The organism is Pseudoalteromonas sp. SWYJZ19 (assembly GCF_015864375.1).
GTDB classification, from domain to species: Bacteria; Pseudomonadota; Gammaproteobacteria; order Enterobacterales; family Alteromonadaceae; genus Pseudoalteromonas; species Pseudoalteromonas arctica.
Window position 1 is genome coordinate 1 of record NZ_JADYXI010000009.1, and the last position, 57,671, is coordinate 57,671.

Sequence of the window (57,671 nt, forward strand, 5' to 3'; positions counted from 1 at the left end):
TACCAGAAGAGAAGGCTTTACGATTATCAGGCGTGTCGGCTGTTCGCCACACAACACCGTCAACAGCTAATAGGTTCAAACCATTCCATGTTTCGAATGACTGTTGCTTATACATTGATTGTGTAGTGGTCAATAAAATTTGGCCACAGTTTTAGAATCTTGATATCTAACCTCAGATTCATTTGGCGCTAAACCGGCATTATAATGATGCGGCCTAACGTTGTTGTAATATCCGTTGATATAATCACTAACGCTATATTTAGCATCTATAAAATTTCCATATCCAACCTTTGGCATCCATTCCGTTTTAAAGCTTCTAAAAAATCGCTCCATTGGTGCATTATCCCAACAGTTTCCACGCCTACTCATACTTTGTTTGATTTTATAGCGCCATAAACGTTGGCGATATTTTAAACTTGTATAATGACTACCCTGGTCTGAATGAAACATCAGTCCTGTCGGTTTTCCTCTGCTTTCATACGCGAGTTCAAGCGCTTTTAGCGTTAAATTAGTATCTGGCGACAACGACATGGCCCAGCCAACTACTTTACGTGCAAATAAATCAATAACAACGGCTAAATAAGCCCAGCGATTACCTACCCAAATATACGTCACATCACCGCACCATACGGTATCTGGCTCAACAACATCAAATTGTCTATCAAGCAGGTTTGGAATTTCAAGGTGTTCATTACCGCCGCGTTTATATGAATGTTGAGGTACTTGGCAGCTTTCAAGCTTTAATTTAACCATTAGCTTAGCAGCACGATAACGACTCAATTCAAAATCATTGTTCGTTGCTATTGCCGCGATTGTCCGCGCCCCAGCTGAGCCACCGCTCATTGCATGTATTGCTTTAACTTCAGCCTCTAGCCTTACTTGCTCTGACGTCGGCGTTGTATCCCGTATAGCCCAATATTTATAGCTGCTACGATGCACATTGAATACGTTACACAGCACGCTAATTGGGTAACGCTCTCGTTGATTTAGTTTCTCGATTAACGAGAATTGTTCAGGGAGTCGGACATCAAGAGAGCGGTAGCCTTTTTTAATATATCCTTTTCTAATTCGATGCGTTGGATTTGCTTTTTAAGTTCGCGGATTTCAATTTGTTCGGGCGTCATTGGCGAAGCCGATGGTGTCTGGCCATTCCGCTCTTGCTTTAATTGAGTAACCCACTTACTGACGGTTGATTTACCCACCCCCATCGCTTTGGCTGCTTCTTCTTGAGTATAACTTTGGTCAACTACAAGCTGAGCTGTTTCTAATTTTATTGCTGCAGAATACGTTGCGGGTTTTAATTTCGTCATTTTTTCACCCAAATTTGTATGCTTATTAGCATAACATTTCTTTCTTAATGGGTGGCCAAAATCACTGTACCACTACATTGAGCAGATTTATTGAAAACGTGTTTAACGGAATCATCACCTAACCTTTGTCTCGCCTGTACCATCGCACTTGGAGCAACGAGTTGGTTCTTGCCTGGTAACATGATATCTAGCTTATTAGCGATATTCCAAACCGATTCTTTTCGAAACAATGCCATGCCAATAACTGACCACAAAACGGCCTCAAGCGGTAACCTTCGCTTACGAACGGTTGCAATCCCAGCTTGTTGAAAACCTTGTTCAATGATTTCAGGGTCAAGAATTTCTGATAATTTTTCAAAGGTATGGTATCGGCTGCTTTCTTCAAGTGTTGCTTGCAGTGCTTGTTCTATATTCACAAAAAAATCCGTAGTTAGTTTCCTAACTACGGATTTTGCATGATCGTTTGGATCGGTCAACCGGTCATTTTCTTAACTGATCGGCATTAGCCATTGGCTCTTTTTTATTATTTAGTGTTTAGTTGCTAGCTAAATTGCGCCATTCAAAAAGGGTGCTGTTCGGCTTATTTTAGATTGAGCCACATCGGTAGGTTTACCTTGCGCCACTATTAACCCGCCTTCATCGCCCGCACCAGGGCCTATATCAATAACCCAATCACTATTACTGGCTACTTGCATATCGTGCTCAACCATAATGACGGTGTTGCCGGCATCAACGAGCCCATTTAATTGCGCCATTAACATGGCCACATCTTTAGGATGCAAGCCTGTGGTTGGTTCATCTAAAATATAGAGGGTATCGCCGCGTTGTGTGCGCTGTAACTCTGTGGCAAGTTTAATGCGCTGCGCTTCACCGCCCGAGAGTTCTGTAGCTGGTTGGCCTAAACGTAAGTAACCAAGTCCCACTTGTAGCAACGCATTTAGCGCGCGTAAAATAGCGGGTTCATCGGCAAAAAATGTATGCGCCGACTCAACTGTTAAATTAAGCACATCGGCAATGGTTTTATCCTTGTAAGTAACCTCAAGTGTTTTTTCGTTATAGCGTTTGCCGTTACACACAGGGCAAGGCGAATACACACTAGGTAAAAATAAAAGCTCTACGCTTACAAAACCAACACCTTCGCAGTTTTCGCAGCGACCTTTTTTTACGTTAAACGAAAAACGACCTGCATCGTACTTACGCGCTTTTGCCTCTTTGGTATTGGCAAACAGTTTACGAACATGATCGAATAACCCCGTGTAAGTTGCCAGGTTAGAGCGAGGTGTACGCCCAATCGCTTTTTGATCAACCGTAATAAGGCGTTTTATATGCTCAATGCCTTGAGTGATTTTACCCTCGGTTGTTATATCGAGCTCTTGGTCGAGCAATTCGGCTTCATCTGTAGGTATTTGTGGCAGCGATTTTTGCCCAAGTGCATCGTATACCAGCTCAACTAAAGCTTGGCTTACTAAACTCGATTTACCAGAGCCAGACACGCCCGTAACGCTTGTAATAACGCCCAGCGGAAATTCTACATCGAGTTTTTGTAAATTATTACGCTCAATACCGCTAAGCTTTAACCATGCTTTTGCGCTGCGTTGTGGTTTGTTACTTTGGCTTAAAAGCTTTTCATCATTTTTAAAAAGGTATTGGCTAGTGTGCGAGCTGGTCACTTTTTGCAAGCCTTCAACAGGGCCGCTATAAACAATATTACCGCCGTGAGTACCTGCATTTGGGCCTACATCAACCACCCAATCGGCGTGGCGAATAACACTTACGTCGTGCTCAACCACAAATACTGAGTTACCCGCTGCTATTAGCTCATCTAACGCGGCTAATAATGCTTGTGTATCTGCCGGGTGTAAACCTGCTGAAGGTTCATCTAATACATAAACCACCCCAAACAGTTTTGAGCGAATTTGCGTAGCAAGCCTTAGGCGCTGTAATTCACCAGGCGATAATGATGGGGTGGTGCGTTCAAGCGATAAATACCCTAAGCCAAGTTTGGTAAGTGCTTCAACTCGTTTAAGAATGTCGCTGGCTATACGCGTTGCTACTATGGCTTTTTCTGGGTTAGCAGCGTTGTTTTTAGGCTTTTTGTTAGCCGCAATACTAAGGGTTTGAGCCAGTTCACTTAATGTTAGCTGCGAGATTTCGCCAATATCAAGCCCAGCAAATTTAACCGATAGCGACTCTTTTTTCAGTTTTTTGCCATTACACCGTGGGCATGGTGATATTTGCATATACTGCGACACGCGCTTTTTAGTACGTGGGCTTTGAGTGCTCGCAAACGATTGTAAAACAAAACGTTTAGCGCTCGAGAATGTACCCATGTAACTTGGGCTTTCTTCATTTTTAATAGCCGCTTGTGTTTGCTCAAGTGTGTACTCAGGAAATACCGGCACCGTAGGCGTATCGTCGGTAAATAAAATCCAATCGCGTGCTTTTTTAGGCAGAGTATTCCAAGGTTTATCAATATCGTAACCTAACGAGGTTAGTATGCGGCTTAGGTTTTTACCTTGCCATGCTGGTGGCCACGCGGCTATTGCGCGTTCTCTAATTGATTTAGTGGGGTCGGGCACTAGCAGCTCTTCGGTAACGTTAAATACACGGCCAATACCGTGGCATTCTGGGCACGCGCCTTGCGGGGTATTAGGCGAAAACGCATCGGCATAAAGTATACCTTGGCCTTTTGGGTATTCACCTGCGCGCGAGTACAACATACGTAGCGCGTTAGAAATAGTGGTTACACTGCCCACAGATGAGCGTACCGACGGCACACCCCGTTGTTGTTGCAGTGCAACAGCAGGTGGCAGCCCTTCAATTGAATCGACATCGGGCTCATCTACTTGATCTATTAATCTGCGTGCATAAGGCGAAACCGAATCAAGATATCGATGTTGCGATTCGGCAAATAATGTTCCAAAGGCTAGTGATGACTTACCCGAGCCCGATATACCGGTAAAAACAACAAGTGAATTACGGGGGAGATCTACATCCACATCTTTTAAGTTATGAACACGTGCGCCTCTTACTTGAATGCTGTGCTCAGGGTTTAATAAAGCCGATTGTGCATTATTAACCGCTTGGGGACTTTTAGGTGTGGTTGGCATGTAGTTTACTCCTGTTTAATAACCTTATGATTACGCGAGCTTTTCAAGGTATAAACCTTACAGTAGTCTCACTGAATGTGCGCTTATTCAAAATATACGTTAAATTATGATTATTGTGCGTTTACATAATAGGTAAAAACTGAGAGTATAAATTTTCAACGATTGTTTTTAAAAACACAATTTAATAAAGGGAAGTTGCACTGTGTTTAAAGCCTTAGTTTTGATTTTTATCGTGTTTTCATCGGCAGTCGCTGCCAACACCTCAAACACTCTTAATAATGTATTAAATGTTGATCGTGCTATACCCCGCAGTATTCATTTATCGTTTCCAAACGATAACAAAATAACGCCTAAAAAATCTGACTTCACAATTTTAAATTACGTTCTTATGAGCAATAACGAAGGCGAGCGCTGGGCAGTTATTACGCTAACTAATTTATCGTCAGGCAACCGCGAGCTCAATCAAGAACATTTATTAGCATTGTTTGCAGATGGCAGCAGATTAACGCCAATAGAATTTAAGCTCGGTTTTAAAGGTAGTGAAACACAATCAGTCACCGTCTCGTTTGCCGAGCATAAGTTTCCTATTTTAAGTGTGTATTCGAGTAACGAGCTGTAATTATTATTAGTGCGATCATGCTGCCTTAGGTTCTTGTTTTAAAGTTAAGGAATTACTATGAAATTTGAAGATGCGCAACAAAATATGAACCTCGCATATTTTGGTGGTGGAACGGGCGTATTAGTGTCTGGCTTGGTTTGGTGTATAGCTGGCTTTGTCGCACTACTGCATTCAAATCAAGTAAGTATGCTTACTTTGTTTTTTGGTGGCATGTTTATACATCCTTTAGCCATATTACTTTCAAAAGCGCTTAAACGCTCTGGCAATCACGACCCTAAAAACCCATTAGGTAAATTGGCCTTAGAAAGCACTATTATTTTATTTGTTGGTTTGTTTTTAGCGTTTTACGTAGCAAAACTTCAAGCTGAATGGTTTTATCCAATAATGCTGATGATAATTGGTGTTCGTTATTTAATTTTTAACACCTTATATGGCATGAAAATCTATTGGATTTTGGGTGCTTTGCTTATGTTTTTTGGCATGTTATGTATTATATTAAATGCCAATTTTGTAATTGGCGCATTTATTGGCGGGATAACCGAAATACTATTTGCGCTAGTGATATTTGCCCAATCGAAAGGGCTGGTTTTAAAAACTGAATAACAAGCGGTCATAATGGTAAAAGTAGTGTGCTGTTGGCGGTGTTTGTCAAACTAGTTGTCGCGATCACTTCGTTATGCACTCTCCACTTTAACGGTTTCACGTTCAGGGTTTAGGTGCACTTCTTCTGGTAAATCACATTGCAAAAACGCCAGTAGATAAACCTTTTCAAAAATTTGCTTGGGAAAAGTAGTCTTTATTATAGCTAATTAATATTAGCTATAATTTTTTGGTTTTTTAGGCGCTTTGGAGCGACTGTGGATTAGCTTCCTAAGGCGGAAATGGGCATAAAGCGACTTGAAAATTCATCTCTAAATGAGTAGCCAGACCTATGATTTAATTCAAATGATACTATTTTAAAATTACACAAGTATCGTTTTTCTCTAGCCAAGTTCTAGTATTAAATTACGGAGCTTATCAGCTAGATCAGGTGACTTAATTAAAGCACCATGACAAGGAAGTAAAATTTTAGGCGGTGAAATTTCAATAAGTTGCATTACCGCGCTGGCAAAGACTTTTCGATCTTTAATACCAAAATTAGGAAATACTTTAACCATTTTTACAATGTCACATATTGGGCCTTCAGTATGTTTTTGGCCCGAAAAGGCATCCACAACATGCCAAATATAGCCAATCTGCGCTGACTCTATAAGCCAAACCTCACCATTTTTCAAACCACTGGGTTCTTCTAGGGTAAGTCCTTCTGGTAGTGCATTGGCTAGCGATGATAATTCTTTGAACGTTAGCCCTGTCCTGTCAGTCAAGCGTGCATGAGCACTCTCAGATGCCACTAAATGAGCTTTTGGGGTAGGCTTTTGAGTATTCTATCAAACCAGCATTATGGTAGGTATAGGGGCGAGTAGATATTGGACTTCGCCTAATTCGATTAGGCTATCTTTAGCCTCTTCACTGAGGCCTGACACTGGACTATATAAACAAACGCCACCTGTTCTCAGTTTAATAGCCGTGCATCTAAGGCTATTTTTGGTGGCGGTATATAATGTAGCAGAGCCATCAACTGCTTCAAACGTGGATAATTTAGCTGCCATCGGTACTTTCTTTGTCGTGGTCAAATTATAGTGGTCAAATAAATCTGCTCATGGTTCCGTAGTCTACCCAATATAACGCTTAAGCATTTTTTCTATTTGACCACTAGCCCTATAATTAGTGTTTATTTAATAACTTTTTTATACCAATCGACAATACCTTCACCAATTTCGTGTGGATGCGACTCTTGTAGATAATGCTTTCCTTCACCTAAATCTACTGCAGTAATATTTTTCCACGTTTCAGCGATATGCTCACCTAATTCTCGATTAATAATTAGTCCTGGCTCTGCATAAAATAACAACTTAGGCACATCTGAATTTTTGTGGTATTCATTATATGAATTAACAATGTCAGTGGTAAATTTTGGGACGCCATCAAACGAAATTTGACCAGGCCACATAAGCAGTGGTTTACGGCTCTTTTCTTCCAAATAAGGCGCTCGGTAATGGTCCATTTCTTCTTGAGTTAATTCTCTGCCCGCCATCATGGGTAGCATAGCCTCAATAAAGAAGTTGTTTTTAACAATCATTTCATGCCCTTCTGCAGGGTCACGAAATTTTTTAAATAATGTTTCTGTCTCTTTAGTCGTATTTTTCCAATAAGAAACTTGAGACATAGCTTCAAAAAAAACAATCCCTTTTATATTTTTTCTATGCTGATTGGCATAGTTAAAACCTAAAGCAGAACCCCAATCTTGAATGACTATAATGATATTTTTTAAGGCTAACTTTTCAATAAACGCATCTAAATAGGTAATATGGTCTTCAAATGTATAGTCTATATCGGGCTTGTCAGACTTACCCATTCCAATAAGATCGGGAACAACTACACGACCTAACGGACTTACATGCGGAATGATGTTTCGCCATAAATAACTTGATGTAGGGTTTCCGTGTATGAGTAAAAAAGTATCTTTAGAACTTTTGTCTCCTTCATCGACATAATGCATTTTAGAATCTAATACAGCTTGAAATTTAGATTCAAAAGGAAACGCTGCTGATATTGGTTTGTTGTTTGACATATTTATTCCTTTTTAAATGTTTAAATTGAATTTTTGCGATTTAAAACTCTTGCTGCTTTTCTAATTTGCTTCAGTTTTTCCCGTTTTGTTTTATCCCATTTTTCTGTACCTGCACTATATCCATAAGCACATATTTTAGTTGCGTTTTCAAATAGAAATTCTTCCTGCTCTTTAGGGTATATATTTCCTATTTCTCTAAGTGTCCAACCCACTCCTTTTTCAACATAATAAGCGTGGTCAGAAATTAAAGGTGCTACCAAATCTATAAGTACTTGAAAAGGTAAATAGTGTTTTCTATGAGCGCTGTAATAAAGTAAACCCACTATGCTTTGTCTTCTATGCCATGGGTTTGTAGACGTATTCCATTTTTTATACGTTGGCAAAATTAATGCTGCATCATATTCTACTAATTGAGCATATATTTTTGAAATGCCATCGCTTGTTTCCCATCGATTAATTTTGTCTTGCCATAATTTAATCGTTGGCCAAGCGGCCAGCATTTCATCTTTGTTTTTAATATGCTCCTCCAAGAAATACAAACAAAACATTTCAGCTCTATACACTTTGGTGTTCGTCCAGATATAACTCCATATCGCTAGTTGTTCATAAAAAGACATGTGTTTAAAAGAAAAACCTCTTTCAAAAGCTTTTCTTTGTAAAGGAACGGTTTCACCTGCTTTAGAAGTGATTGTTTCTATTTCTTGAAGGTAGTTTTGCATATTATTTAAAACTCTAATATTAATAGCTTCTTTCGCTAATATATTATTTTATAGTGGTTAGCGAATCGTTGGTTATAAATTAATTGCTAGCGGTTAATGCCGAGCTAATTACTTCATTACCATGATAAAGTTCAAATATCTGGTTACTGACTTCGTCACGATTAATGTAATACTCTATTGATTTAGCGACATCTTCTCTGCTAATGAATAAATCATTCGTAGAAGTCGAACGCGTGGTTGTTATGAGCCCGTTGCCTTTATCATTAGTAAGGAGTCCCGGTCTAAGAATGGTGTAATTTAGGCCACTGGATAATAGGTACTGATCGGCAAAATACTTTGCCACCAAATAGGGTTTTATTTCTGATTCAAATTCGTCAGGGTCTTGTGCGCCTAAACCACTTACCATTACAAAATGTTGTATACCTTCCTTTAAAGAATAATCAACTGCTTTTTTTGCTGCCCATAAATCTATTAGAAGTGTTTTATCGTCGCCTGTATTACCGCCAGAACCTGCACTAAATACTACTTTATCGCAGTCCTTAAAAGCGTGTTCAAAATCAGTTTCAAGATCGCCAACAACAGCCTCTACACCCATATTTTCTAACTTCTCAGCTTGTTGTTTGCTACGAACCATTGCGAGCACTGGGCGATCCTGATTGTGAAGCAACTCAACCACTATTTTACCAATCTGGCCATTAGCGCCAATAATGAGTGTTTTTTTCATTTTTTATACCTTTTAAAGCAACTGTTTCACGTTGACCTGCCAAACAAAATACAAAAAAGGCAGGATCAACTCACATTAGATTAGAAGTCTTGAATTGTTGGTCTGATAATAATTTCGTTAATATCGACATCATCTGGTTGTTCAATCGCATAGGCGACAGCTTTAGCAATAGATAACGCTGGAATAGCGACTTTATAAATATCTTGAACAAATTGAGAGGTGGCTTCATCCGAACTACCGAATTTTAATTCAGAATCAATTAAGCCAGGTGATAATAGCGTTGTACGTATATTGCCACCCACTTCCGCTCTCAATCCTTCTGTTATCGCTTTAACCGCAAATTTTGTACCGCTATAGACAGCCGAACCCGGTGAAACTTTATGTGCAGCAACGGAAGCGAGATTAATAAAGTGACCACTATTTTGTTTGGTAAACACGGGAAGTGCAGCGGCGATACCGTAAAGTACCCCTTTGATATTAATGTCGACCATGCGATCCCATTCATCAACCTTAACCTCAGCCATCGGAGCAATTGACATCAAGCCGGCATTATTGACCATGACATCTAAGCGTCCAAAAGTCTCAATCGCCTTGTCGACAAGCATTTTAACCTGATCGGATTTGGTGACATCCATCGTGACATATTCAGCTTCGCCACCCTCAGCACGAATATCATTTACGATAGCTGCTAGTTTTTCACTACGACGCGCACCCAATACGACTTTAGCACCTTTTTGAGCCAGAAAACGCGCAGTTGCTTCACCTAAACCACTGCTTGCACCCGTTATAACAATCACTTTATTTTCTATATTTGTATTCATTGGATATAGCCTATTTATTATTCATTTCTAAGTGAACAAGCGCTTTTTCTGCAATTTCAACACCGTATTCTTGAACAAAGTGTCCTGCTTCTGCAATTTTTAAGGGCTCAGGGCAGCCTTTAATAAAGCTTCTTAAGTACTCCATTGGGCCTTCGCCTAAAGCTGTATCTTTCATGCCTATCGCCATGAAACTTTGACCGTTCCAGTCTTTTGACCAAAACTCTCTTGCGCGTTTTCCGTGCTCAACACCATCCATCGTTGGCTCGACAGGCACCATGGCGGGAAAGCGTCTTACGCCTGCTTTATAGCTGTTATCTGGAAATGGCGCATCGTAAGCTATAACATCCATCACAGATACGGCTGGCCCTGCGTCACAGGCAAATAAACCACCGACTGGTATTTCAGGGGCATTTGCGCAGAAATCTCGCCACTGATAAAACCCTTCAGGGGCGGTTTCACCCACCGATATTGCCGTGTTCATAACAATCAAATTTTTGAATCGATCTTGCATATCCATTGGGATTGTTAACCCTAGAATTCCGCCCCAGTCTTGACAGACCAACGTAATATTTTTCAGATCAAGGCGTTCAATTAATCGCATTAAACTATCACGGTGAAAATCAAAGGTATAAACCGATTCATCAACGGGTTTATCTGAACGACCAAAGCCAAACAAATCAGGCGCAACAACACGATGACCAGCGCCCGTAAATATAGGAAGCATTTTTCTATATAAGTAGCTCCATGAAGGCTCACCGTGTAAACATAAAAAAGTGTTTTCAGATGAGGAATCACCCTCGTCGATGTAGGCCATGCGTAAAGACTCAAAACCAGCTAAATCATCAATGTAGTTAGGTTGGTAAGGAAAGGCCGGTAATACAGAGAATCTTTCTTCTGGTGTTCTTAATGCTTTAATCGTCATAATATTTCTCCTGAAAAGTAGTTTATTTAAGTTAATGTTATCAATGCTAAAATTATTAATTTATAAGTTACTGAGTTTTGCCTAAAAATAGGGATTTAAAGGGCTGCTCGGATGCTCGCATACTGCCAATGATGTAAACAAAGGCGGTAATAAGATCCATGACAGAAATATAGACAAAGATCTTTGGTGCCAAGCCTAATGAAGCGGCATATGTAACAATGATAAAGCCGACCATTCTTACCAATCCGTTCCAAACAATAAGAGGGGCACGGGTTTTAATGTCTGAAGTAGCCCAAAGTAACGCAGCGCCCATAAGCATAAAAGATACGCCCAATACCACCGTGATAATTAACGTGTCTGCTTGAGGTGCCATCAGCGCTGAAATAATCATGCCTAGTGCGATTGGAAAGTTGAATAGAGCAGTAATTTGTACGAATTTTTTAAACATTTTTAGTTCACTTATTTTATACTTATGAAGCGATCGCTTCAGAATTGAGTTAATTGTGAAGTGATCACTTTGTAATGTCAATAGGGCGAATTGACATTTTGAAGTGACTGCTTCAAAATAGAGTTAATTAATATTATTTTTAAGGGCCACAGAGTGAAAGCAGGACGAAAAAGAGCGTTTGATAAAGAAGTCGTTTTAGATAAAGCGATGCGGTTATTTTGGGCCAATGGGTTCTCGGGTACTTCTGTTGCTAATCTTTCTTCTGAACTTGGCATTAATACGTCGAGTTTGTACGGAACGTTTGTCAATAAAGAGCAATTGTTCAAAGATGCTTTGGCACATTATCAAAAACAATATGTAGAAGTTAACTACAGACACCTAGTAGAGCCCTCAGATGCAACATTAAAAGCGCGGTTACAAGCTTGTTTCTATGGACTTATTGAGCTATTCACCAGCGATGAAACGCCCCGTGGATGTTTGCTTGTAAAGAGTGTTAATGAATCAGATAGTGTTGCGTTTCCAGAAGATGCGGTTGTTTATATGAAGAAATTAGGAACAGAAACTCAGCAAACATTGACAGGTTTATTCGCGTCTGGCATTGCGAAGACGGATATGCCCCAAGGCCAAACAGCTCAAAAACTGACTAACTATCTTTTATCAGTAAGTTATGGGCTGGCTGTTCAAGCAAAAGTAGGTCTGGTTGAAGAAGAATTAAAGTCAGTCCTTGATCATGCTTTGAATTCTATTTTTGGTTACTCTTAGTTCAATAATTTAGATTGTTGCATGCATTACAGAATCTATCTTTTAATTAGCCATAAAAAATCAGAATAGACACGATATTTATGAATAACACATTAAAATTTAAGCAATTTATCGTCGTTATGTTACTAACGAGTATTTGGATCCACGTTGCCGAGGTAGCAAGAGCTATTTTAGTCGCGTTTCCTATGATGGAGGCCTTCTATGCCGGAAAGTTAGTCGTTGGACCAATGGCTGTCAGTAATGCATTGATATGGGGAATATGGGACACGATACTGGCGAGTACCTTGGTATTTATTTACTGGTTGTGCGCTCAAAGCTTTGGTCAGAATGTAAAATCGATCGTTATATCAGCCACTGTTACTTGCATGGCAACGCTGGGTGTTTTTTGGATAGGGTCTGTAAACTCAGGATTAGGAACGTGGGAAATGGCAGTTACTTTGGTCCCAATCGCATGGTTTGAAATGCTTATTGGCGTATTTTTAGCCAGTAGGTTATATGCGCGTTATCGCTAAAATATAAAGCGAGCTCATATATTTATAAGTCCATATAATGGGCTCTATAGCCAATAGACTATACAAACGAAGATCGACAATATGAACTATAAAGAATTTAATGATTTCTGTCGCGCATTAGAAGCAACCTCATATGTGGTCCAATGGCATAACTCTCATGTATGGAAAGTCGGCGGAAAGGTTTTTGCTATCGGCGGATTGGGAGGAGGGTTGGGAGAAGGTGATAAACCAGCCTTTATTTTTAAAACATCTGAACTGAATTTTCATTTTCTCAGTGAAATACCTGGCTATAAGCCTGCACCGTATTTTGCTTCTCGTGGAATGAAATGGATACAACACTACGAAAGCAACGATGATACTGATAACGACTTATCATATTACCTTAAAGAGTCTTATCGGCTTGTTTCATTAGGCCTGACAAAGAAAAAACAAAAAGAGCTCGGTTTAAACCAAACCCCTTAAAATAGGTTTAGGTTTACACGTTGCACGGATACTCGTTAATTATCTCTTAGGAAAATATGATTAAAATTAAACACCCTCAAGAGCTAGCGCGTTTACGCCGCCTTGCCCTGTCAGCACAAGGTTTGCTACAAACACAAGCTTTTGGCAGTGGTTTGGCTGGTGCGTGTAATGCAATTAACCATATTGGTTACGTACAGATTGATGCTATTTCGGTGGTAGAGCGTGCTCATCATCATATTCTTAACTCTAGAGTACCTAATTTCAAACCCGCTATGACCAATCAGTTATTACTCAATAAAGACATTTTTGAGTACTGGTCTCACGCTGCCGCTTTTTTACCGATTAAAGATTTTCGCTTCTCATTACCTTACAAACACGCGATTAAAAATGGTCAAATTCATTGGCATAAAGAGCGTGATAGCAAGCTGATGCAAGAATTATTAACTCGCATACGTATCGACGGTCCGTTGCGATCTCGAGATTTAGAGTCAAATGCTACAAAGCGTGCAGGTTGGTGGGATTGGAAACCTGCGAAAAAGGCACTTGAACAGTTGTATATGGAAGGTGACCTGATGGTTAGTAACCGAGAAGGTTTCCAAAAAACGTATGATCTAACTGAACGGGTATTACCTTCTGAGGTAAACTTAAAAATGCCCAGTATGGATGAGTTGGCCACGCACATTGTCGATCAACAGTTCCGCTGCTTGGGGGTTACCTCACTTAAAGGCTTGACTTATTTACGTCGAGATAACGAATTGCGCAACGCAGTGAAAAACTTGGTAGATGAACGATTAGTGCAAAACATTTTACAACAAGTGCAAATGAGTAGCGGTGAAATATTGTTAGTGGAAACCGAGGCGATTGAACGGCCCCTTCCCCGTCTGAATAACCGAATGTTGATCCTTTCGCCATTCGATAATAGTGTCATTCAACGTGATCGGCTCAAGTTGCTTTTTCAATATAACTATCAACTAGAATGTTATGTTCCTGCAGTGAAACGACAGTATGGTTACTTTTGCTTACCGCTACTTTATCGCGGTGAATTTGTTGGTCGTATGGATTGTAAAGTGCATAGAAAAACATCTCATTTAGAGATTAAATCACTACATTTTGAGCAACATAACTTTGAGCAGCATAACTTTGATCAAGCGTCAGTCATTACTGCCTTTGTAGACGCCATTATACCATTTTGTAGTTTTCAGAAATGTGACTCCGTTTCTTTAATTGAAGTCTACCCGAAACCGTTAAATGAAAAGTTACAAAGTGCATTAAAATCTATTATTAACGTTAATATAGGTCCCATAATATGAGTGCGCTGTTTGTCCTTGTTGTAAATCAACGTCTATCAAGGTTATAAGTGCAGTAACACTTTGTTCGTTTGACTCATTTACACTTTTAATCAAGCAGTGATAATGGGGTCGCGTCTTGCCTTTTGCCACTTTCAGTTTATGGCACTTTCTGGCCACTCGACAACATAAACGCGGTAAGTCGTGTTGTTGCTAGTCAATTCATCATTTTTGTCGGATGACGTGGCTTCGCCACTTATCCGACCTACGTCAAAAGGTAGGTTGGTTAAGCCGAAGGCGCCACCCAACAGAGTTTCAGATTTACGCCTTGAAGGTTCGCTATTGGCACTCTCTATTCACTCGACAACATAAAATATTGATAATAATTGGCCAGGTGTTTTACTGTGTCGGATGGCGCTTCGCTTATCCGACCTACACTTGCACAAGCGGGTTATTCTTGGTTCACACACCTAACTCCTAAGCTATAAAACCTTTACTCAAAACTGATATTTTGCTTTAAAAAGTAATCTTCAATTTCATCAGTATTCGGCTTAAACGCTTTCCAGCGGCCAATTGCTTTATTGTTAAGTGGTTGGCGTACTTGCACCTTGCTTGCGGTAGAAACCGGTGCGGTGTTTAAGTGAAAGTCTATACACTGTTCTTGCCATTCGAGGTTACAAAAGCTCACTAAGTCTTTTATTTGCTGCTCGGGCTGTGCGACTAACTCTTCGTATTTTACTAATTTTATATTGCTGTGCAGGGCGCTAAAGTGCTGCATTAGTTTGTAAAAACGGCTGTAAAATTTAGCGGTGTCGAGTAAATCGAGCGAGTACGCGTAGTAGGGGTTATTAATGGTGAATAACTGGCGATAGTTGCCAATACAGGTGTCCATTGGGTCGCGCAGCATACAAATTATTTTGGCGTTTGGCAGTGCTTTGGTTATTAAGTCGATATAAAAAAAGTTAAACGGGAGTTTATCTATAAAGTGCTTATGGCTGCCTGTTATTACGCGTGTTGCGTTTAAATAGGTTGACCCAAGTTGATTAAAATCAAGCTCGTAGGCTTTACTGAGCGTTTGAGTGTCGAGCACGTGAGGTGTTTGTGTTTGGCTTAGCTTTTTAACGCTTAGGCCAAAGTCTTGTAATTCACCGGCTGATTGCACGTCGCTGTGGCTCGATAAAATACGCTCAACTAATGTGGTGCCAGAGCGGGGCATACCTAATACAAAAATAGGTTCGGCCGTTGGGTTACCCTGTGTTAGCGCTTGTGTGTGCTGTTCACTTAAGCGTTTAATATGTTCAAATAACTCAGTTGAGCTTTTATGATCAAACGGCTGCACAGCACGTTTTGCTACTTTACCTTGCTCTAACGCGTTAAAAGCCTCTGAATATTCACCAGTATCTTGATACTCTTTTGCGAGTGCATGGCCTATATGCAATTTTGCATCGGGGTGTGTTACTTGCTCAAACACGTTTTTTAAGCGTTCAATATGGTTGTTTTGCTTACTTACTTTAGTTAAATCACTTAATGCAAAATGACTTTGATGATGCAGCGGGTTAAGCGCTATGGCATTTTCAAAAGCGTGTTGGGCTTTATCAAATAGCCCTAAAAACTTAGCGCTTACACCGTAGTTATAATAAAACGGGGATTGAGCTTTGTTAGCCGCTGTAGCCAGTTTAATAGCGCGCTCAAAGTAGTTAAGTGCGTGTTCGTGAATGCCTGCTTGAGTAAGTGCAACGCCAAGTGTGTCGGCATCAAGGGCTTTAGTTATTTGTTTTAATGGCACCGATAGTGCGGTGTTTTTTGCTTTTTGTAATTCGCCAGTAAGTGCGTAACATTTAGCAAGTTGCGCGGTGTATTCAATACTTTGGCCAAGGGTAAGAGCTTTTTCGATGAGCTTTATTGCTTTGTGTATTTGCCCAACAGTTAAATTAACCATAGCTAACAAAAAATACCCATCAGCAAAGTCTGGTTTGAGTGTAACTAACTCCACTAGGGCTTTGTGTGCTTGCTCTATTTTACCTTGGTTTAGGGAGTGTATTGCGCTTTGATGAAGTTGCTTTAAATTTGGCTGCATGGTTTTGGTAATTATTATTTTGTAAAAGAAAATAAAAAGGCTCAAATAAATTTGAGCCTTAAAACATTGTTTAAAAATTACTATAAATTATATTTCAAATTTGTAGTTAAATTTAACACCTACCGTAAGCGGGCGATTAATGTAATGGCCGTAGTTACGTTGTATGTCGGCGCCATTAGCTGATGTTATATCTGCATCTGAGCGACGAACGGATGTAACCGCGTATTTGTTGAATAGGTTATCAACATATAGCGTAGTTGACCATGCATCAGCCGTTAATTTAGCTGATATATTACTCAAACTGTAACCTGGTAGTGTTTCGCCGTTATCACGAAGTCCTACTCTTGAAAGCACGTCGCTTTGCGCGGTTAAACCGTAGTTAATATCAAGCGTTTTGTCGTTAAACACGTCTGTTTGATAGTTTACACCCATCGAAAATTGGTTTTCAGGCGAACCTGGCAAACGGTCGCCGTCTTCTGCGCCACCGGTACCATCGGCATTAAACAAAAATGGTGCGTCTGATGTTAGTTCTGCTTTTGTGTAAGCGTACGTAGCGTAAACCGAAAACGAGTCAGATAAAATAGCGCGGGTTGAAATTTCTACCCCTTTTGCATTAGCGCTACCTGCGTTTGAAAGGTACGTTAATTGACCTATATCTGTAGCGCCCGTAATTTGTGCATCATCCCAATCTACGTTAAATAACGCGGCGTTAAAGTGTAGTTGGCTTCTAAACCATGTACTTTTAAAGCCTAGCTCGTAGTTTGTTGTGGTGTCGGCTTCATACAATAATTCGTCAGGTTTACCACAACCTGTTTGTTGATCCTCAATAATTGGATCAGGGCAAGACACTAACCCATTTGAGCCGCCAATTCTAAAGCCTTCACTTACTGTTACATAACCCATTACTGAGTCAGTGAACTGGTATTTAGCATTAAATTTAAATAAGTTACCGTTATCGCCTGCTTCGTCTTTTTCGTATGCAACGGTGGTTACATCAGGATCTACTCCACCATACAATGTATTTGCTAGCGGGAAGTCAAAAGCCGCTTGCGACTCTATATCGTATTTGTAAAAACGGGCACCAATGGTCACATCTAATTTGTCGGTAACTTGGTAGCCAACTTCACCAAATAGTGCAGACTCAGTGACGGTACTTTTTGTAAGCTCTAAGTATTCTAATGAGTCAGGTCTTAGCTGCTCGCCACCAAAGTTATCGATAGCGAATTGGTCAAACCCAGGCGTAAACTCTCGGCTTGACGCTTCGGTTTCTGTTTTGTTGTAAAAGCCACCCACAATCCAGTTAAAGTCGCTGTCGCCTTGCGACACTAAGCGAATTTCTTGAGTGAAGGTATCTTCTTCGTCAATTTCACGGGTAAACGTTGAAAACGAAGGAAACTCTTCATAACCGTAATCAAGACGAATAAGTAAGTCTGTTTGGTCGCGTTGGCCGTCGGCATCAAAGCTCGAAATACCGGTTGCTGATACGAGCTCTGCAAAACCTAGGTCGGCTTTTAGTTCAAGGCTTAGTAATTGATCTTTTTTCTCGCGAGGCTCTTCAAAGCGATAAGCCGATTCGTATTTACCTATTACGTCGCTTAAGCCGTTGTTTGCATTAAGGCTGTTGTAATGAACAATCGAGCGACCTTCGCTGTCTTGGTTTTGGTAAAAGTAGTTAAGCGTACCTTCAAACGATTCATTTGGTTTAAAGCGAACAGAAATACGACCAGTAGTGGTGGTTTCGCCGTTGGCGTCTTTTACATTTTTAAGGTTGTTATTAACTGCTGAGCTATCGCTCCAATCTGGATCTGGCAACGATACGCCTGGCTCGCGTACTACGTAACCGTAATCGATAAAACCTGGATCTTCATATACGTTTAAGCTGGCGCGTACTGCTAATTTATCTTCGATAATAGGAAGGTTAAATATAAAACCGCCTTCGCCACCTAAAGAGTCACTTTCTTTTGTTTGAAATAGGTCGCCGTATACTTCAAGCGATGTAAAATCAAGCTCAGGCTGTTTAAGCATGTAGCGAATTGCACCGCCTAATGTGCCTGCACCATAAAGGGTGCCTTGTGGCCCAATTAATACTTCAACACGCTCAATATCTACTAGGCGCATATCTACCGAAACAGGAATTTCGTTAATGTAAGTAGATACTGTGCCGCCATCTGATGATGGACCAGATGAATTAGTATTTAAACCACGAACAATAATAGGCGAGCCTGAGCGGCCACCTTGATCAGTAATTGTTAAACCAGGTACCCAGCGTGCTACATCCGCAAGCTCATTGATATTTTGATCTTTCATAATATCTGCATCAAGGGCTGTAATATTTAGCGGTGCATTTTGCACAGAGCCGCTGCGCCTTGTTGCTGTAACTTCGATTACTTCGAGTGATTTGTTTTTAGCTGCAACTTCTTCTTGAGCAAGTGCGGCATTAGGCAATAAAAATACGCTAGAAACAGCGCTCGAAATAGCCAAGGTTAACAAGCTTGGTTTAAACATAAAAAGTGATCCCCAGTTCAAATGTTTTACATTAGTAAATTAAGTTAAGCAGTTTATCAGGGAGTGAAGTAGCTTGGAATATCTAAATTGAATTTTAATTCACTTTTGTAGAATAAATATGGTTTGTATGTGGGGTTTTTATTTAGTTAATAGGCAATATAAGCAATAGCTTAGTGCTATTAGGTACAGTTAGGTTAAAAATCACACCCTTGTTTAAAGGTAAATAGTCATTCATTTTTTAAAGATGGCTTTATGACGCGCTCGTTAAACAAATTATTACATTAAAATTGATAGTTTATAATGTCATTAGTTATGCTTTTATCAGCACTATTAAAGTGTGTTTTTATCCCCATTAAGAGTGGTAGTCGTATTTATAAGTAACTGTGTAAGTTATTGAGTGAGCGTGTTTGATTGCCGCTTCGTATACTCTTTTTTGTTTTGTCCGCACTTTTTTGTGCGTGTTTTTAAGGATTAACAATGAGCCAACTATTTTCGCCTTTATCACTTGGGCAAGTAACGTTAGATAACCGTATTATTATTGCACCCATGTGCCAGTACTCAGCAAACAATGGCGCTGCTAGCGATTGGCACACTATTCATTTGGGCCAATTGAGTTTGAGTGGTGCAGGATTGCTAATTTTAGAAGCAACAGCAGTAAACCCAGAAGGGCGTATTAGCTACGGCGATTTAGGGCTTTGGAATAACGAAACCCAGCAAGCCCTGGGCAAAAGCCTAAAAGCAGTAAGACAATATAGCCCTATGCCTATTGGTATTCAGTTGGCGCATGCTGGGCGCAAAGCATCAACTGAAAAACCATGGGACGGTGGCGATGCTATTGCACCTGATGACGTTAATGGCTGGCAAACGCTTGCACCTTCGGCAGTTGCGTACGACGATAGCAGCCCAGTGCCAAAAGCAATGAGCCAATCTGACATAGATTCACTAATTAAAGATTTTGTAAGTGCAGCTAAACGCGCTGATGAACTCGGCCTTGATTTAATCGAGCTACATGGTGCGCACGGTTACCTGTTACACCAGTTTTTGTCGCCACTTTCAAACAAGCGCGATGACAACTACGGTGGTAGCCTAGAAAACAGAATGCGTTTATTGCTTGATGTGTTTAAAGCGGTAAGAGCGGTATTTCCTAGTGAAAAAGCGGTAGGTGTGCGTATTTCGGCAACTGATTGGGTTGAAGGCGGCTGGGATTTAGATCAATCGATAGTGCTTAGTAAAGCGCTTGATGAACTCGGCTGTGACTTTATTCATGTAAGTACTGCGGGTTTAAGTCCTGAGCAACAAATACCAGTAAAACCTAATTTTCAGGTACCGTTTGCAACAGCTATTAAAGAAGCTGTGAATATGCCTGTTATAGCGGTGGGTTTAATTACTGAGGCGCAACAAGCCGAGGATATTATTAGTGAGCAGCAAGCCGATGGTGTAGCGCTGGCGCGTGGCATTTTATATAACCCGCATTGGCCGTGGCATGCAGCTGCAGAGCTTGGCGCTACAGTAACTGCACCTAAACAGTATTTACGCTCAAGCCCACATGGGCAGCCATCACCAATTAAGTAAAACGAAGTTTTTTGTAAAAACCCAACCCGCGTTTGCTGGTTGGGTTTTATTATTTTTATAAAGTAGAGACACACATGACCCAACCAGGCGTTTCACCACAACCACTTAGCAATACTCTCGTTACTATTATTGCTTTGTGTTGCGGTCTTATTGTTGCCAATATTTACTACGCTCAACCTATTATTGAGTTGCTTGCCCCTGAAGTTGGATTAAGTGCGCACAGTGCTAGCCTTATCGTATCGCTTACACAAATAGGCTACGCTTTGGGGTTGTTTTTTTTAGTGCCATTAGCTGACTTAATTGAAAATAAGCGTTTAATGCTTATTACTTTAGCTGTGTCGTTTTTGAGTTTGGTGGGTACGGCACTTGCTGATTCACCTAATGTAATGCTTATTTTATGTTTAATGATAGGTATGAGCTCGGTTTCTGTTCAGGTGCTTATTCCGCTTGCTGCGCATTTATCGTCTGACGAGAAGCGCGGACAGGTTCTTGGCAATATTATGGCGGGTCTCCTGCTAGGTATTTTGCTGGCAAGACCTATATCGAGTTTAATAGCCGATCACTTTGGTTGGCGTGCTGTATTTTACTTTGCAGCAGGGTGTATGGTGTTTATTGCAGGCGTAATTTATTTTGCTATTCCAAGCAGGCAACCTACCCATAAAACAACGTATTTTAAGTTATTAAAATCGCTTAAACAGTTAATGATTAGCCAACCAGTGCTGCGCCAACGTTCACTTTTTCAAGCATTAATGTTTGCATCGTTCAGTTTATTTTGGACGAGCGTACCGGTTGTGCTTGCCCGTGAGTATGGTTTATCGCAATCAGAAATAGCACTGTTTGCACTTGTCGGTGCGGCAGGTGCTATAGCAGCCCCTATTGTTGGGCGTTTGGCCGACAAAGGCTATACACATCAGGTCTCTTTACTTGCAAAAGTTATAGCAGCTGGTTGCTTTTTACCCAGTTTGTTTGATTTACCTTACGGGATAGTAATTTTAGCGTTAACGGGTGTGTTTATTGATTTTGCTGTGCAAGCCAATATGGTACTTGGGCAACGCGCAGTTTACGCACTAGAGCCACAAAGCCGAGCACGTTTAAACGCTATTTACATGACCAGTATATTTGTAGGTGGTGCAGTGGGGTCGCTTATTGCCAGCCCGTTATATGAAGCAGGTGGTTGGACAGGTATTGCCCTGGTTGCTACGGGTATGCCGCTTATTTCGTTGATTGGGTATTTGGTTACAACTAACAAGCAAAGTAAGGCGGTAAGCTAATTACGTTGCTACAAAAAAGCCACTGCTTACGCGGTGGCTTTATTTTTTAGAATTAGTCGATTACAGTTTTTATTTAAGCAACCTGTTTTTTTGCGTTTGAAAACGAGCTACCAACAGATGCAACTATCACAAGTAAAATAGCTAGCCACTGCCATAAAGTAAGTAACTCACTTAAAATAATAAACCCTGCGAGCGAAGCTATTGCAGGCTCTAAACTCATCATTACGCTAAACCCTTGTGAAGGCATGTTACGCAGTGCAACCATTTCAAGTGTGTAAGGCAGTGCGCTTGATAAAATAGCAATACCAATACCCAGTGGGATAATTTCCCACGTAAACGCGGCGCTTTGCATAATGCCGCCGTATGGTACTAGCACTATAGCGGCAACGGTCATACCCAATGCGACAGTTGCTCCACCAGAGCTTTGTGTGCCCGTTTTTTTACCAAATAATATATAACCTGCCCAACATGCACCGGCACCAAGCGCAAGCGCTACACCCAATGGATCAAGGCTGTCTTGGCCGCTCATATCAGGAAGCAGAAGCAAAATACCGGCAATAGCACAGGCAACCCAAAATAAGTCACGTTTGCGGCGTGATGAAAATAAGGCAACAGCAAGCGGGCCTGTAAATTCAAGCGCTACACCAATGCCTAGTGGAATGCGTTCAATGGCGTAATAAAACAAAATGTTCATGCCGCCTAAACTTAAACCATACACAATTATAGGAATACGATTACCAGAAGTAGGTAAGTGTTTCCAAGGTTTAAACACTAAGCAAAGTATAAAGGCAGAAAAACCAAGCCTAAGGGCAGTTGTACCTTCAGGACCAACAATAGGAAAAAGCTGTTTTGCAAATGACGCGCCCGTTTGAATGGTCATCATAGCAAGCAGTACACACACTATAGCCAGTAAATAACTTTTTGAAGATGCTTGCATTTTAATCCTTGAGTTGAGTAACTCTATCAATTAGTTATGTAATGCAGGGAGTATAAAAGCTAAACCCGCCCGATATTAATGGCGGCATAGTATCTTTTTTTAAATTTATAGGTAAGTGTTTGCGACCAAAAATAGCGCAATTAAAAGTATATTAAATAGGGCGGGTAAATAAAGTAAGAGGTAAAGTTAGCAAACAGGCGTTTGCTAACTTTAATCAGTTGGTTAAAATGCCTTAGTGGGCACTTTTATTAACTAAGCCATCAAGCGAGTAGAGGCCTCGTTTTTCATCATTTTTGCGTTTAATTTCTTCAAGTGCGCGCGATTCTACGGCATCAAATAAAGCATTAATTAAGCGGTTAAAATGTTTGTGCATTGCGGTGCGCGCTGCATTTGCATCATGCGACTTTAGGGCTGTATAAATAGCGGTGTGTTCGTCCATAACGCACTCGTTATTGTTTTTACACACACTGCCATAGTCAGCAACAATTTGTGGGTTTGTTAAACGTAAATCCCACAAGTTAGACACTGCAAATTCAAGTGCTTTATTGCGCGTTGCTCTAGCTATAATTTCGTGGAACTCACGGTCGGCTTGCTCAACATAAAGGCCTTTTTCCATGGCAATTAATGTTTTATTTAGTTGCTCTAGTTCTTCTTCTGTAATGCTTTGAGCAGCTAAAGCGGCAATTTCGCCTTCAATTAATGCGCGAGCTTGAGTAAGTTCAAATGCACTGATCTCTTTTGATTTTATAGATGCATTTTTTTGTTCTACTACGTAAACACCAGAGCCGGTTTTAACTTCAACTCGGCCACGTACTTCTAATGCGATAATAGCTTCTCTAATGGTAGGGCGACTTACATCAAACATTTCTGCAAGTTCACGTTCAGGTGGTAAACGACTCCCAGCAGAAAATTCGCCTTGATTTATTAAAGACTCAATTTTATCAACTATGCGCCAAAATAAGCGACGATTACCCATACTTTACCTTCATTACCTTAAGGAATAATGGCCTCTGGGGCCTAAAAGTCAAAACCAACTGTTAATACCAGAGGTTACCTCAAAATTCACTATTATGTCAAAATTCTAACGCGATGTTATGGTTAAAAACCACTATACACCAATGGTTGTATTGTTGTATTACCAATTTAGTTTAAAATAATGCAATTGGCTAGCTTGATTGGTAATGTTTTTATGTGTTAGGTTAGTTTTAAGGTTATTGAATAATAAATATTGGTAATAAACCGATTTTGGGTTGTTAGTGTTAAGTTTGTTGTAGAAGTATTTGATTGCCCATGGATGGGGATCGCTATTTTTAAATGTGTTTGTAAAGTGTGTTTTGTAAAATGTGTCGTTGTACGAGAGCTATTTAAGCTTTCTTCTGGGCGTTAACTGTCGTTGGTTAACGCCCATATTTTATTTAGTTAGTCGTTAGGGTACACAACCCCAAGCTGTTTGCGAGCTTCATCAAGTACGCTCATTACGTTACTGGCTAAAATATGTGTATTAACGGGTGACTCAAGAATATTTTGCTTCACTAACGCCATAAAATGTTCAACTTCGTATTTCATAAAGTGCTCATCAAACGGCTGGGACATAACCTCTACCTCACCATTATTAGCAATAAACTCCACCTTTTTGAGTTGCGATACGGCTTCTATTCGTATGCGTCCAAGCTCGCCTTGTATTTCGGTTATGTTGTCGCCTTGCGATATTTTAGAGTAGCTAATAACGGCTTGTTTATCAGCGTAGTTTAGTAATACATCGCCCGCACCATCTACACCTGTATCAAGTAATACGCCACTGGCACTTACGCTTTGCGGCGCTCCCCAAAGTGCAATTAATAAATACAGTGGGTAAATCCCTAAATCAACTAAAGCACCATTAGCAAACTCGGGTAAAAACGTATTTGGACGCTCGCCATTTTTATATTTATCGTAACGCGATGAATATTGACTGTACTGGCCAATATATTTACGTGGTGTGCCAATTTTTACCATTGCCTGTTGCAGCCGTGCAAAGTTAGGTAAGTGAGTGGTCATCATGGCTTCCATGTAAAGGCGCTGATGTTTTTTTGCTGTAGCTATAATGCTTGCAAGCTCTTTAGAATTGGCTGCTGATGGTTTTTCGCCAAGGACATGTTTACCCGCTTCTAGGCACATAACGGCATATTGTTTGTGTAAGCTGTTAGGGGCGGCTATGTAGACAGCATCAACATTTTGATCTTGGCATACTTGCTCGATTGAGGTGAAAATTTTTGCTTGTGCATTTTGTGGGTGTTTGGCTAAAAATGCTTCGCCGCTTGATACTGCGCGCGAGCACACACCATATAAATTAAAATCGTTTAACGTATTTGCAGCGGCTAACAGTGTGTCGCTAATAAAATTGGTGCCAACAATAACAAAGTTCATGCTCACTCCTTAGCTTAAATAAAAAATAATAAGAGCGTTTAGTTTAACATTTTTTTAGTCCTATATGCTCGAGGAGAGCACCCAAACCAGCGTTTAACATTAACACTTAGCGTTGCTTGCTCCTGATACCCTAAAAGCTCAGATATGGTTGAGATTGTAAATTGGTTTTGCGCTAAATAGTGTGCAGCTAAAGCGCGACGAGTGGCATCTTTAAGTTTTACAAAACTCGTATTATGTTTGATAAGTTCTCGATGCAGAGTACGCGGGTGCATACCCAGCGCAGCTGAAATAGTTTGGTTACTACATTGATAAATAGGAAGCATAGGCCTAATTAGTGCACTAACTTGGTTGGGCAATGGTTGTGTGTGTTCTTTGTTTTTTGCCAAGAAGCTTAGCGCCGCTTGTACTTTATTTAGTTCAGGGTGATCAAGCTCAAGAGTTAAATCACTTTTTGAGATTACAATACCAGCGCTGTTGCGATGCTCTATAACGTTACAACCAAAGTAAGTGTTATAGGCACGAGTATTAGTACTTAATTTTTTTGGCAAAAATATATTAATTGGTTTGCAGCGGTTATTACTCAGCTTTTTAATAACAGCCAATGCTAAACCAATGGTTAGCTCAATCACTTGGTTGATGTTCGGTAATGGTTTTAAATTAATTTCGAATGATAAAAACAAGCTTTTATCATTCTCTAAAGGGTGCGAGTTTAAGCTAAGTGCAGGGCTGTGCAAGTGAAGGTATTTAATAACCCAATTAAGTGCATCACCTAAATTAGTACTACTTTTGGCAGCTATTGCAATATGTCCTAAAATATCAAAATTTTGTCTACTAGCGAGCTTAAGGCCAAAACTAGAGCAATTGAACTTACAAGCACAGTATTCTAAAAGCTCAGCGTAATCTCGATAAGGTAAATAGTGGTTGTCGAGATTTTTAAAGTCAACGTTACTAATATTACAGTTTTGCATTATTTCATGCGGATCGCCGCCAAATTCGCTAATTAGGGTATCTATACCTTGTAATGACGTGGCTCTGATTAGGCTGCTCATGGTTAACCTCAAATAAACGATGTCTAAAAATATCAAGTTTTGTTGAATTTTTCTATGCACTATTACTGCAAAAGCCGTTTAAAACTTTTATTAAGGTACACCATGAACAATACAACATTTGATTACATTGTGATTGGCGCAGGCAGTGGTGGCTGCGTGATGGCATCGCGCTTGTCTGAAGATAAAAATGTAAGTGTGTGCTTAATTGAAGCAGGCGGCAGCGATAAAAGCGCATTTGTACAAATGCCAGCTGGCATAGCAGCGAGTGTGCCTTATGGCATAAATAGTTGGCATTACAATACAGTACCTCAAAAAGAGTTAAATAATCGGTGTGGTTTTGTGCCGCGAGGCAAAGTGCTGGGTGGGTCGAGCTCTACTAATGCGATGGTTTATATTCGCGGTACTCAATACGATTACGACCAGTGGGCACAGCTTGGTAATACCGGCTGGGATTTTAATAGTTTACTCCCGTATTTTATTAAAGCTGAAAACAATAAAACCTTTATAAATAATGAGCTGCATGGCACTGATGGCCCCTTACATGTGCAAGAACTTAATAACCCAAGTGCAATTAACCAGTGTTTTTTAAACGGCTGTAAAGAGCAGGGCGTTAATTTAAGCGACGATATTAATGGTGCAGAGCAGCAAGGTGCACGGCTTTCACAAGTGACTCAGCATAATGGCGAGCGTTGTAGCGCCGCTAAAGCGTATTTAACACCTAACTTAAATAGAGCTAACTTAACGGTACTGACTAAAAGTCACGTTAATAAAATTATAATTAATGATAAAAGCGCCCAAGGTGTGCAAATAGAAAAAAACGGCAAAGTAATAGATTTACTTGCTAATAAAGAAGTGATTTTGAGCGCCGGTGCTATTAATTCACCGCAGGTATTAATGCTTTCGGGTATTGGCCCTAAAGCTCAGTTAAGCGCTCATAATATTAAAGCTCAACACGTACTAGAAGGTGTGGGTGCTAATTTACAAGATCACTTAACGGTAGTGCCGCTTTATAAATCAAAAACAAACAAGGGTACCTTTGGTATAAGCCCACTTGGTATTGCGAGCATTTTTAAAGGCTGCGTTAACTGGTTTAGTAAGCGAGAGGGGCGATTAACAAGTAATTTTGCAGAGTCGCATGCGTTTATTAAGCTATTTGAAGATTCGCCTGCATCTGACGTACAGCTAGAATTTGTTATAGGGCTGGTGGACGATCATAGTCGTAAATTACATACTGGGCATGGTTACAGTATACACAGCAGTATTATGCGCCCTAAAAGCCGAGGAACTATTACATTAGCTGACAGCAACCCACGTAGTGCTCCACTTATTGATCCTAACTACTTAAGCCACCCAGACGACATAGTTGCAATGCTTGCTGGCCTTAAAAAAACACTCGCTATTATGCAAAGCAAAGCCTTTGATACTATACGCGGTAAAATGGTCTATCCGCTTGATATAAATAATGATGATCAGTTAATTGAGTTTATACGCCAAACTGCAGATACCGAATATCACCCGGTTGGTACATGTAAAATGGGGCAAGACTCAATGGCGGTGGTCGATACTAATTTGCGAGTACACGGGGTAAGTAACTTACGCGTAGTGGATGCGTCGATTATGCCTTCCATTGTTACCGGCAACACAAATGCACCGGTAATTGCGATTGCTGAAAAAGCAGCTGATTTAATTAAACGCGGCAACGTTTAATTATTAAAGATACTTAGCTATAAAATTCGTTTAACCATTGTTGCCAATCGCTTTCAAGGTGCAGCATTTGCTGATGCTTTTTAGCGTTTAGGTGCTTGGTTTCGTCCTCGCTTGCCATGTAAGGTCCAACGCGACAAAGCGGGCAGTGGTTAGGTGTTAAATATGCTGGCTTTGTAAGGCGTGAGTTTAATTCACTAGTGTGTGTATCAATACCTTTTGGGCTGAAAACGTAAGTAATACCGCTGGTGTCTTTTACGTGTTTATCGCGGTCAACATTACGAATTTTATAACCTTCAAAATGATTAATATCAAACGGGGTTTGACCTAAATAATCAGCGGTTAAACCATTATTTAAACTGCCTTCAATATTCCACTCACGATACGGCTTTACATCTTTAGAGGTTATGTAACAAAGCATTGGGCCATCAGGGCTCAGCGCATATTCGTTAGCGTATTTAATAAACTGGTGCAGTAAAGCGCGGTTTAGTACATTCATACTGGTTTGGCGAGTGTTGTTTTCAAATGCTTCACGGCCAACAAACGCAGGTATAAGCGGAAACTGAAAAATAACCACATCAAAGCTGTGCTGATTTGCACTTAGAGTTTGCCAACACGCAGGGTTTGTTACATCAAAGCTATTAAGTACGGCAACGTTTTGCGCTTTTAAATCGTTAAGCGCATTGTCTTGGTACTTTTGCTCAATAGTAATTGCATCATCGTAGGTAGAGGCCACTAATATGTGCGGCTTTACGTTGTTATGTATGGCGCTCGAAAATGATAAGTCGCCATCGCCAACAGTGAGTATTCGCCAACCAGGATCTAAATACATAAATTAAAGCGGTTTAGTTGGTGTGTTATCAGCATCAGGCGTACTTTTTTGAGACTGTGCTGCAAGTAAACGATGAAACGCAAGTCTGGTTTTTAATCCTTCGATTGCGATTTGTTTAATAATAAGATTAAAGGTAATTAAAATGGCAAAGGCAATATGAATAGGCCCGTGGGTAAATCCTGCATTTGTATCGTAAAGCATTAAACCGAATAGCAAAAATAAGACGACTAAGAAAATTTCGAGTAATTGACTTGAATAAAAACTCAAACGACCTTCACTTTTATGATCTTTTTTTATGCGGATAGCACAAAAAAATGGGATCACTTTGATTTTAAATGCCGCGTTTTTTTCTACGTAGTTTTCGCCAAGTTCATCAAGTTGTTTTCGTAATTGGTCAATCATGGTGTGTCCTCAAATAGCAGTGCGCGGATATTACCTTATTACCACGCAATATTTAAGTTTACAGCTGTTATTTAACCTGAACTCTAGGGCCTGTTTATCTTTCGAGGTTAAATTTGCAGCAGACTGTTTGGTATTTAGGCAAGGCAAAGCCTATGTAGTGTGGTTATTCCCCATAAATAGGCGATAACGCAGCATAAATGCCAAACATGCGCTGCCCGAAGGGTTCTGCCTAGGGGCAATTTACTCTTTGTTGCTCGGTTTTTACTTAGCCCACTAGGTTACAAACCTCACGCCGCGATTAAATCGCCCCTAGATTGAACAAATTTTAATCCTGAAAGGTCAATAGGCCTTAGTTAAGAGATTTGCTAACTCGTTGAATTGTAGTGATATTTGAATTTATTTTCTCTAGCCAGAGATTTTCTGTGAGAACAAGGCGAATTTACGCGTCAATAGGGGCCTATTGCAAGTAAATTCAACGCACTTAACACTGAAAATAGCTGCTTGAGATAGATTTATTATCCAGAGCTCAGGTTACTTAGGGTAAATACTCATACCAATAGTTAGGATGTGACAAACAAATACAACGGAGGTCAGCACAAAGCGCATTTTTTGATAATCTTTATGATAGGTTTTCCATTGTGGAGTGGCTTTTTCAAATATAAGTACTAACCAAAAACTAGCACCTAACCAAGCGAGTGCCCACTCTACAGGTAAAAATGATAAAAATGGAACTGGGATAACAGGTAATACCGCTTTAATTGCATTGCTATAGCTTTGCTCTCCGGCCCGCCACAAGTTACCTGCCATAAATGCTAAAATGGCGATACTGTAAAAAGTAAAAAACTCTAAGTTAACGCTGTTACTACCAAACACAAGCGGCCATGCCACGCAGCCTAAAAAAGGAAGTAGCCCTAGGTAGCCTAGTTGAATGTGATTAACAAATTTTTCCATAACAGTGTGCCTTGTGTTTGAACGTTTTTAAGCGCGGCTATTGTAGCAGTATTTTATAAGTAAAGTGGATTTACAATAAATGCGAGCTACTAAATAGTGTAGAGGTATTAATTGATTAAACGTTGTAGATAAAGCACTCGATCTTCATTGTTATTATTTCTTTAAATATAAAGTAATACAATATGTAGGGTAGGCTGATGATTAGCCTATTTTATTTTTACTGGGAGATGATACTTATCGTTTTATCAGATTAAAAAGCCTCTTAAAGAGGCTTAATTAAAAGGTGTTTTACTGCGTTGTTTTATCACTTTTGGCGGATTCTGGTAGGCCAAAAGCGCGGTCAAACGCCCATGTAAAAATAATTGCATAGATAAAGAAAAACGCAAACAGGCCAAGGTTTGCTATTAATGCATTTAGGGCTGATATATTTAACCACAACGACATTACAGGGATTAGTAATAATACCAACCCACCTTCAAAACCAATGCCGTGCAATAGACGCCTGCCTAAAGTACGCCCTCGCTCAGCTTGCTTTGCTTCCCAGCGTTCAAATAAAGCGTTAAATACATAATTCCAGCCAAGTGCAATACTTGATAAAACAATCGCTAAACCGATTGCTGAAGAGGCTGATTTGTCAAAAATAAAGCTGATAATAGGGCCAACAAAGGCAATGGCAAAAAATTCATATAAGACAGCCTGTAATACTCGGCGTTTTTTAGGAGTCATAATTAATCCCTGTTTAAGATACTTAGCTTAACAATTGATTGATACAGTTAAATTGTACCTCGCGTTTTAAATAATTGTACAGGTATGTTGCTGTAAGTACGCCATAAACGTATCTAAATTACCTGCGTTTATTGGCTATTTTTAGCTTGTTGGATATAAACCAAACAGTTGGCTGGCTTGTTGTTTTCCCCCATATTTATGGATATTGCTTGCAATCTAAAAAACAGATTGCTTTAATCTAAACAATCAATTTTATTTAATTTCCCATTAGCCTTATTGTACTAATCAAGCCAACGCAAAAGGTCGTTTAAAACGAAAGCGTTGATTACTTTTTAAATACATTAAACATAGATGAGGAAATACCATGAGCACTTCATTAATCAACACAAAATTACAACCATTCAATGCAACCGCTTACCACAACGGTGACTTTGTAGAATTGTCTGAAAAAGATGTTCTAGGTAAATGGTCAATCTTCTTCTTTTACCCAGCAGACTTTACATTTGTATGTCCTACTGAACTTGGTGATGTTGCAGATTATTACGCACAACTTCAAGAAATGGGCGTAGAAGTTTACTCAGTATCGACTGACACTCACTTCACTCACAAAGCATGGCACGATACGTCAGACACAATTGGTAAAATTACTTACCCAATGATTGGCGACCCAACAGGACGTATTACTCGTAGCTTTGGCGTAATGATTGAAGAAGAAGGCTTAGCACTTCGCGGTACATTTGTAATGAACCCAGAAGGCGAAATTAAAATTATCGAAACTCACGATTTAGGTATTGGCCGTAGCGCTAAAGAACTTGTTCGTAAAGTACAAGCGGCACAATACATTGCAACTCACGACGGTGAAGTTTGCCCTGCATCTTGGCAGCCAGGTGAAGACACACTTGCACCTTCACTAGACCTAGTTGGTAAAATCTAAGTATAGATTTATTCCTACTATAAGGGCAGGTAACTGCCCTTAAATCAACGAACATCCGTTTGTTGGTGCCTCCTATATCAATACACTTGTTTAAGCACATGCATTATTTGGCATGGGAGGCTTGCTGTTTAAATTTTCCTAAAAGGGTTAAGCCATGTTAGATAACAACATAAAAAATCAATTAAAAAGCCATTTCGAATCGCTTACTCAACCTGTTGAGCTGCTTATTGCCTTGGATGACAGCAAAAAATCAGCAGAAGTAGAAAGCTTAGCAAACGATTTAGCCTCACTGAGCGATAAATTTACGGTAATAAACAACCCCGACACAAGCGCACGTCGCCCGTCAATGGTTGTACATTCACCTATTAAAAACACTCATATTACGTTTGCAGGCGTACCTATGGGCCACGAATTCACAAGTTTAGTGTTAGCGCTTTTACATACTGGCGGACACGCAAGTAAAGCCAAAAGTGAAGACATTGAGCAAATACAATCGCTTACTCAAGAGCTCAACTTTGAAGTATATATAAGTTTAAGTTGCCAAACGTGCCCGCAAGTAGTCCAAGCACTTAATACTATGGCAGCAACAAACAGTAATATTAAAGCGACCATGATTGATGGCGCATTATTTCAAGATGAAGTAGAAGAGCGAAATATTTTAGCTGTACCGGCTGTGTATTTAAATGGCGAACCATTTAGCCAAGGTGCACTGAGTCTTACCGACATACTTAATAAACTAGATAGCAAAGGTGCACAGCGCCAAGCTGAGTCGCTAAGTAAAAAAGACAAATTTGATGTACTTGTAATTGGTGGCGGGCCTGCGGGCGCATCGGCTGCTATTTACTCAGCACGAAAAGGGTTAAATACAGGTATTGTTGCCGACCGATTTGGCGGACAAGTTGCCGATACACTAGCAATAGAGAACTTTATTTCGATTAAAGCCACTGAAGGGCCAAAATTGGTTGCCCAGCTTGAAGAGCACGTTAAAGAATACGACGTGGATGTAATGCATAATCAGCGCGCAGCAGCACTTGGTTATAACAATGGCTACGAAATTACACTAGAAAATGGCGCAGTACTTAAAGCTAAGTCGCTCGTACTTGCCACCGGTGCACGCTGGCATGAAATGAACGTACCCGGGGAGCAAGAATATCGCGGCCATGGTGTGGCATATTGCCCACATTGCGACGGCCCTTTATTTAAAGGTAAACCTGTTGCTGTAATTGGCGGTGGTAATTCAGGTATAGAAGCGGCAATCGATTTAGCCAATATTGTACAAAGCGTTACAGTACTTGAATTTGCAGACACATTACGTGCAGATGAAGTACTTATCCGTAAAGCTAAAAGCATGGCTAATATTACTATTATCAAAAGTGCACAAACAACTGAAGTATTAGGTAATGGTAAAAAAGTAACAGGCTTAATGTACACAGATAGAGTGTCGGGAGAGAGCAAAGAGCTTGAACTTGACGGTATATTTGTACAAATAGGTTTGATACCTAATACAGAATGGTTAAAAGACAGCGACCTTGAATTAAGCAAATTTGGTGAAATACTGATTGATGCTAAAGGCGCGACGTCATTACCAGGCATTTATGGCGCGGGGGATGCAACCAATACTCCGTTTAAACAAATTATTATTGCAATGGGCAGTGGTGCAACAGCAAGCTTAGGCGCATTTGATTATTTAATTCGTCACTCTGAAGAAGCTGATCAAAGTGCTGCTTAACATTATTTAATAAAAAATTTAGTAAAAACTCTCTTGATATAACAGCAAGGCTACACCCATAGCTGTTTGTTGACCCAAGCCGCCCTTCTCCAAAGGCGGCTTTTTTTATTCTCAAAAATTAGTATGCAATTTAATCGCATCCACCACCAGAATCACCACCGCCGCAATCTGTATGGGAATGAGATGAGTTGCTACTAGAATAAACTGAAGAGTCACTCCCAGTATAAGCTGATGAACCGCGTGATGACTTAGCACTTATGAACGTAACTAAAAACAAAATACCCGATACGATTACAACGGTTATTGATGAATCCCACTGGTCAGTTGAAACGCCTTTAAATACTGCAACAATAAGTACTGTTAGTAATATAGTTCTAATTATGTTTTTCATTTTATGTTCTTATTTTTTACCAGTGGCAGTGCAGTAAAAATTAGCTGATTTTTACGGTATGCTCAAGCGCATTAATAACCGCTTTTTCAAGTATGGGTAGTTTAAACGGTTTTGATATAAACATATCCATACCGGCTTGTTTGCAGGCAAGTTTGTCTTGTGATGAAGTATTAGCAGTTATAGCCACTATGTAGGTTTCTTCATGCGAGCAGATGTTTTCTGATCTAAGCTGCTTTGTTGCCTCAAATCCATCGAGTATGGGCATTATGCAGTCCATAAAAATAAGGTCATAATGCTTTTGGCGACATTTTAATACAGCATCTTGGCCATCAACTGCTGAGTCTGCTTTAATATTAAGCTTGCCTAAAGAGGCATGAAGTACTAACCGATTGATGTCGTTATCATCGACTACAAGCACTGATAGTTCACTGCCGTTGATATCTAACGTTGATTTAAGGCTTTCTTGTTTTTGTTCTGTCCCTTTCTCAATAGGAATATTTACTAAAAACGTAGTGCCTTTATTAGGTGTACTGTCTACCTTTATTTTCCCGCCCATATATTCAACAAGCTCTTTTACTATTGCAAGGCCAAGGCCTGTTCCACCTTTTGAATTCTTAGCATCTACTTCTTGAGAAAAAGGAGAAAACAGTGATTCTAAAAAGTTTTTACTCATTCCTCGGCCTGTATCAGACACTTCAATATTTAAACTTAGCTTATTTTTTATTTTAGAAAGGCTGGTGTTTAATGTAACTGAACCATTTTCAGTAAATTTAAGTGCATTACTCAGTAAATTAGAAGCAATCTGGCTAAGGCGTGTGTTGTCGCTAAACGCCCAGCAGTTGTCATCAATTGTATTATTTACTTGTAGCGTTACATGCGTGTTTTTAAATAGAGGTGTATACAAAGAAGTTAAATCGGTAAAAATTGTTTTTAGTAAAAAGTCAGTAGGTTCAAGCTTTAGCTCACCATGATTAATTTTAGAAAAATCGAGCACTTCGTTAATAATACTAAGTAAAATATCGGCGCTTCTAAGTCCTATTTTAATTTTTTCAGCGCGAACTTCTTCACTGTGTTCATCAACTAATGTGGTTAGCATACCTGTAATGCCATTCAGTGGGGTTCTTAATTCGTGGCTGATTTTGGCAAATAGCATGCTTCTGTCTTCAAGTAGGCGCTCTGCTTGAGCTTGCTTTTGTTTAAGCTCTTCTCGGAGCATTACTGACTCGGTGACATCTTGGCAGGTGCCAAATAATCGGACACATCGGCCTTCATCAAATTCGGCCTCACCAAAGGTAGCCACCCATAAATGTTTATTTTTAGCGGTTACTATTTCTAGTTCTAGATTCCATTTTTTGCCTTTTTCTATGGCTAATTCTACCGCGCGAGTAATGCCTTCACGACTTGGACCTTCTTTATAAAACTCGACTGCAGAATTCATTTGCGGTTGAAATTGTTCATCCACCTCATGTATGAGGTATGTTTGCTCGCTCCAGGTAATTTTATCGGAGATTAGATCAACCTCCCACGTACCTATATTTGCAACGTTTTCTAACTTTAATAAAGTATTACTATTTTTTATGAGTTGTTCTTTAGTTTGGGTGCGAGCAAATTCCGATCCAAGCCATTGTGCAAATAACTCAATATAATCATAGGCTGCATCATTAAAAGCTGGAGAGCTGTTTATGGATGAAAAGTTAACGGTACCAAATGTTTTTTTACCAATTTTTATTGGCGCGCCAATATAAGACTCTAACTGAAAGTTTATATAACAGGGGTGGTTTGCAATTGCGCTTTGAGATGCTTTATGAAAGGCAAGTGCAGAGCCTGCAGCGAGCGTATGTACGCAATAGGTGCCTTGTAATTCAAACACGGTACCGGGTAAAAGTGAGTTGTCAGGGGTTTTGGCATATAAAACGGTGTAGCTGTTTTCATCTACTTTACTAATAATACCTAGCTCAAGGTCAAATACTTCTAACCCAAACACTAAGAGCTTATTAATTTTATTTTCAAAATCAAGAGATTGATTAGAAACTATATCGTGAAAACATCGTAAAAAATTCAAAAGAAAACACCCCGTAAGCTTTTGTTCAATTTATATAATACATAGGCCAATTAGGGCATTGGTATTAGTTTAAAATCCAGTTTAGCAGTTTTAATTACTAATAACTAAAATTGATACGTATTAAATTTTATAACCTTATGTTTTTATGAACTAAGTTAGTGGTTTATTAAAAGTATACCGCCGAGCATGTAATACTCAGCGGTATACTTTTAATACGTTGAATTTGGGGTATATTGCGGGTTGATATCGCCGCCCACTTCTTCTGGATCTACATCGTTAATAAGCAATGTTTCGCGTACAGCTTCTATGTGATCAAGCACTGTTTGGTAGCGTTCGCCATATTCGTACTTTGTAACTTCAATAGCTTTAGGCATATACGTAAAGGCTATTTTAAGTGCGTGGAGTGCTTCTTCGTTTATTTTTTCGCTCATGATTTTCCTCGAATTTTAAATGTAAGCTAGGGTTAATAAAATAACACCAAATACAATACGATAAATACCAAAACTTACAAAAGTGAAGTTTTCTAAAAATCGAATAAACAGTTTAATAGTAAAATAGGCAACAACAAAAGAGGTAATAAAACCCATAGCAAGGGCAGTTAGGTCATCTAAGCTAAACAGTTGGTAATGTTTAAGTAAGTCGTACCCTGAGGCTGCTGCAAGTACAGGTAAACCAAGTAAAAATGAAAATTCAGCGCTGGCTTTTCGGTTTAAACCACACAACATGGCACCAACAATAGAACTTCCAGCACGACTAGTCCCTGGAACTAACGCAAATACTTGTGCTACGCCAATCCAAAGAGCTTGTTTATAAGTAACTTGGGTTACATCGGTAGTTGTGCAGTGAGTCTCTTTATAACTGCGCTCCAATAGTAAAAAAATCACACCGCCTACAATAAACATAACACCTACTACTGGTACGCTAAATAGTGTTTTTATTACATCGCTAAATATAAAGCCAATAATACCCAAGGGAATAAATGCAATGGCAACTTTCACCCATAAATTGAAATGTTTAGGGCTGAACTTGTCTTTATAGTTTGCTAGTACCGCTAAAATGGCGGCAAGTTGGATAATTACTTCGAAGGCGAGGTTAGCATCTGTTGATTCAATGCCTAACCACTTTGACGCTACAATTAAGTGCCCAGTTGATGATATGGGTAAAAATTCTGTTATACCTTCAATAATACCTAAAATAATCGCGTTAATTATATCCACGGTTTACTGCTTCCTGAAAATTAAAAAGCCCGAACTCGGCTTAACTGAAATGACGCATTACTGCGTACCTAAATTGCGAGGCGTAGCATAAAAGCTCTTAAGGCAAACCAACAGTGTTTTTAGACTTAATTTGTTTAATAAATTGCATTAAGCATTAAATGCACAATATAATAGCAATTGTTATCATTTGCATGTGCTGTTTTGTATATGTTTGGGCAAATTTACTGAGCGAATAATGAATAATAAAAAAACGTTTACAGCTACACGGCGAAGGCACCTAATTGCGTGTGTATTAGCGCTAGTTACAGCGGTAATAATGATTCCGGGTATGACAACCTATTTACCGTTTCAAATGAATGAACAAATATTACTGCCTATTTTACTCTTTCCTATTATTTGGACTGCGTTGTTTATTTATGCGTATTTGGCGCAAAAAGTATGGCAACCTTTTGTAGTAATGATTGCATTGTGTGTATTACATGGTTTATTGAGTTTTTGGGCGTTAACGCAGGGGCAGGGATGAAGTCGATTACTTTAAAAAAGCTATTTTTATTACATAGCTGGGTAGGAATTATTACTGCGGTACTGCTATTTATTGTTGCATTTAGTGGGGCGTTAGCAGTTCTGTCGCGACCTGAGTTAAAAATATGGGCTAATCCAGAACTACAATCTAGCCAATACGTTGCCAGCGCGCAAATTAACCGACTAGTAAACGAATACCATAAAAAAGTACCTAGTGAATTTGGCGAAAACATTCATGTGTTTTTACCAAGTGGGCATAACTTTCATTTGTTAACGTTGGTATTTGAATCTCACCATGGCGATGAAAATTACGACCAAGAGGTGGCCAGAGTATTTCAATTTCATCCCGATACGTTGACGCTGGAAAATACTTACTATGGGCCTAGTAAAGAGTTTTACGCCAATAAAAAAACGGATGCACCAACTTATATAGGTGAGTTTCATGCAGATTTGCATTTAGGGCGACCAATAGGGTTAATACTCACTGGATTTTTAGGTTTAACGCTTTTAGTAAGTGCAGTGACAGGCTTGTTTATTCATCGCAAATTGATAAAAGAGCTCTTTACGTTTAGGCGAGATAAAGGGTTAGATATTGCAGTGAGCGATGCTCATAAGGTTATAGGTATTTGGGGCAGCGTTTTTAACATTGTAATTGGTTTTACAGGATCATTTTTAGGGCTCGCGACCATTATTTTACTACCAGCCGCTGCGTTTGTGAGCTTTGGTGGCGATCAAGATAAGTTAATAGAAACGTTTACCGCCATTCCTGAGCCTGTAGTTAGTCACATTAAGCAACCTACAAAAATAGACACTATTTTAGAGCATGCTCATAGTCGTTACCCTAAAGCAATAATTAGAGATGTAACCATAATGGCGCATAACGATGCGAACGCGCAGGTATATTTGCGTTTGTTAGGTGGCGAGGCTGTTGCTTCTCAGTTACTGCATTATCAGGGTAATGGTGAGTTTGTGCAGTCGATGAGTAGTTTTGGTGATATTTCAGGTGTTTCGATAAAAGTAATTGAGTTGATGTTTCCGCTGCACTTTGGGAACTTTGCAGGAGTGTTTGTAAAATTACTTTGGGTATTGCTTGGCTTAAGTACTGCGCTTTTACCTATTTCGGGCATGATGATGTGGCTAACAAAGCGCACACGTGGCAGTAGCCCTTCACTGAGTATGCAGGCATATGCACGCTGGAATCGTTTTATTATTGGCAGTTGTGGCGGTTTGGTATTAGCAAGCTTTGTGCTATTTCCTGTGCAAGTTGTACTTAATTATAGCGTTGTTGGTGTGGCGCAAAATAGCTTTTTTGGACCCGTGTTTTTTTATACGTGGTTGGCATGGTTACTCTTGAGTGTATTACCCATAGGTTATAAAAACTACTTTAAGCTGACTCTTTTATTATGCGGTGCTTCGCTTGCTTTAGTGCTGCCGCTTAACATTATATTTGGAGTGAGCAATGTTATTAACTTTAATAGTTCGCTTGTTGCGGTAGTAGATATAAGCTTTATGGCGGTGGGTGTTGCGTGTATATTTGTTGCCTTAAAAATAAAAAACACACAAAAATTACAAGTTGAGGTACAACCCGCATGAACGAGCTACTAATTACAATTGCGATGGTAAGTTTATTATTAATGATGCTCAACCTACGAAAAAACACACTTACATTAGCGACTAAAACATTTTTAAGTGCACTGCTATTTGGTTTAGCGCTGATATGTTTTATGAGTGTTTACGGTATTTTAGGCGGTGCAATATGCACCGTTGTAGGAGCTATGTTAGCTGGTTTACTAACCGCAGTTATTGCGGGTAAAGCACCGCAATTATTAGGTTAAATAATGCAGTTATTTAGCTAAAAAGGTCTTAGCAGTATCAACTCCCATGTTGTAACCACTATTAAGTATTTCAAACTTTTTAGTGGTACGCCCAACTTTAAAATTAGCCGGTGGTGCAATGATATTGATTTTGCAGTCACTAGGGCGTGTTGATCTTTGTGGATTGAAATTTGTTCAATCTAGGGGCGATTAAATCGCGGCGCGAGGTTTGTAACCTAGTGGGCTAAGTAAAAACCGAGCAACAAAGAGTTAATCGTCCCTAGAAAGAACCCAAAGGGCAGCGCATGTTTGGTCTTTATGCTGCGTTATCGCCTATTCATGGGGAATAACCACACTACATAGGCTCCGCCTTGCCTAAAAACCAAACATACTGCTGCAAATTCACCCACCAAAGATCAACACGCCCTAGGGCATGTTGATAAATTAAAGCCAGGTACGTATCGCGAAATCAACTGTTTTCTGGTAAGGTTTGGGTTACAAGGCTTTGTTAATAATAAAGAATAATTACTTATGTTTGATCCTAGCGTAACCATTTTTGAAAGCACACAGAGTCAGCTTGCAGAAAGTCCTCTTTGGCACCCTATGCTGAATACTTTTTTTTGGGTCGACATAAATAAAAAATTACTTTTAAGCAAAAAAATACACAGCGAAAGCCAACTAAAAACAGTTAATATGCCTGATACACTAAGTGCAATAGCGTGGATTGATGAGCAGCACTTGTTGCTAGGTACAAGTACTGGTTTATACAAATACCATATTAATTCGTGCACTCGCCACCTTATTCTTAATATTGAAAATACGCAACTAAATAGGCGTTCAAACGACGGCCGCGCTGATCCATGGGGTGGTTTTTGGTTAAGTACAATGGACGTAAATGCTAAAAAGGGTGACGGTAAAATATACCGTTATTATAAACACCAGCTTAAAGTCGTTGTAAGTAACTTGAGTATCCCAAATGGATTGTGCTTTGATAAGCCACGTTTACGCGGTTATTACTGCGACTCTTTAACGAGTTGTATTTATGTATTAGATTTGGATGAGCAAACTGGCGAGCCTTGCTCTGAGCCACGTGTTTTTTATCAATTTAATAATACTGATGTTGACCCCGATGGCTGCGTAACCGACCAATTAGGTAATTTGTGGCTAGCTGTGTGGGGAATGGGGTGTGTTATGTGTTTATCCCCAGGCGGTGAGCTAATTAAAACAATAAAGCTTTGTGCAATAAAACCGACATGCACTGCATTTGGCGGTAAAAATGCTGAATTGTTACTTGTGACATCGGCATTTGATGAATCGATTAATAATACTGTTACTGAACAAGGCGCTGTATTTCAAATCTCAGGCATAAAAAACGGGCAGTTTGAGCCGCCCGTTTTACTGTAATTTATTATACACAGTGCTTGTTTTAAAGTGATGGTTAGCTTTTAGGCTTAACCCACATAACACCCACTTCTTTTTTGGTTACTAAAACCTCAGTACCGTCGCTAATTGGTTGCTCACTTTTGAGTTTCCAGCTAATACCTGAATATTGATGTGTAGTTAAACCTTGTTCTGTTACATCGCTAGTAAGTACAAAAGTAAGTTCAGCAAAATCACTATTCACTTGCTTTTTATCTACGCGATTTTGCATTTGTTTTAATGGTTTCCAAAGTACAACGGCCAAACCTGCTGTTACAATTGCATTACTCCAAAGGGCGGTGGTTAATGAGTCGGGTAAAATACCAAAACTCATTAATAATCCTGTGAGGAATAACGATAATCCAAAAAACAACAAAATAAATGTAGAAAGGCCAAGTACTGCTACTTCTATTATTAAAGCAACAATACCAAGTACCATAAGTGTTTGCGGTAAATTTTGCGTAATAAAATCCATACAAACCTCTTTATTTAGTTATTAACCCAAATTCTTTTTATTTAAACTATTAATAATTGCCATACCTTGCGCAACCATTGAACTTGCATCTGTCGCGTTGTCTGGCAGTAATACAATTGATGATTCACGAGCAATCGCTTCTTTAGCCGCGATTGCTTTAGTTGCTAAATCTAACTGAATTGCTTTTTGACCTTGCTCTGTATCTGCAGCTTCACCTATTTTAATAAGTGCATTTGCTTGTGCTTCTGCAACCGTAGTAATAGCTGTTGCTTCACCTTCAGCGCGTAAAATTTGCTCGGCTTTGTCGGCTTCAGCAGCAAGTACTTGTGCTTGTTTTTTACCTTCAGCAACGTTGATATTTGCTTGGCGATCACCTTCTGACTCTAAAATTTGAGCTCGTTTAACACGCTCAGCTTTCATTTGTGCTTCCATCGCTTCCATAATAGAGTTAGGCGGCACAATATCTTTAATTTCGTAGCGAAGTACTTGAATACCCCAAGGCTCAGATGCCTGGTTTATAGCTGCAACAATGTTGGTATTAAGTAAATCACGCTCTTCAAATGTTTTATCAAGCTCCATTTTACCTAATTCTGAACGCATTGTTGTTTGCGAAAGTTGTACAACTGCAAATGTATAGTCGTCAACGCCATACGTTGCTTTGTATGGGTCTAGTACCCTAAAGTACAGTACGCCATCAACTATAAGTGAGATGTTATCTTTAGTGATAGCTGACTGCGATGGTACATCTTGAGCTTGTTCTTTTAAGCTACGATCAGCCGAGATTCTATCAATAAATGGAATAATAAAGTTAAGGCCGGCTTCTTTAGTTGATTGGTATTTACCAAAACGTTCGATTAACCAGGCGCGGTTTTGTGGTACAAATTTAACGCTACTTTTTAAAAGCACGATAACAAAAACAAGTAAAAAAGCCTCAACAGTAAAAACCATATCGAGAATTTGTGTGACTGGATCCATTTAAACATTCCTTATAATAATTAAACGCTGAGTGGTTGTATTGTTTATAATTTCAGCGTGTATAGATTATCACTACAGCGAACTTTTAACCACTAAAACTCACTGTAGCGCGCCGACTTAGTCGGTTTTTTTAAAACTGGCTATTTTATTTCTGCCTGCTTCTTTTGCGTTATAAAGGGCTATGTCGGCGTTAGTTATAACTTCTTTAGGTGTTGTTTTTTGATTGGGTATAAGGCTATAAAATCCGATACTCAAAGTGAGGTATTTACTGGCACTTGAAAAGTTATGTTCAATTGCAAGTTCTGCAATTTTTTCCTGAATAAGAACTGCATATCTTTGACAATGATCTGTGTCGACTGCAGGTAAAATTATCGCAAATTCTTCACCACCGAAACGAGCTGCTAGATCACCTTCTCGTTTACACAAATCGTGCAGCGCTTTGGCTACTCGTTTTAGTACTTCATCGCCTAGCTGATGTCCATAGTTATCGTTATAACGCTTAAAAAAATCAATATCACACATTATTAAACTAATGGGTTCTTTATTACGTGCGCCGCGCTTAATTTCGCATTTTAAAGTTTGATCAAAACAGCGTCGGTTAGCAATGTTTGTAAGGCCATCAGTATTAACTTGTTTGTTAAGTTTATGATTGGCATTAATGAGTTGCTGCTGAGCTTGTTGTAGCTCTTGCTTGTAATTTAAATTTTTGAAAGCATTAGCAAGCATTTCACCTACTAACCTTAAGCGAATAAGGTCTAAATCAGTCCAGTTTCGCTTTTGAACAACGCAATCACAGCCTATAAAGCCAACGAGCTCTTTGTCATAACGTAGACCAATGCAAAGTACTGATTTTATTTTTTGTCGCTGGAAAATTGTTTTTTCGCTCATTGCTTGAATGGGTAACGACGTTACATCGTTAACTCTAAATAAGTGAGTACGTGCCATCAAACTAAAAAAGTAGGGGAGATCGCTTTTCGGAAGGTTTTGTAAGTCCTCTTTAAATGCTTGTATATCATTATTGACCCATTCGTGGGTGTTATTTATGGTTTTACCATCCTCGGCAAACTTAAAAAGATAACTTCTATCTGCGTGGCAAACGGTACCAATAGCTTTTAATGCGTAGTTGATATGCTTATCAACGTCGTCGTTTTGAATATCAATTAAGTCAGTTGATATGTTCGAAATAATATTATCAAAATCATATTGTTCATCTACATTATTATTCAATACATCGATTATAATAATGGAGCTTGAGTTAGGTAATTTTGCAAATTTTACATTGAGTAGCAATTTAGATACCTGTTTTGATAAAACAAACTGGCATTGGTTATTTGCAGTGAAATAATCAAAGAATAGCTCCTCGACTAATAGTTCTTTTTTACTGTGATGATTGGTTAAAGTGATGTGTGAAAAATCAATTTTATTAAAATGTGATTTATTTCTTAAGCCAAACAAGTCCTGTGCTTGGCTGTTAACTTTAAATATATTTTCATTGGCATCATAAAGTAATACACAAAACGGCAGTAACTCCAAGTTTCGCCATATTTCATTTGATAGGTTATTACTCACTCAACTCTCCATGTGTTTAAGCCACAATTAAATTGTTATCTATTGTATTTTTATTGTTTTTACTTGGGCGTGTTAATCGTCCTTAGATCGAGCTCAAAAGGCAGCGCATGTTTGGTATTTATGCTGCGTTATCGCCTATTTATGGGGAATAGCCACACTACATAGGCTCTGCCTTGCCTAAAAAACAAAAATACTGGTGTAAATTCAACCACCGAAGTTCAACAAGCCCTACTAATTATTAGCACATTTTTTTTGATTTACTAAGTTTTTAGTGCGTTTGAGGGCAGTACGTATTATAATTGATACTGTATATCATTACCCTTTTCTACTCTAAGCCATCTTTGGTTTATTTGCACTTTAAGTATAGGTTATTCAAGCATTTCATGACAGAAATCACTACACACCAAGCTTCTCGTCGTCGGTTACTTATTGCACTAGCAATTACGTGTTCGTTTATGGTAATTCAGGTTATAGGTGCTTATTATTCTAATTCGCTTGCTGTACTTGCCGATGCGGGGCATTTGTTTGTTCACAATAGCTCGTTATTCATCGCACTGATTGCATCAAGTCTCGCTATTCATTTTGCTAAAACCTATAACGATGGTCATCAAAGAGCCGAGCTTTTGGGTGGTCTGGTGAACGGATTTTTATACCTAGCAATCAGTTTAATTATTTTGTATGAAGGTGGTGAGCGCTATATACACCAGCATGAAGGAAATGAGCTGGCTATTAATAGTTATTTAATGTCGGTTATTGCTGCTATTGGTTTTTTGTTTCATGGTGCTGCTGCATGGGTTTTATATAAAGGCCGCAAAGCGAGTATTAATGTTTACGCGGTATTTTTACATTCATTCTTTGATTTGATTTCTACCGTATCGACATTTGTGGCTGGTATTCTTATATATTTTACGGGCTGGGTTGTTATCGATATTTTATCGAGCATGTTAATCGCCTCTTTCGTGTTGTTTACCGGTGTTAAGGTCATTATTAGTTGTATAAAAGGTTTACGCTTAAATAAGGCCAAACTTCCTAAAGTTGCAGATATTGAAAGTGAGATTACAGATATGGAGCATGTTCACAATGTCCATAACGTCACTGTAACGCGCAAATATAAGGGGGTAGTAGTCGGGGCGCACGTTGTACTTAAAGAGCATTGTACTATTGAAAAACACGATGAAGCATGTCGTATGAAGGTAGAACAACTGTTAGCTGAAAAATTTAATGTACGCAATAGTGTATTACAAATAGAAAGCCACGAATGCCATCACATCCATTAGTAGCATCTAATTAATATAAAAGCGTGTAATAATGATTAGCACGCTTTTAATGTTTCAAATCAAATCAAATCAAATCAAATCAAATCAATGATATTGCTAAAACAATCGCTTTTACGTAAGTCTTTAGCATCCATTGGCCTTGCAAAGTAATAACCTTGCAGTACAGTACACCCAACCTCGGCTAAAAAGATCATCTGTTCGCGCGTTTCTACTCCTTCTGCAATACAGTAAAGATCTAGGTTTTCGGCCAATGAAAGAATGGTCTTAATAATCGATTCATCCCCTTTATCTATACCAATACTGTTTACAAAGCTTTGATCTATTTTAATAACATTAATAGGAAATTGGCTCAAGTAGGTGAGTGATGAGTAACCAGTACCAAAATCATCAAGTAGTAATTTAAACCCAGCAGCTTTTAAGTTTTGTAGCTGCTTGGCTGCTTTGAGTTTATCTTCTAGTAAAATACTCTCTGTTATTTCAAGTCTTAATTGTCTTGGATGAACTTGAGAGTCCGCTAATATGGACATTAACCGCTGGGTTATGTTTGTTTTTAAAATGTGTTTAGGGGATAAGTTTAAAGATATATAAAACAATGGGTTTGCGCTGAGTATAGGTGCAATTTCAATAAGAGCTCGTTGCAATGCTTGCTCAGTAAGGAGTTCTATTAAACCAGTTTCTTCTGCTACCGGTATAAAAAGTGCTGGCGATACCAACTGTCCTTGATTTTTCCAGCGCATGAGTAACTCCACGCCATTTATTGTTTTTTCTTCTATGTCGATAATGGGCTGATAGTGATTAAAAAATCGGTTGTCTTTTACTGCATCTTTTAAATCATTTTCGAGCAGTAACTTTTGTTTTATCAGCTCATTCATTTCATCGCTAAAAAACTTAAAGTCGTTTCTCCCGCCTTGTTTAGCGTGCATCATCGCAACATCGGCATTACGGATAAGTATATCGGTGGTTACAGCATCGAATGGGTATAAAGCGACGCCAATACTGGCTGAAATATTAATAGAGAAGTCTTCAATAATTACTTTATTAGCTAACTCATTACTAATTTTTCTTACTGTATCGCGAAGAGACTGAAGCGATTTTATATTTTGAATCAGCACTAAAAATTCATCACCACTTTGACGGCCAAGTTTTGCGTTTACGCCAAGCATACCGTTTACTCTTTGGGTAATATTACAAAGTAGCTTATCGCCAACTGCGTGGCCAAAAGAGTCGTTAACAGGTTTGAACTTATCTAAATCAATAAATAATAATGCGCATTGTGTATTACTTTCATTGGCATGTTTAATCGCGTCTTCAATATTTTTATACATTAAACTACGATTAGGTAGATGCGTTAGAGGATCAAAATTAGCCAAATAGCGCAGTTCGTTTTCTGCACGTTTTTGCTCAGTTAAATCTGTAATAACAACCACGTAGTAGCTTGCAGTATCTTTTGTTACGGCTGTGGCGCTTATATGTATTGGATGTTCGTTACTTTTTGCTGTTTTTATATAAGCATCACTTTGCCAGTTTTCTGTAGCTTTTAATTTTTTTAAAATATTTGCAAACTCTCTACACTTATCTTTACCAATGGCCCTAATAAATAATTTTGGGCTAATTTTAGTGGCTGCTTGTTCACTTGAAAACGTTTCAATAAAACTGTTGTTCGCAGAAAATGGCATTAAATGCTTATCGAGTATAAGTAACCAGTCGTTTATTTGGCTAAACGCTTCACCTAGAATTTTTGCTTGTTGCTCATTAGCCCGTTGCTCCGTGATATTGGTATATATGCCAGAAACATATAGCGGCTCATTTGTTTGAGGATCGTATATAACTTGTCCTGTATCTTGATACCATAACCAATGCCCATTTTTATGCTGTAGACGATAAGTTGCTTGCCAGTTTTGTTGTTTTTTGTACTTGAAGTAGTTTTCCCATTGGTTTTCAAAACGACGTCGGTCATCTGGGTGTATAAGCGCTAAAAATTGTTCTATGTGTACACGTACAGGCAAGCCTGTATAGCCTAATTCACTTCCTCTGAGCGTACTTACGGAAGCATCTTTAAAATTATAATCCCACACGCCACTTTTGTTATTTTTAAGCGCGAGTTCTGTTTGCTTTTGCGAATGAATAGTCGCTCTATGGGCTTGTTCAATTGCAACTTGGCGGCTGCGGTATTGCCAAAAAATGAAAAACAACACGGCAATTATTAAAACTACATAGGCGACAATAGCAAAGGGCGACTTCCATGGTGCGTAGGCCACGTTGATATTAAGTGTGGCAGGTTCGCTTGTAACAATACCATCGCGATTATGTGCTGATATTTTTAGCGAATAACTACCGGGTTGAAGTTTTGTGAAAAACACTTGGTTAGATTGTAAGTCTTCATATGTAAGGGACGTTGGCCCTGAAAGAATTACCTTATAATATGCTTTGTCTATATTGGGGTAAGAAAAGTTAGAAAAACTAACTGTAAGGCCCATGTCTTCATAACTGAGATCAAGTGGTTGGCTAAGGTATTTATGAGGGTAATAATCGAGCTCTTTGGTAAAAAGATTTATATCGGTAATCGCTACACTATTTTTTTTAAATAATTCTTTTTCATCAAAGTCTAAGGGGTCAAAAAGTAGGGCGCCCGCATTACTACCAAATATAAGCCTGCCATCGTTTAATGTTGTTGCTGCTATAGAAGTAAATTGGTTTATATTCAACCCGTCTTTTACTGAATAACTCACCACATTGAGTGTATCTAGGTTTATTTGATATAAACCATTGTCGGTACTTGCCCATAAAAAACCATTTTCATCAGGAAGTAACGAATAGATAGAGTCAGTATTAAATGAATTTTTTAATCCTATGTAGTGTTTTCTCTCATAAGTAACTGGGTCAACACCAAGCAAGCCTTCGTGGGTGGTTGCCAACCATAAGATATTTCGTTTTGAGTCTAAGTAAAAATTTTCTACAGTGTAAAAAATATCTTCTTTAGGATTAAATGACTGAAATATAGTCGTTAAAGTTTTCGTTTTTTCGTTGTACCTAAAAAAACTTTTTGATGTGCCAAGTACAAACTCTTCAGGATGTGTGTCGAGGGGTTTATAAAAAGCATAAGAAAATAAAGGGTCAACTTGCTCTTTGAGTCCTTTAATAATTCTTGTTTTTCCGGTTGTTTCATTAAAAATATAAAAATTATCATCAGACATAAATGCATATTTATTTGCATCAACTTGGGCAAAACCAAATAAGTTGAGCTGGTTAATTACATTATTGTCTGTGTCTTTATTTTCAATAACTTTACCCGTTTGCTTATCAAAAAGTTTAAAACCATCATAAGTAACAAGCCAAAGAAATTGATCGTTTCCAATTGAAGACGCAAAAATATCAAATACCGCAGATGCTCCGTATATTGCTTTTGAGTCGGTCGAGCTTAAATATACTTCACTTTTATTTGTTGATTTGTCATAGCGCGCAATTCCATCTTCTGTTCCTAGCCATATAATATTATTTTTATCTTGGTAGGTGGCATGAACAGTATTGTTACCGGGTAAAAAAATGTGTTTAAACCGTCGGGTTTTAATTGGCCAGGTAAACACGCCTTGGGTTCTAGATGCGAGCCAAAGCACGCCGGACTTATCAATCATTAGATCGTTGATTGAGTTTTCATTAATATTAAACTTACTTTTTTCATAATTTAATATGAACTCTAACTCTTTGGTTTCGCGGTGATAACTAAATAATCCACTTTCGGTTGCTACAAACTCGCCGTAAACAGTATTGGCATAATCCCATATATTATAATCAGGAATTAATGTTGTAACATTTGCTGCAGATATATTTTTGTTATTATCAAATGCTAATTGATACATACCTTCGACAGTACCAACAAGTAATCCTAATTCATTATCAACACTTAAAAATTTGACGTTTATATTATCTATCGTATTTTTTTCAGGGGGATGAAGAGGGATTTTTACAAGTTCTGAATTATCTATATTTGCAGTGTATAAACCATCATTTGTACCAATATATAAAGTGTTTTTATATATCGTTAATGACCTAATGTAGTCCCTTTTATTTGGGAGTGCTAGCTTAAGTGTAAAGTGTTTACTCGTCTCATCAAATGTATATATTTGACCATCTATGGCGAAGTAAAAAGTATCTTGTTGCTGAGTCATTGCGGAGATTGGAGAAAACATCTTTTTTTCTTTATCTATTTGACCAGAATAGATTTTTTCGGTTTTTAAAGTGAGGGGATCTATTATATACGCACCAGAAAGATCAGTTGAGACAATGATTTTTCCGTCTTCGGCTTTAAATAATGCATAAATATAGTGTTTATCTAAGCCAAAGCCACCATTAAAAGTTTTTACTTTATAACCATCAAAACGGTTTAAACCCTGTTGGGTTGCTATCCATATGAAGCCAATGTCATCTTCTTGCGACTGCAAAACGTAACTTTGCGAGAGACCTTCGTCAGTAGAAATTCGTTGTAATTGTTGAGCATAGTTTTGTGATGCAAAAGTGCTTTGGATGCATAGTAAAAAAACAATGGTGATATGAAAAAAAAGTTTGCTCAAACGCACTTATAAACACTCTCAGTGGAGGATAGGATGATACTTAGCTAGATAGTAAATATAGCATAAGTTTTTATTTTTTAATTGCAAATAATATACTTAAAGTTAAAAGCTCTATTTTCAAATAGTGAGCTAATCTATATAGATAACAGTTAATATTCATAAGGAGAGTATAGTGGTTTTATCTAATATTGATGCAAAAAAAAGCGTGTTATTAATAATAGACTTACAAGAGTTGCTTGCTCCTGCAATTAAAGACTTTCCGAATATTTTAAAAAGTACATTGCAGTTAGCGCAGGCGGGTATTATTCACGGCGTCCCAGTCTTAATAACCGAGCAATATGTCAAGGGGTTGGGCGAGACTAATCAGCAAATTAAAAATACGTTACCTAATGCTACGTATTTTCATAAAACGTACTTTAGTGCGTGTGCAGAGCCTGGCTTTGTTGATAAGTTAAAAAGCTATGGTAAAAAGCAAGTTGTTGTTGTTGGCACTGAAGCGCATGTGTGTGTTTTACAAACATGCTTAGATTTAATAGAAAATGGTTTTGAAGTTATTATCGTACACGACGGAGTTGGCTCGAGAAATCCGCAACATAAAAATTTGGCGATTGAACAGCTACGCCAAGCTGGTTCGGTAATTTCATGCGCTGAAATAGTTATTTTTCAATGGACAAAAAAAGCAGCAACGCCTACGTTTAAAAAAATACTGCCTATAATTAAGTAGACCGCATGTATATAATGTAAATTAAATGTATTATTTTTTGACGTGTCGGTAGTTTATTATTGTGTTCAGTAAACTGAAACTCGTTTTGATACGTATATTGCAGACTGCTTTATAAAACAACAATGCAAACAACAATTTTAAGGTTCTTATGTCTAGTATTGGCCGGTTATTTACAATTATTTTTAGTCTTTTGTTTGTCGAATCTATCGCTATTGGCTTGTATTTCGACACATTAGCGCAGGCCTTTATGATAGGTTTGCCATTGTGTTTATTACCTATATGGCTTTTAAACACACAAGGGGATAGTCCTGTTACCCCTCATGTTGTAGCTGCCGCCATAATGATGTTTTCTTTTTTGCACATACAACAAACTTTTGGGCTGATTGAAGTCCATTTTGAAATATTTATTTTAATGCCCATGTTAATTGTTTTTGTACAGTGGCGAGTGTTTATTACTACAATTGTATTTGTAGCTGTTCATCATTTATCTTTTTATTATTTACAAACTCAAAATACAGGATTTTATGTATTTGACCCTGATAGGCTTGCTTTTACTACGGTGCTTATTCATGCTGGATACGCAATAGTTGAAGTGTTAGTTGCAGGCTACATTGCCGTAATGTTGCAACGCGAACGTCGTGCTGGCTTATCTTTAAGTTATGCGACAGAGCAAATAATGAAAGACCCTGAAAACATTAAACTCTCTCTTCGTGCTGATGACACTAAAAGTGAGGCTGTAACAGGGTTTAACACGTTACTAGATTACTTATCTGATGTTATTAAACAGGTACAAACTCAATCAGAATCACTGCAAAAAAACTCACAAGAGCTTATACATGTTCATGATCAGCTGGCCGGTGGTGCAGTGCAGCGTACACAACAAACTGATGATATTGCTAATTCTGGCGCTCAAGTTGCTAATGGTTTTAAACTTGTAGAAGAAGAAAGTGAGGTACTTAAGCGCCAAGTTGATCACATTACACAATCTGCAGGTGATGCATTAAAAGAAGTGCTTCAAACAGACGCTAAAAGTAGAGAGTTGTTAACACTACTTAACCATACCGAAGAAAAAATAAACCACTTAGTGGCAGCGGGCGATGTTATTTCAGGTCTTCTTAATGAGATATCAGGTATTGCTGAGCAAACAAACTTACTTGCTTTAAATGCCGCTATTGAAGCTGCCCGTGCAGGCGAACATGGTCGAGGTTTTGCTGTCGTTGCTGATGAGGTAAGATCTTTAGCTAACCATAGTAAAGCAACAACAGATAAAATTAGTCTAACATTAAAAGATCTTGTTAATAATAGTAAAACGTCAACACAATCAATGAGTCAGTGTGTGAATTTTGTAGTCGATTTAACAAGTATTAGTGCTGCAATGAAAGAGAATATTTCAGCAATGAGCGAGCAAATAGCCGCAGTATCTTCAAGCTCTGACTCAGTTGCACAAGTTGTAGCTGAGCAGGCAGGTAATACTGAATTAATAGCAAGCAGTACTGATACTATGCGCCAAAATCAGTACCAAGATACGCAAATAGTGCAGCAGTTAACCGCTAAGGTGCAGTTAATCGATGTAAGTATTGATGTGTTAGAGCAAAGCATTGCCAAGTTTAAATAAATCTAACACTTTCGTATTTTCGCTTATAGCTACATGGCTTATTTGTGTTGTTGCAGGGTTAGTTTATTTTCAATTAGAGCAGCTTAAACCGTTTGATAGCTCAAAAGTTTTATTGCAAAAACACTGGTTTAATAACTTTAAAAAGCAATTGGATTGGGTTGATACTGGTGAGCCGTCTTTAGTGCTTATAACAGAAAAAAAATGCGGGTGTACTATACAAGCTAAGCCGCATATTTCATCGTTAACCTCTTTTGCTGCCAATAAAGCTATGAAGGTTGTACAAGTTGAATTAACACCAAAGCTTAAACACGTTATTCCGGCAACGCCTGCCGCCGTTATTATTAATAAAAACGGTGAGTTTGTTTATGCTGGGCCGCTCTCTGAAGGGTTAGCTTGTGCCCAAGGAAGTGGTTTTGTTGAAACTGCGGTCACTAATTTAGCTGCTGGTTTTAACTCAAATCTCTTAATTACACAAACCAAGGGATGTTACTGTGTAAATAATGCATAAATAACGTATCGATAAACTAAAGCTCGCACTTAAATCAATAGTTGCGAGCTTTAATATTGATTAAATTGTAACTAAGCCATAAATACCTAATGACACAAACACACAAGCAGCAATAGCACGTACGGTGTTTAGAGATATTCTTTTTAGTAATGCATTACCAGCGTATATAACAGGCACGTTAGCAATTAGCATACCTAACGTAGTTCCTACTGTTACCCAAAACACAGACTGATATTGTGCCCCTAACAACACCGTCGCTATTTGTGTTTTATCACCAATTTCTGCAATAAAAAATAATACAAAAGCGACTAAAAAAGCCCCGTAGCTATCGTATTTACTACTTACAGCTTCGTCTTTGTCTGGAACTAATAGCCAAAGGCCAACAACAATAAAGCTGATGTTTACAAGCCAAGGTAAATATTCAGAAGAAAAACTATTACTTAACCACTGCCCAAACCACGCTGATAAACCATGATTGAGTAAGGTTGCGGCTAAAATACCAAGAATAAGCGCGCCTTTATTACGAAAACGGGCGGCTAACAGGAGCGATAAAAGCTGGGTTTTATCGCCTATTTCGGCAAGTGTGACAGTGACGGTTGAGGTTAAAAAAACTTCCATTATTGATTCTTACAGGCGGGAATACTAAACCAAGGCAAACAACTATCTCCCGCCATGAGGATAGTGTCTACCTAGGTCTCGCCGATAACGCTTGCTACAACATTACAAACTTACCATGCACATGAGGTGCAATTATGTTGATAAGTTTACTCATTACTGAGCGGGCTACTCCCCTAAGAGGCGGGCATTATTCCACAAAACTTTTGCGTGGTAAATATTAAGAATCGAATATAGTTAATTTAGTCGGGAGTAATAAAGTTAGCTTTTGGCAATGAGCTGATAGTCAGGAAAGAGCGATGACCGGTCATTGAAAAAGTTAAATTTATTCCTGTGTTTCGAGTAGAAATCTAATTTTGTCCAATAACATTATTAAACGCCGCTTTGGGGCAAAATAAGATCCTTAATTCCTAGCTGTTTAATTACTTGTTTACAAAAGTAATTGTTGGTGAAATTATCAGGGTATGTAATCCCCCGTTTTGATATGCTATAAACCACTAAAATGCTGTTCAATAAGCAGTTATGCATAAAGGATTAAGTAATGGAGTCAATTCCACCATACGAAGGAAAGCCAACGGTTTACCTTGATCAGAATGTTTTAGATTTTTTCACGAAACAAGGATTAGGTGAATTCGGCCAAATGCTTATAAAAGATTATCAAGTAGTTTATTCAGATTGTAGTGGTCAATAATATTTGGCCACATTTTTCGAATTTCTGTTTCTGACCTGTGATTCATTTGGAGCTAAACCAACATTATAGCAATGCGGGAAAATAGGAGAACGTTTTGCCTTTTGTCACTTTCATTTTGAATGTCCGCTCATGGCACAAACCGGAAATCACCCATCCATAAATTCCGTATTTATACATTGAGTTTTTTAAAGCCTAAAGTAATTAATTCTCAACCATTCAGATATTTACCTAAACCTAATCTTACTTAGATTTAAGGTGGACTCTATTTAATAAATCTCAATCTGAGTGCCACACCTTGCTTAAAATTAAAACTATTCTCAAGCTGCCGCGAATTCTCGACTTAAGTGGCGCTGGCCAAAAAAAGTTTAAAATAATACATATTAGTTAAATAACAATTGATAACCATTTTCGTTTAGATTAGTATGTACGCACTAAATGAAATTGAGAGTGGTTTGTATTCATGTATATTTGTCTATGTCACGGTGTGACTGATAAAAAAATTGAGCAAACAATTGACGATGGTGCAACGACCATGCGTGAATTAACTAAAGAGCTTAAAGTAGGCAGCCAATGCGGTAAGTGTTGTGGTTGTACTAAAAAGATCCTTAATCGCAGACTTATCCAGATTGCGGATGTAACGGATCAAGTTGCTTAATTACATATAAAATTTAGATATAAAAAAAGCAGCTTTTTAGCTGCTTTTTTTATGCTTGTTACTATTTACAGTTGAGACTGCAAGTAGTTTTTAATACCCGTATTTTTAATAAGCAATTGTTGAGTTTCTAACCAGTCAATTTGCTCTTCTTGCTCATTTAAAATGTGATCAAGGGCTTCGCGGGTAATGTAATCTTTTTTGCTTTCAGCCAGTTTTACTGCGCTTTGCAACTCGCCAATAGTATCAAGTTCAAAACTCATATTAGCTGCAATCATTTCTTCGCTGTTTTCACCAATACGTAATCGGCCTAAGTCTTGAAGATTTGGTAAGCCTTCTAAAAACAAAATACGTTCGATTAAACGATCGGCGTTTTTCATTTTTTGAATTGATACTTTGTAATCTGCTTTGTCTAGTTGAGTGAAACCAAAATCTTTAAACATGCGTGCATGTAAAAAGTATTGGTTAATACCAACAAGCTCATTAGCGAGTACTTTATTAAGCGCTGCTATAACGTCTTTATCGCCTTTCATAATATGCTCCTACTAAGCCATTTGTGCTTGATGATAGTTTTCAGAACCAATCTTATCAATTAAGCCAAGTTGCTGCTCTAACCAGTAAACATGGTCTTCTTCGGTATCAAATAACAGTTTTTCTAAAATGCTACGAGATTGATAATCTTGTTGTTCTTCACATATTGCGATTACATCTTTAACACACGCAACTACTTCAAGCTCTAGTGTTAAATCGTTTTGCATCATGCTTTTTACATCGTTACCGATAAGTAAATCACGGCGCTTAGTCATATTTGGTACACCTTCTAAAAACAAGATGCGCTTAATAAGCCAGTCTGCGTGATCTTTTTCTTCTTCCATTTCGTGGTTAAGGCGCTCGTATAGCTTGTTTAAACCCCAGTCGTCATACATGCGCGAGTGTATAAAATACTGATCGATTGCTGCTAATTCGTTAGCTAACAATGTATTAAACGCATCGATTACTTTTTGATTACCTTTCATGATAAATCGCCTTAACTATTTCAATTGCATGCAGTGTAGTACAAATAGCCTATATTGCAAGTTTTCTCTATAAAAATCATTGCGTTACTATTGGTTTTGATTCTTATTTAAGTTTGCGTTACTGCTTGGTTTATGGACAGTTTTTTATTTGTATTAGCATCTTATATAAGGTCATGATTGATAGGTAAAAGCGAGACGTTTATTTATGTGGTTTTGTTAATTAACCTGAACTCTGAATAATAAATCTATCTCCAGCAGTTATTATCAGTGCTAACTGCGTTGAATTTACTTGCAATAGGCTAGCTATTGACGCGTAAAGTCGCCTTGTTTTCACTGAGAATCTCTGGCTAGAGAAAATCAATTTAAATATCTCCATGATTCAATAGGTCAGTAAATCTCTTAACCAGAGCTCAGGTTAAGTATATAGGCATGCAGGGCATGCCTATAGTGTTTATTCATTCATTAAAATTGATATTTAGCCCCCAGCGTTGCCGTTGTGCCTAATCCTTTAATGTTATATCCACCGTAGGTGTAAGCCTGTGCGCGGGCAGGGTAGTAATCACTATTGAACAGGTTTTCTATCCCAAAATACCCACTCCACCTGGCGTTAACATTGTATTGGCCACTTAAGTTAAATGTGTTGTAGCTACTAACGGGGCCCTGATCGCCAGAGTATTGGCCTTGCGCATTTTTATCAAAACGCTTTCTGTCGCCTACATATAAAAAGCTCATTGCAAGTGATAGTTCGTCATTTGTTTGCCACGTTAAATTAGCAGTGGCTTTAGGTGGACTAATTTGAGCTGCCCCTAAGTACTCATCAGCTTCAGTGTTTTTACCTTCAACATAGCTATAAGTTGCGCTTAATTTAAGGTCTTCGGTAATAGTGTAGTTAACTAACCCTTCGTAACCCCATATTTCTTGTGGTGCGCGTACAGGTTCGTAAACACCCGTTGTTTCATTATACTCATTACTTGTACCAAGCTCTGAGGTACTTCTGTAAAGAGCAAATTCAAAACGCACGTTTTCAAACTGTGAAGTAAAACCAACTTCGTAATTATCGATTATTGAAGCTTGGGTTTGAATTAGCGCAATATCGTCAACGGTCGCTGCGCGAAGTAAGCGACCAATATCAGAAATATCAGAGCCCTGTGAGTAACTAAAGAACGGGCTAAATGCATCTGTTAAGTTATATTTAATACCGGCATTATAGGTTGTTGCATCGTAATTAATGGTGTCGCCACGCACATTTAATGGTACTGAACATTGCGATGCGGTTTTGCAAAGTTTTAGCGTTTGGTAGTCACTTACGCTCAAATCAATGCTTTCGTTTCTTACACCCGCTTTTACAATAATGTCGTCGTTTATTACCCATTTGGTTTGTAAAAAGCCAGCCACACTTTCCATGTCCATTTCTGGCACCCACACACGGCCATCTACTAAAGGTTGCGATGTTTTATCGTTTAAGGCATCAATACCGTAGATTAGGGTGGCTGTTACGTTTTCAAAATCAAACTGGCTATTAAATGTAGCTCTTGCACCTTGCTTATCTGATTTAATAACCGATTGACCACCGCTATAACCTTCATCAAGATTGGCTAAAGCGGTTGAGAAAAAGAATACGTTTTCTATATTTTGTTTATACAGATCGAGGGTCATTTGTGTGTTTTCAAACAACGCGTAATCAACATATTTTAGGGTTATATTTTCGTTGCCTTCTGGGCCTTGCGGTTTACCTTGTTTTTGAAGCGCTAAGGGGACGTGTATAGCGTATGTTTTTTCCCCTATATTGCCATCGCCAGTCACATCGCCTAAGTCTGTTTTTTGTTGTGAGCTGTAAAAGTTGTAGCTAAACTGAAGTTGTTTTTCGTCGTCAAAATCATAAGTTAGTTTGGTAAAATAGTTTTGAGTTTCAGAGTCGGATAAACCATATTGTAAGCCTAAAATATCGCCTTCGGCGTCGCGTTGTACGCCGTTTTCTTCATAGCTTGCTGTTAACAGATAGCTTAGCTTATCGAGCTTATCGAGCTTACCGTTTACCGCAGCCGATATTCTGCCACCGCCGCTCTCTGCTAATTTAACAGCGCTAAAGCGACTTGAAAT

At 38.7% G+C, this 57,671-nt stretch carries 54 protein-coding genes and 1 pseudogene (1 of these 55 running past the window's edge); 21 read left to right on the top strand and 34 right to left on the bottom strand.

The features are described 5' to 3' along the window. Window positions 1-129: 129 nt before the first annotated feature. The 3 genes from I6F45_RS10510 to uvrA all read right to left on the bottom strand — a co-directional run bounded on the left by I6F45_RS10510 (window position 130) and on the right by uvrA (window position 4,420). A protein-coding gene (locus I6F45_RS10510) for an IS3 family transposase (RefSeq protein ID WP_197160423.1) occupies window positions 130-1,310 on the bottom strand; the annotation gives its coding sequence in 2 pieces (ribosomal slippage) (window positions 130-1,052 and window positions 1,052-1,310; 1,182 coding nt in all). 44 nt (window positions 1,311-1,354) lie between these two features. After that, the gene (locus I6F45_RS10515; RefSeq protein ID WP_331460649.1) at window positions 1,355-1,726 is read right to left on the bottom strand and encodes a transposase domain-containing protein; all 372 of its coding nucleotides are present in this window, start codon (window positions 1,724-1,726) and stop codon (window positions 1,355-1,357) included. Between the two features lie 129 nt (window positions 1,727-1,855). Further along, window positions 1,856-4,420 carry an excinuclease ABC subunit UvrA gene (gene uvrA / locus I6F45_RS10520; RefSeq protein WP_197119657.1) on the bottom strand — a complete coding sequence of 855 codons (2,565 nt, stop codon included), beginning with the start codon at window positions 4,418-4,420 and terminating at the stop codon, window positions 1,856-1,858. 202 nt (window positions 4,421-4,622) lie between these two features. Between uvrA and I6F45_RS10525 the strand changes: the two genes are divergently transcribed. Both I6F45_RS10525 and I6F45_RS10530 read left to right on the top strand, forming a co-directional pair. After that, a complete protein-coding gene (locus I6F45_RS10525; protein WP_165728956.1) occupies window positions 4,623-5,039 on the top strand; it encodes a hypothetical protein in 417 nt (138 codons plus the stop codon). A 57-nt stretch (window positions 5,040-5,096) separates the two neighbouring features. Further along, window positions 5,097-5,642, top strand: coding sequence for a DUF7010 family protein (locus tag I6F45_RS10530; RefSeq protein ID WP_165728955.1), 546 nt, complete (start codon window positions 5,097-5,099; stop codon window positions 5,640-5,642). Between the two features lie 380 nt (window positions 5,643-6,022). Here the strand turns inward: I6F45_RS10530 and I6F45_RS10535 are convergent, their stop codons facing one another. The 8 genes from I6F45_RS10535 to I6F45_RS10570 all read right to left on the bottom strand — a co-directional run bounded on the left by I6F45_RS10535 (window position 6,023) and on the right by I6F45_RS10570 (window position 11,344). Beyond that, window positions 6,023-6,430: a hypothetical protein gene (locus I6F45_RS10535; RefSeq protein WP_165742160.1), complete on the bottom strand. Its 408-nt coding sequence runs from the start codon at window positions 6,428-6,430 to the stop codon at window positions 6,023-6,025. Window positions 6,431-6,466: 36 nt separating this feature from the next. Next, the gene (locus I6F45_RS10540) at window positions 6,467-6,688 is read right to left on the bottom strand and encodes a hypothetical protein (protein ID WP_197160424.1); all 222 of its coding nucleotides are present in this window, start codon (window positions 6,686-6,688) and stop codon (window positions 6,467-6,469) included. Between the two features lie 122 nt (window positions 6,689-6,810). After that, window positions 6,811-7,710 (bottom strand): haloalkane dehalogenase, encoded by a 900-nt coding sequence (locus I6F45_RS10545; protein WP_197160425.1) that lies wholly within the window; start codon window positions 7,708-7,710, stop codon window positions 6,811-6,813. Window positions 7,711-7,730: 20 nt separating this feature from the next. After that, window positions 7,731-8,429, bottom strand: a complete 699-nt coding sequence (locus tag I6F45_RS10550) for a DNA alkylation repair protein (protein WP_165728952.1) — start codon at window positions 8,427-8,429, stop codon at window positions 7,731-7,733. Between the two features lie 79 nt (window positions 8,430-8,508). Further along, complete coding sequence (locus tag I6F45_RS10555; RefSeq protein ID WP_165741145.1) at window positions 8,509-9,153, bottom strand: SDR family oxidoreductase; 645 nt, start codon at window positions 9,151-9,153, stop codon at window positions 8,509-8,511. A gap of 80 nt (window positions 9,154-9,233) precedes the next feature. Next, entirely contained in the window at window positions 9,234-9,974 is a 741-nt protein-coding gene (locus tag I6F45_RS10560) for an SDR family oxidoreductase (protein WP_165728950.1), read from the bottom strand. A gap of 10 nt (window positions 9,975-9,984) precedes the next feature. Then, complete coding sequence (locus tag I6F45_RS10565; RefSeq protein ID WP_110924242.1) at window positions 9,985-10,896, bottom strand: haloalkane dehalogenase; 912 nt, start codon at window positions 10,894-10,896, stop codon at window positions 9,985-9,987. A gap of 67 nt (window positions 10,897-10,963) precedes the next feature. Next, a complete protein-coding gene (locus tag I6F45_RS10570; RefSeq protein ID WP_165728949.1) occupies window positions 10,964-11,344 on the bottom strand; it encodes a hypothetical protein in 381 nt (126 codons plus the stop codon). Window positions 11,345-11,497: 153 nt separating this feature from the next. Here I6F45_RS10570 and I6F45_RS10575 point away from each other — a divergent pair, with 153 nt between their 5' ends. From I6F45_RS10575 to I6F45_RS10590, 4 genes are all read left to right on the top strand, one after another. Next, window positions 11,498-12,106 (top strand): TetR/AcrR family transcriptional regulator, encoded by a 609-nt coding sequence (locus I6F45_RS10575; RefSeq protein ID WP_197160426.1) that lies wholly within the window; start codon window positions 11,498-11,500, stop codon window positions 12,104-12,106. Window positions 12,107-12,186: 80 nt separating this feature from the next. Continuing rightward, the gene (locus I6F45_RS10580; protein WP_165728947.1) at window positions 12,187-12,618 is read left to right on the top strand and encodes a hypothetical protein; all 432 of its coding nucleotides are present in this window, start codon (window positions 12,187-12,189) and stop codon (window positions 12,616-12,618) included. A gap of 81 nt (window positions 12,619-12,699) precedes the next feature. Beyond that, window positions 12,700-13,080: an MmcQ/YjbR family DNA-binding protein gene (locus I6F45_RS10585; RefSeq protein WP_165728946.1), complete on the top strand. Its 381-nt coding sequence runs from the start codon at window positions 12,700-12,702 to the stop codon at window positions 13,078-13,080. A 56-nt stretch (window positions 13,081-13,136) separates the two neighbouring features. Further along, window positions 13,137-14,390 carry a winged helix-turn-helix domain-containing protein gene (locus I6F45_RS10590; RefSeq protein ID WP_197142318.1) on the top strand — a complete coding sequence of 418 codons (1,254 nt, stop codon included), beginning with the start codon at window positions 13,137-13,139 and terminating at the stop codon, window positions 14,388-14,390. A 469-nt stretch (window positions 14,391-14,859) separates the two neighbouring features. Here I6F45_RS10590 and I6F45_RS10595 read toward each other — a convergent pair whose 3' ends face one another. Together I6F45_RS10595 and I6F45_RS10600 are read right to left on the bottom strand one after the other, a co-directional pair. Further along, window positions 14,860-16,443: a tetratricopeptide repeat-containing sulfotransferase family protein gene (locus I6F45_RS10595; protein WP_165741147.1), complete on the bottom strand. Its 1,584-nt coding sequence runs from the start codon at window positions 16,441-16,443 to the stop codon at window positions 14,860-14,862. Window positions 16,444-16,530: 87 nt separating this feature from the next. Next, entirely contained in the window at window positions 16,531-18,948 is a 2,418-nt protein-coding gene (locus I6F45_RS10600; RefSeq protein WP_165740024.1) for a TonB-dependent receptor, read from the bottom strand. 477 nt (window positions 18,949-19,425) lie between these two features. Between I6F45_RS10600 and I6F45_RS10605 the strand changes: the two genes are divergently transcribed. Together I6F45_RS10605 and I6F45_RS10610 are read left to right on the top strand one after the other, a co-directional pair. Further along, window positions 19,426-20,520 (top strand): NADH:flavin oxidoreductase/NADH oxidase, encoded by a 1,095-nt coding sequence (locus I6F45_RS10605; protein WP_166421440.1) that lies wholly within the window; start codon window positions 19,426-19,428, stop codon window positions 20,518-20,520. Window positions 20,521-20,594: 74 nt separating this feature from the next. Next, window positions 20,595-21,791: an MFS transporter gene (locus tag I6F45_RS10610; protein ID WP_165740021.1), complete on the top strand. Its 1,197-nt coding sequence runs from the start codon at window positions 20,595-20,597 to the stop codon at window positions 21,789-21,791. A gap of 73 nt (window positions 21,792-21,864) precedes the next feature. Here I6F45_RS10610 and I6F45_RS10615 read toward each other — a convergent pair whose 3' ends face one another. The 4 genes from I6F45_RS10615 to I6F45_RS10630 all read right to left on the bottom strand — a co-directional run bounded on the left by I6F45_RS10615 (window position 21,865) and on the right by I6F45_RS10630 (window position 26,183). Next, entirely contained in the window at window positions 21,865-22,728 is an 864-nt protein-coding gene (locus tag I6F45_RS10615; protein WP_165740019.1) for an EamA family transporter, read from the bottom strand. A gap of 232 nt (window positions 22,729-22,960) precedes the next feature. Further along, window positions 22,961-23,704: a FadR/GntR family transcriptional regulator gene (locus tag I6F45_RS10620; protein ID WP_024591884.1), complete on the bottom strand. Its 744-nt coding sequence runs from the start codon at window positions 23,702-23,704 to the stop codon at window positions 22,961-22,963. A gap of 443 nt (window positions 23,705-24,147) precedes the next feature. Continuing rightward, on the bottom strand, window positions 24,148-25,134 hold the full coding sequence (locus tag I6F45_RS10625) for a Gfo/Idh/MocA family protein (RefSeq protein WP_165740017.1): 987 nt from the start codon (window positions 25,132-25,134) through the stop codon (window positions 24,148-24,150). Between the two features lie 38 nt (window positions 25,135-25,172). Next, a complete protein-coding gene (locus I6F45_RS10630) occupies window positions 25,173-26,183 on the bottom strand; it encodes an AraC family transcriptional regulator (protein WP_165740015.1) in 1,011 nt (336 codons plus the stop codon). A gap of 102 nt (window positions 26,184-26,285) precedes the next feature. Between I6F45_RS10630 and I6F45_RS10635 the strand changes: the two genes are divergently transcribed. Then, complete coding sequence (locus I6F45_RS10635) at window positions 26,286-27,890, top strand: GMC family oxidoreductase (protein WP_165740013.1); 1,605 nt, start codon at window positions 26,286-26,288, stop codon at window positions 27,888-27,890. Between the two features lie 13 nt (window positions 27,891-27,903). Here I6F45_RS10635 and I6F45_RS10640 read toward each other — a convergent pair whose 3' ends face one another. The 4 genes from I6F45_RS10640 to I6F45_RS10655 all read right to left on the bottom strand — a co-directional run bounded on the left by I6F45_RS10640 (window position 27,904) and on the right by I6F45_RS10655 (window position 30,798). After that, the gene (locus I6F45_RS10640) at window positions 27,904-28,719 is read right to left on the bottom strand and encodes a class I SAM-dependent methyltransferase (protein ID WP_165740012.1); all 816 of its coding nucleotides are present in this window, start codon (window positions 28,717-28,719) and stop codon (window positions 27,904-27,906) included. Window positions 28,720-28,722: 3 nt separating this feature from the next. Further along, window positions 28,723-29,121 carry a hypothetical protein gene (locus tag I6F45_RS10645; protein ID WP_165740010.1) on the bottom strand — a complete coding sequence of 133 codons (399 nt, stop codon included), beginning with the start codon at window positions 29,119-29,121 and terminating at the stop codon, window positions 28,723-28,725. Between the two features lie 531 nt (window positions 29,122-29,652). Then, the gene (locus I6F45_RS10650) at window positions 29,653-30,072 is read right to left on the bottom strand and encodes a DUF3429 domain-containing protein (RefSeq protein WP_165729525.1); all 420 of its coding nucleotides are present in this window, start codon (window positions 30,070-30,072) and stop codon (window positions 29,653-29,655) included. 288 nt (window positions 30,073-30,360) lie between these two features. Then, window positions 30,361-30,798 (bottom strand): PACE efflux transporter, encoded by a 438-nt coding sequence (locus I6F45_RS10655; protein ID WP_165729524.1) that lies wholly within the window; start codon window positions 30,796-30,798, stop codon window positions 30,361-30,363. A 364-nt stretch (window positions 30,799-31,162) separates the two neighbouring features. On the opposite strand from I6F45_RS10655, the gene ahpC reads away from it, so the two are divergent. Continuing rightward, window positions 31,163-31,732, top strand: a complete 570-nt coding sequence (gene ahpC / locus I6F45_RS10660) for an alkyl hydroperoxide reductase subunit C (protein WP_007581822.1) — start codon at window positions 31,163-31,165, stop codon at window positions 31,730-31,732. Between the two features lie 154 nt (window positions 31,733-31,886). Next, window positions 31,887-33,461: an alkyl hydroperoxide reductase subunit F gene (ahpF, locus tag I6F45_RS10665; RefSeq protein ID WP_197160427.1), complete on the top strand. Its 1,575-nt coding sequence runs from the start codon at window positions 31,887-31,889 to the stop codon at window positions 33,459-33,461. A 130-nt stretch (window positions 33,462-33,591) separates the two neighbouring features. Here the strand turns inward: ahpF and I6F45_RS10670 are convergent, their stop codons facing one another. The 4 genes from I6F45_RS10670 to I6F45_RS10685 form a co-directional block, all read right to left on the bottom strand. Continuing rightward, entirely contained in the window at window positions 33,592-33,852 is a 261-nt protein-coding gene (locus I6F45_RS10670; RefSeq protein WP_197160429.1) for a hypothetical protein, read from the bottom strand. Window positions 33,853-33,892: 40 nt separating this feature from the next. Further along, a complete protein-coding gene (locus tag I6F45_RS10675; protein ID WP_197160431.1) occupies window positions 33,893-35,914 on the bottom strand; it encodes a GAF domain-containing hybrid sensor histidine kinase/response regulator in 2,022 nt (673 codons plus the stop codon). 209 nt (window positions 35,915-36,123) lie between these two features. Then, window positions 36,124-36,345 (bottom strand): penicillin-binding protein, encoded by a 222-nt coding sequence (locus I6F45_RS10680; protein WP_165729518.1) that lies wholly within the window; start codon window positions 36,343-36,345, stop codon window positions 36,124-36,126. Between the two features lie 15 nt (window positions 36,346-36,360). Beyond that, window positions 36,361-37,131 carry an undecaprenyl-diphosphate phosphatase gene (locus I6F45_RS10685; RefSeq protein WP_197160433.1) on the bottom strand — a complete coding sequence of 257 codons (771 nt, stop codon included), beginning with the start codon at window positions 37,129-37,131 and terminating at the stop codon, window positions 36,361-36,363. 235 nt (window positions 37,132-37,366) lie between these two features. On the opposite strand from I6F45_RS10685, the gene I6F45_RS10690 reads away from it, so the two are divergent. From I6F45_RS10690 to I6F45_RS10700, 3 genes are read left to right on the top strand one after another with little or no spacing between them, the layout of a single operon-like run. Continuing rightward, on the top strand, window positions 37,367-37,654 hold the full coding sequence (locus I6F45_RS10690; RefSeq protein WP_024591874.1) for a hypothetical protein: 288 nt from the start codon (window positions 37,367-37,369) through the stop codon (window positions 37,652-37,654). Beyond that, window positions 37,651-39,246: a PepSY-associated TM helix domain-containing protein gene (locus I6F45_RS10695; protein ID WP_197160435.1), complete on the top strand. Its 1,596-nt coding sequence runs from the start codon at window positions 37,651-37,653 to the stop codon at window positions 39,244-39,246. Before I6F45_RS10690 ends, I6F45_RS10695 begins: the two co-directional genes overlap by 4 nt. Continuing rightward, on the top strand, window positions 39,243-39,488 hold the full coding sequence (locus I6F45_RS10700) for a hypothetical protein (RefSeq protein ID WP_007581829.1): 246 nt from the start codon (window positions 39,243-39,245) through the stop codon (window positions 39,486-39,488). Before I6F45_RS10695 ends, I6F45_RS10700 begins: the two co-directional genes overlap by 4 nt. Before the next feature lie 9 nt (window positions 39,489-39,497). On the opposite strand, the pseudogene I6F45_RS21380 reads toward I6F45_RS10700, so the two are convergent. Then, window positions 39,498-39,632: pseudogene (locus I6F45_RS21380) on the bottom strand (DUF6363 domain-containing protein); the annotation flags it as partial. 366 nt (window positions 39,633-39,998) lie between these two features. On the opposite strand from I6F45_RS21380, the gene I6F45_RS10705 reads away from it, so the two are divergent. Next, window positions 39,999-40,871, top strand: coding sequence for an SMP-30/gluconolactonase/LRE family protein (locus I6F45_RS10705; RefSeq protein WP_197160436.1), 873 nt, complete (start codon window positions 39,999-40,001; stop codon window positions 40,869-40,871). A gap of 34 nt (window positions 40,872-40,905) precedes the next feature. Here the strand turns inward: I6F45_RS10705 and I6F45_RS10710 are convergent, their stop codons facing one another. The 3 genes from I6F45_RS10710 to I6F45_RS10720 form a co-directional block, all read right to left on the bottom strand. Beyond that, window positions 40,906-41,361 (bottom strand): NfeD family protein, encoded by a 456-nt coding sequence (locus I6F45_RS10710; protein WP_197160437.1) that lies wholly within the window; start codon window positions 41,359-41,361, stop codon window positions 40,906-40,908. A 21-nt stretch (window positions 41,362-41,382) separates the two neighbouring features. Beyond that, window positions 41,383-42,336: a slipin family protein gene (locus I6F45_RS10715; RefSeq protein ID WP_166377104.1), complete on the bottom strand. Its 954-nt coding sequence runs from the start codon at window positions 42,334-42,336 to the stop codon at window positions 41,383-41,385. A 117-nt stretch (window positions 42,337-42,453) separates the two neighbouring features. Further along, entirely contained in the window at window positions 42,454-43,905 is a 1,452-nt protein-coding gene (locus tag I6F45_RS10720) for a diguanylate cyclase domain-containing protein (RefSeq protein WP_197139306.1), read from the bottom strand. A gap of 383 nt (window positions 43,906-44,288) precedes the next feature. Between I6F45_RS10720 and I6F45_RS10725 the strand changes: the two genes are divergently transcribed. Then, window positions 44,289-45,182, top strand: coding sequence for a cation diffusion facilitator family transporter (locus I6F45_RS10725; RefSeq protein WP_007581834.1), 894 nt, complete (start codon window positions 44,289-44,291; stop codon window positions 45,180-45,182). A 74-nt stretch (window positions 45,183-45,256) separates the two neighbouring features. Here the strand turns inward: I6F45_RS10725 and I6F45_RS10730 are convergent, their stop codons facing one another. Next, the gene (locus tag I6F45_RS10730) at window positions 45,257-49,756 is read right to left on the bottom strand and encodes an EAL domain-containing protein (RefSeq protein ID WP_197160438.1); all 4,500 of its coding nucleotides are present in this window, start codon (window positions 49,754-49,756) and stop codon (window positions 45,257-45,259) included. Between the two features lie 166 nt (window positions 49,757-49,922). Here I6F45_RS10730 and I6F45_RS10735 point away from each other — a divergent pair, with 166 nt between their 5' ends. The 3 genes from I6F45_RS10735 to I6F45_RS10745 all read left to right on the top strand — a co-directional run bounded on the left by I6F45_RS10735 (window position 49,923) and on the right by I6F45_RS10745 (window position 52,597). Continuing rightward, the gene (locus tag I6F45_RS10735; protein WP_197160439.1) at window positions 49,923-50,474 is read left to right on the top strand and encodes a hydrolase; all 552 of its coding nucleotides are present in this window, start codon (window positions 49,923-49,925) and stop codon (window positions 50,472-50,474) included. Between the two features lie 148 nt (window positions 50,475-50,622). Next, entirely contained in the window at window positions 50,623-52,089 is a 1,467-nt protein-coding gene (locus I6F45_RS10740; RefSeq protein WP_165728422.1) for a methyl-accepting chemotaxis protein, read from the top strand. After that, complete coding sequence (locus I6F45_RS10745) at window positions 52,073-52,597, top strand: DUF6436 domain-containing protein (protein WP_007581838.1); 525 nt, start codon at window positions 52,073-52,075, stop codon at window positions 52,595-52,597. Before I6F45_RS10740 ends, I6F45_RS10745 begins: the two co-directional genes overlap by 17 nt. A 60-nt stretch (window positions 52,598-52,657) precedes the next feature. Here the strand turns inward: I6F45_RS10745 and I6F45_RS10750 are convergent, their stop codons facing one another. Next, window positions 52,658-53,215 (bottom strand): TMEM165/GDT1 family protein, encoded by a 558-nt coding sequence (locus I6F45_RS10750; RefSeq protein WP_076924201.1) that lies wholly within the window; start codon window positions 53,213-53,215, stop codon window positions 52,658-52,660. A gap of 538 nt (window positions 53,216-53,753) precedes the next feature. On the opposite strand from I6F45_RS10750, the gene I6F45_RS10755 reads away from it, so the two are divergent. Together I6F45_RS10755 and I6F45_RS10760 are read left to right on the top strand one after the other, a co-directional pair. Then, the gene (locus I6F45_RS10755) at window positions 53,754-53,903 is read left to right on the top strand and encodes a hypothetical protein (protein WP_197160504.1); all 150 of its coding nucleotides are present in this window, start codon (window positions 53,754-53,756) and stop codon (window positions 53,901-53,903) included. Between the two features lie 460 nt (window positions 53,904-54,363). Continuing rightward, on the top strand, window positions 54,364-54,558 hold the full coding sequence (locus tag I6F45_RS10760) for a (2Fe-2S)-binding protein (RefSeq protein ID WP_002960627.1): 195 nt from the start codon (window positions 54,364-54,366) through the stop codon (window positions 54,556-54,558). Between the two features lie 65 nt (window positions 54,559-54,623). Here the strand turns inward: I6F45_RS10760 and bfr (I6F45_RS10765) are convergent, their stop codons facing one another. From bfr (I6F45_RS10765) to I6F45_RS10775, 3 genes are all read right to left on the bottom strand, one after another. Beyond that, window positions 54,624-55,088, bottom strand: a complete 465-nt coding sequence (gene bfr / locus I6F45_RS10765; RefSeq protein WP_024593101.1) for a bacterioferritin — start codon at window positions 55,086-55,088, stop codon at window positions 54,624-54,626. A gap of 12 nt (window positions 55,089-55,100) precedes the next feature. Beyond that, on the bottom strand, window positions 55,101-55,571 hold the full coding sequence (gene bfr / locus I6F45_RS10770) for a bacterioferritin (RefSeq protein WP_002958985.1): 471 nt from the start codon (window positions 55,569-55,571) through the stop codon (window positions 55,101-55,103). Between the two features lie 462 nt (window positions 55,572-56,033). Then, a protein-coding gene (locus I6F45_RS10775; RefSeq protein ID WP_197160440.1) for a TonB-dependent receptor crosses the window boundary here: on the bottom strand, window positions 56,034-57,671 show its 3' portion. It continues 507 nt past the right edge of the window; 1,638 of the gene's 2,145 nt are visible here — the last part of the coding sequence; its start codon lies off the right edge, out of view; its stop codon occupies window positions 56,034-56,036.

Bases quoted from the DNA above. Each gene is read 5' to 3' on its own strand.
- I6F45_RS10585 (WP_165728946.1), top strand. From the start codon at position 12,700: ATGAACTATAAAGAATTTAATGATTTCTGTCGCGCATTAGAAGCAACC.
- I6F45_RS10750 (WP_076924201.1), bottom strand. From the start codon at position 53,215: ATGGAAGTTTTTTTAACCTCAACCGTCACTGTCACACTTGCCGAAATA.
- I6F45_RS10740 (WP_165728422.1), top strand. From the start codon at position 50,623: ATGTCTAGTATTGGCCGGTTATTTACAATTATTTTTAGTCTTTTGTTT.
- I6F45_RS10555 (WP_165741145.1), bottom strand. From the start codon at position 9,153: ATGAAAAAAACACTCATTATTGGCGCTAATGGCCAGATTGGTAAAATA.
- I6F45_RS10655 (WP_165729524.1), bottom strand. From the start codon at position 30,798: ATGACTCCTAAAAAACGCCGAGTATTACAGGCTGTCTTATATGAATTT.
- I6F45_RS10590 (WP_197142318.1), top strand. From the start codon at position 13,137: ATGATTAAAATTAAACACCCTCAAGAGCTAGCGCGTTTACGCCGCCTT.
- I6F45_RS10715 (WP_166377104.1), bottom strand. From the start codon at position 42,336: ATGGATCCAGTCACACAAATTCTCGATATGGTTTTTACTGTTGAGGCT.
- I6F45_RS10635 (WP_165740013.1), top strand. From the start codon at position 26,286: ATGAACAATACAACATTTGATTACATTGTGATTGGCGCAGGCAGTGGT.
- I6F45_RS10650 (WP_165729525.1), bottom strand. From the start codon at position 30,072: ATGGAAAAATTTGTTAATCACATTCAACTAGGCTACCTAGGGCTACTT.
- I6F45_RS10690 (WP_024591874.1), top strand. From the start codon at position 37,367: ATGAATAATAAAAAAACGTTTACAGCTACACGGCGAAGGCACCTAATT.
- I6F45_RS10725 (WP_007581834.1), top strand. From the start codon at position 44,289: ATGACAGAAATCACTACACACCAAGCTTCTCGTCGTCGGTTACTTATT.
- I6F45_RS10560 (WP_165728950.1), bottom strand. From the start codon at position 9,974: ATGAATACAAATATAGAAAATAAAGTGATTGTTATAACGGGTGCAAGC.
- bfr (WP_002958985.1), bottom strand. From the start codon at position 55,571: ATGAAAGGTAATCAAAAAGTAATCGATGCGTTTAATACATTGTTAGCT.
- ahpF (WP_197160427.1), top strand. From the start codon at position 31,887: ATGTTAGATAACAACATAAAAAATCAATTAAAAAGCCATTTCGAATCG.
- I6F45_RS10705 (WP_197160436.1), top strand. From the start codon at position 39,999: ATGTTTGATCCTAGCGTAACCATTTTTGAAAGCACACAGAGTCAGCTT.
- I6F45_RS10680 (WP_165729518.1), bottom strand. From the start codon at position 36,345: ATGAGCGAAAAAATAAACGAAGAAGCACTCCACGCACTTAAAATAGCC.
- I6F45_RS10625 (WP_165740017.1), bottom strand. From the start codon at position 25,134: ATGAACTTTGTTATTGTTGGCACCAATTTTATTAGCGACACACTGTTA.
- I6F45_RS10645 (WP_165740010.1), bottom strand. From the start codon at position 29,121: ATGATTGACCAATTACGAAAACAACTTGATGAACTTGGCGAAAACTAC.
- I6F45_RS10550 (WP_165728952.1), bottom strand. From the start codon at position 8,429: ATGCAAAACTACCTTCAAGAAATAGAAACAATCACTTCTAAAGCAGGT.
- I6F45_RS10540 (WP_197160424.1), bottom strand. From the start codon at position 6,688: ATGGCAGCTAAATTATCCACGTTTGAAGCAGTTGATGGCTCTGCTACA.
- I6F45_RS10570 (WP_165728949.1), bottom strand. From the start codon at position 11,344: ATGTTTAAAAAATTCGTACAAATTACTGCTCTATTCAACTTTCCAATC.
- I6F45_RS10670 (WP_197160429.1), bottom strand. From the start codon at position 33,852: ATGAAAAACATAATTAGAACTATATTACTAACAGTACTTATTGTTGCA.
- I6F45_RS10695 (WP_197160435.1), top strand. From the start codon at position 37,651: ATGAAGTCGATTACTTTAAAAAAGCTATTTTTATTACATAGCTGGGTA.
- I6F45_RS10565 (WP_110924242.1), bottom strand. From the start codon at position 10,896: ATGACGATTAAAGCATTAAGAACACCAGAAGAAAGATTCTCTGTATTA.
- I6F45_RS10605 (WP_166421440.1), top strand. From the start codon at position 19,426: ATGAGCCAACTATTTTCGCCTTTATCACTTGGGCAAGTAACGTTAGAT.
- I6F45_RS10640 (WP_165740012.1), bottom strand. From the start codon at position 28,719: ATGTATTTAGATCCTGGTTGGCGAATACTCACTGTTGGCGATGGCGAC.
- I6F45_RS10760 (WP_002960627.1), top strand. From the start codon at position 54,364: ATGTATATTTGTCTATGTCACGGTGTGACTGATAAAAAAATTGAGCAA.
- I6F45_RS10620 (WP_024591884.1), bottom strand. From the start codon at position 23,704: ATGGGTAATCGTCGCTTATTTTGGCGCATAGTTGATAAAATTGAGTCT.
- I6F45_RS10700 (WP_007581829.1), top strand. From the start codon at position 39,243: ATGAACGAGCTACTAATTACAATTGCGATGGTAAGTTTATTATTAATG.
- I6F45_RS10630 (WP_165740015.1), bottom strand. From the start codon at position 26,183: ATGAGCAGCCTAATCAGAGCCACGTCATTACAAGGTATAGATACCCTA.
- uvrA (WP_197119657.1), bottom strand. From the start codon at position 4,420: ATGCCAACCACACCTAAAAGTCCCCAAGCGGTTAATAATGCACAATCG.
- I6F45_RS10600 (WP_165740024.1), bottom strand. From the start codon at position 18,948: ATGTTTAAACCAAGCTTGTTAACCTTGGCTATTTCGAGCGCTGTTTCT.
- ahpC (WP_007581822.1), top strand. From the start codon at position 31,163: ATGAGCACTTCATTAATCAACACAAAATTACAACCATTCAATGCAACC.
- I6F45_RS10530 (WP_165728955.1), top strand. From the start codon at position 5,097: ATGAAATTTGAAGATGCGCAACAAAATATGAACCTCGCATATTTTGGT.
- I6F45_RS10610 (WP_165740021.1), top strand. From the start codon at position 20,595: ATGACCCAACCAGGCGTTTCACCACAACCACTTAGCAATACTCTCGTT.
- I6F45_RS10580 (WP_165728947.1), top strand. From the start codon at position 12,187: ATGAATAACACATTAAAATTTAAGCAATTTATCGTCGTTATGTTACTA.
- I6F45_RS10755 (WP_197160504.1), top strand. From the start codon at position 53,754: ATGGAGTCAATTCCACCATACGAAGGAAAGCCAACGGTTTACCTTGAT.
- I6F45_RS10710 (WP_197160437.1), bottom strand. From the start codon at position 41,361: ATGGATTTTATTACGCAAAATTTACCGCAAACACTTATGGTACTTGGT.
- I6F45_RS10545 (WP_197160425.1), bottom strand. From the start codon at position 7,710: ATGTCAAACAACAAACCAATATCAGCAGCGTTTCCTTTTGAATCTAAA.
- I6F45_RS10595 (WP_165741147.1), bottom strand. From the start codon at position 16,443: ATGCAGCCAAATTTAAAGCAACTTCATCAAAGCGCAATACACTCCCTA.
- I6F45_RS10615 (WP_165740019.1), bottom strand. From the start codon at position 22,728: ATGCAAGCATCTTCAAAAAGTTATTTACTGGCTATAGTGTGTGTACTG.
- bfr (WP_024593101.1), bottom strand. From the start codon at position 55,088: ATGAAAGGCGATAAAGACGTTATAGCAGCGCTTAATAAAGTACTCGCT.